This is a genomic window from Ideonella sp. FW305-24 (genome assembly GCF_058788035.1).
The window spans coordinates 54,078-108,593 of sequence record NZ_JBYTAI010000004.1 but is presented as its reverse complement, the minus strand read 5'-3'; the positions used below and the strand labels follow the sequence as shown (position 1 = coordinate 108,593).

53 protein-coding genes, 1 tRNA gene and 1 riboswitch (2 of these 55 running past the window's edge) are annotated in these 54,516 nt (G+C 67.0%); of the genes, 23 read left to right on the top strand and 31 right to left on the bottom strand.

Features of this window, described 5'->3' with window-relative positions:
* The 4 genes in view from AC3WR5_RS12440 to AC3WR5_RS12425 are tightly spaced (at most 10 nt apart) and all read right to left on the bottom strand, a layout consistent with a single transcriptional unit that may run on beyond the window.
* Positions 1 to 1,565, bottom strand: the 5' portion of a protein-coding gene (locus AC3WR5_RS12440) for a hypothetical protein (RefSeq protein WP_492484792.1). It extends 805 nt beyond the left edge of the window; 1,565 of the gene's 2,370 nt are visible here — the first part of the coding sequence; its start codon is at positions 1,563 to 1,565; its stop codon lies beyond the left edge, outside the window.
* 10 nt (positions 1,566 to 1,575) lie between these two features.
* Positions 1,576 to 2,394, bottom strand: coding sequence for an ABC transporter permease (locus tag AC3WR5_RS12435; protein ID WP_492484790.1), 819 nt, complete (start codon positions 2,392 to 2,394; stop codon positions 1,576 to 1,578).
* Position 2,395: 1 nt separating this feature from the next.
* A complete protein-coding gene (locus AC3WR5_RS12430; RefSeq protein WP_141287914.1) occupies positions 2,396 to 3,391 on the bottom strand; it encodes an ABC transporter substrate-binding protein in 996 nt (331 codons plus the stop codon).
* Positions 3,388 to 4,185 carry an ABC transporter ATP-binding protein gene (locus AC3WR5_RS12425; RefSeq protein WP_141287915.1) on the bottom strand — a complete coding sequence of 266 codons (798 nt, stop codon included), beginning with the start codon at positions 4,183 to 4,185 and terminating at the stop codon, positions 3,388 to 3,390. Before AC3WR5_RS12425 ends, AC3WR5_RS12430 begins: the two co-directional genes overlap by 4 nt.
* A gap of 129 nt (positions 4,186 to 4,314) precedes the next feature.
* Here AC3WR5_RS12425 and AC3WR5_RS12420 point away from each other — a divergent pair, with 129 nt between their 5' ends.
* The 4 genes from AC3WR5_RS12420 (at position 4,315) to AC3WR5_RS12405 (ending at position 7,510) form a co-directional block, all read left to right on the top strand.
* A complete protein-coding gene (locus tag AC3WR5_RS12420; protein WP_492484787.1) occupies positions 4,315 to 5,088 on the top strand; it encodes a GntR family transcriptional regulator in 774 nt (257 codons plus the stop codon).
* Positions 5,089 to 5,337: 249 nt separating this feature from the next.
* On the top strand, positions 5,338 to 5,802 hold the full coding sequence (locus tag AC3WR5_RS12415) for a DUF1203 domain-containing protein (RefSeq protein WP_492484785.1): 465 nt from the start codon (positions 5,338 to 5,340) through the stop codon (positions 5,800 to 5,802).
* 125 nt (positions 5,803 to 5,927) lie between these two features.
* A complete protein-coding gene (locus AC3WR5_RS12410) occupies positions 5,928 to 6,104 on the top strand; it encodes a hypothetical protein (protein ID WP_492484783.1) in 177 nt (58 codons plus the stop codon).
* 77 nt (positions 6,105 to 6,181) lie between these two features.
* Positions 6,182 to 7,510: a dicarboxylate/amino acid:cation symporter gene (locus AC3WR5_RS12405; RefSeq protein WP_492484781.1), complete on the top strand. Its 1,329-nt coding sequence runs from the start codon at positions 6,182 to 6,184 to the stop codon at positions 7,508 to 7,510.
* A 19-nt stretch (positions 7,511 to 7,529) separates the two neighbouring features.
* Here the strand turns inward: AC3WR5_RS12405 and AC3WR5_RS12400 are convergent, their stop codons facing one another.
* Positions 7,530 to 8,210 (bottom strand): TetR family transcriptional regulator, encoded by a 681-nt coding sequence (locus tag AC3WR5_RS12400; protein WP_492484779.1) that lies wholly within the window; start codon positions 8,208 to 8,210, stop codon positions 7,530 to 7,532.
* Between the two features lie 102 nt (positions 8,211 to 8,312).
* Between AC3WR5_RS12400 and AC3WR5_RS12395 the strand changes: the two genes are divergently transcribed.
* Both AC3WR5_RS12395 and AC3WR5_RS12390 read left to right on the top strand, forming a co-directional pair.
* On the top strand, positions 8,313 to 9,470 hold the full coding sequence (locus tag AC3WR5_RS12395) for an FAD-dependent oxidoreductase (RefSeq protein WP_492484777.1): 1,158 nt from the start codon (positions 8,313 to 8,315) through the stop codon (positions 9,468 to 9,470).
* 65 nt (positions 9,471 to 9,535) lie between these two features.
* Positions 9,536 to 10,807 carry an MFS transporter gene (locus AC3WR5_RS12390; protein WP_492484775.1) on the top strand — a complete coding sequence of 424 codons (1,272 nt, stop codon included), beginning with the start codon at positions 9,536 to 9,538 and terminating at the stop codon, positions 10,805 to 10,807.
* Between the two features lie 15 nt (positions 10,808 to 10,822).
* On the opposite strand, the gene AC3WR5_RS12385 is transcribed toward AC3WR5_RS12390, so the two are convergent.
* The 6 genes from AC3WR5_RS12385 to AC3WR5_RS12360 form a co-directional block, all read right to left on the bottom strand.
* Positions 10,823 to 11,515, bottom strand: a complete 693-nt coding sequence (locus tag AC3WR5_RS12385; protein ID WP_492484774.1) for a YoaK family protein — start codon at positions 11,513 to 11,515, stop codon at positions 10,823 to 10,825.
* A gap of 169 nt (positions 11,516 to 11,684) precedes the next feature.
* Positions 11,685 to 12,596: a hypothetical protein gene (locus AC3WR5_RS12380; protein ID WP_492484772.1), complete on the bottom strand. Its 912-nt coding sequence runs from the start codon at positions 12,594 to 12,596 to the stop codon at positions 11,685 to 11,687.
* Positions 12,593 to 14,842: a M1 family metallopeptidase gene (locus AC3WR5_RS12375; RefSeq protein ID WP_492484770.1), complete on the bottom strand. Its 2,250-nt coding sequence runs from the start codon at positions 14,840 to 14,842 to the stop codon at positions 12,593 to 12,595. Before AC3WR5_RS12375 ends, AC3WR5_RS12380 begins: the two co-directional genes overlap by 4 nt.
* Before the next feature lie 203 nt (positions 14,843 to 15,045).
* Positions 15,046 to 15,672: a LysE family translocator gene (locus AC3WR5_RS12370; protein ID WP_492484768.1), complete on the bottom strand. Its 627-nt coding sequence runs from the start codon at positions 15,670 to 15,672 to the stop codon at positions 15,046 to 15,048.
* 37 nt (positions 15,673 to 15,709) lie between these two features.
* The gene (locus AC3WR5_RS12365; protein WP_492484766.1) at positions 15,710 to 17,038 is read right to left on the bottom strand and encodes a D-amino acid dehydrogenase; all 1,329 of its coding nucleotides are present in this window, start codon (positions 17,036 to 17,038) and stop codon (positions 15,710 to 15,712) included.
* 52 nt (positions 17,039 to 17,090) lie between these two features.
* A riboswitch (glycine riboswitch) is annotated at positions 17,091 to 17,216 on the bottom strand.
* A 191-nt stretch (positions 17,217 to 17,407) separates the two neighbouring features.
* Positions 17,408 to 17,626, bottom strand: coding sequence for a DUF3563 family protein (locus AC3WR5_RS12360; protein ID WP_492484764.1), 219 nt, complete (start codon positions 17,624 to 17,626; stop codon positions 17,408 to 17,410).
* Positions 17,627 to 18,080: 454 nt separating this feature from the next.
* Here AC3WR5_RS12360 and AC3WR5_RS12355 point away from each other — a divergent pair, with 454 nt between their 5' ends.
* Together AC3WR5_RS12355 and AC3WR5_RS12350 are read left to right on the top strand one after the other, a co-directional pair.
* Positions 18,081 to 18,320: a hypothetical protein gene (locus AC3WR5_RS12355; protein WP_492484762.1), complete on the top strand. Its 240-nt coding sequence runs from the start codon at positions 18,081 to 18,083 to the stop codon at positions 18,318 to 18,320.
* Between the two features lie 283 nt (positions 18,321 to 18,603).
* Entirely contained in the window at positions 18,604 to 18,831 is a 228-nt protein-coding gene (locus AC3WR5_RS12350; RefSeq protein ID WP_492484761.1) for a hypothetical protein, read from the top strand.
* A 9-nt stretch (positions 18,832 to 18,840) separates the two neighbouring features.
* On the opposite strand, the gene AC3WR5_RS12345 is transcribed toward AC3WR5_RS12350, so the two are convergent.
* Positions 18,841 to 19,203 carry a hypothetical protein gene (locus tag AC3WR5_RS12345; protein WP_492484759.1) on the bottom strand — a complete coding sequence of 121 codons (363 nt, stop codon included), beginning with the start codon at positions 19,201 to 19,203 and terminating at the stop codon, positions 18,841 to 18,843.
* 707 nt (positions 19,204 to 19,910) lie between these two features.
* Here AC3WR5_RS12345 and AC3WR5_RS12340 point away from each other — a divergent pair.
* From AC3WR5_RS12340 to AC3WR5_RS12330, 3 genes are all read left to right on the top strand, one after another.
* Positions 19,911 to 19,981 (top strand) — tRNA-His (locus AC3WR5_RS12340).
* 400 nt (positions 19,982 to 20,381) lie between these two features.
* A complete protein-coding gene (locus AC3WR5_RS12335; RefSeq protein WP_141287775.1) occupies positions 20,382 to 20,639 on the top strand; it encodes a hypothetical protein in 258 nt (85 codons plus the stop codon).
* 162 nt (positions 20,640 to 20,801) lie between these two features.
* Complete coding sequence (locus AC3WR5_RS12330) at positions 20,802 to 21,008, top strand: hypothetical protein (RefSeq protein ID WP_141287774.1); 207 nt, start codon at positions 20,802 to 20,804, stop codon at positions 21,006 to 21,008.
* Between the two features lie 112 nt (positions 21,009 to 21,120).
* On the opposite strand, the gene AC3WR5_RS12325 is transcribed toward AC3WR5_RS12330, so the two are convergent.
* Together AC3WR5_RS12325 and AC3WR5_RS12320 are read right to left on the bottom strand one after the other, a co-directional pair.
* Positions 21,121 to 22,218, bottom strand: coding sequence for an NAD(P)/FAD-dependent oxidoreductase (locus AC3WR5_RS12325; RefSeq protein ID WP_492484756.1), 1,098 nt, complete (start codon positions 22,216 to 22,218; stop codon positions 21,121 to 21,123).
* Between the two features lie 54 nt (positions 22,219 to 22,272).
* Positions 22,273 to 23,373, bottom strand: coding sequence for a porin (locus AC3WR5_RS12320; RefSeq protein WP_492484754.1), 1,101 nt, complete (start codon positions 23,371 to 23,373; stop codon positions 22,273 to 22,275).
* A gap of 261 nt (positions 23,374 to 23,634) precedes the next feature.
* On the opposite strand from AC3WR5_RS12320, the gene AC3WR5_RS12315 reads away from it, so the two are divergent.
* Complete coding sequence (locus tag AC3WR5_RS12315) at positions 23,635 to 25,341, top strand: tannase/feruloyl esterase family alpha/beta hydrolase (protein WP_492484752.1); 1,707 nt, start codon at positions 23,635 to 23,637, stop codon at positions 25,339 to 25,341.
* 36 nt (positions 25,342 to 25,377) lie between these two features.
* Here the strand turns inward: AC3WR5_RS12315 and AC3WR5_RS12310 are convergent, their stop codons facing one another.
* The gene (locus tag AC3WR5_RS12310) at positions 25,378 to 26,679 is read right to left on the bottom strand and encodes a gallate dioxygenase (RefSeq protein ID WP_492484750.1); all 1,302 of its coding nucleotides are present in this window, start codon (positions 26,677 to 26,679) and stop codon (positions 25,378 to 25,380) included.
* Between the two features lie 120 nt (positions 26,680 to 26,799).
* On the opposite strand from AC3WR5_RS12310, the gene AC3WR5_RS12305 reads away from it, so the two are divergent.
* Positions 26,800 to 27,705 carry a LysR family transcriptional regulator gene (locus AC3WR5_RS12305; protein ID WP_141289700.1) on the top strand — a complete coding sequence of 302 codons (906 nt, stop codon included), beginning with the start codon at positions 26,800 to 26,802 and terminating at the stop codon, positions 27,703 to 27,705.
* A 29-nt stretch (positions 27,706 to 27,734) separates the two neighbouring features.
* On the opposite strand, the gene AC3WR5_RS12300 is transcribed toward AC3WR5_RS12305, so the two are convergent.
* Both AC3WR5_RS12300 and gcvA read right to left on the bottom strand, forming a co-directional pair.
* On the bottom strand, positions 27,735 to 28,706 hold the full coding sequence (locus AC3WR5_RS12300; protein WP_492484748.1) for a Bug family tripartite tricarboxylate transporter substrate binding protein: 972 nt from the start codon (positions 28,704 to 28,706) through the stop codon (positions 27,735 to 27,737).
* Positions 28,707 to 28,832: 126 nt separating this feature from the next.
* The gene (gene gcvA, locus AC3WR5_RS12295) at positions 28,833 to 29,780 is read right to left on the bottom strand and encodes a transcriptional regulator GcvA (protein ID WP_492484747.1); all 948 of its coding nucleotides are present in this window, start codon (positions 29,778 to 29,780) and stop codon (positions 28,833 to 28,835) included.
* Positions 29,781 to 29,855: 75 nt separating this feature from the next.
* Between gcvA and AC3WR5_RS12290 the strand changes: the two genes are divergently transcribed.
* The gene (locus tag AC3WR5_RS12290) at positions 29,856 to 31,061 is read left to right on the top strand and encodes an MFS transporter (RefSeq protein ID WP_492484745.1); all 1,206 of its coding nucleotides are present in this window, start codon (positions 29,856 to 29,858) and stop codon (positions 31,059 to 31,061) included.
* 19 nt (positions 31,062 to 31,080) lie between these two features.
* On the opposite strand, the gene AC3WR5_RS12285 is transcribed toward AC3WR5_RS12290, so the two are convergent.
* The 5 genes from AC3WR5_RS12285 to AC3WR5_RS12265 form a co-directional block, all read right to left on the bottom strand.
* The gene (locus AC3WR5_RS12285) at positions 31,081 to 31,533 is read right to left on the bottom strand and encodes a DoxX family protein (protein WP_492484743.1); all 453 of its coding nucleotides are present in this window, start codon (positions 31,531 to 31,533) and stop codon (positions 31,081 to 31,083) included.
* A 20-nt stretch (positions 31,534 to 31,553) separates the two neighbouring features.
* Positions 31,554 to 32,348: an HvfC/BufC family peptide modification chaperone gene (locus AC3WR5_RS12280; protein ID WP_492484741.1), complete on the bottom strand. Its 795-nt coding sequence runs from the start codon at positions 32,346 to 32,348 to the stop codon at positions 31,554 to 31,556.
* On the bottom strand, positions 32,296 to 33,201 hold the full coding sequence (gene bufB / locus AC3WR5_RS12275; protein ID WP_492484739.1) for an MNIO family bufferin maturase: 906 nt from the start codon (positions 33,199 to 33,201) through the stop codon (positions 32,296 to 32,298). Before bufB ends, AC3WR5_RS12280 begins: the two co-directional genes overlap by 53 nt.
* Positions 33,202 to 33,205: 4 nt before the next feature.
* Positions 33,206 to 33,517, bottom strand: a complete 312-nt coding sequence (locus AC3WR5_RS12270) for a BufA1 family periplasmic bufferin-type metallophore (RefSeq protein WP_141287161.1) — start codon at positions 33,515 to 33,517, stop codon at positions 33,206 to 33,208.
* Between the two features lie 211 nt (positions 33,518 to 33,728).
* Positions 33,729 to 34,793, bottom strand: coding sequence for a GlxA family transcriptional regulator (locus AC3WR5_RS12265; protein ID WP_141287159.1), 1,065 nt, complete (start codon positions 34,791 to 34,793; stop codon positions 33,729 to 33,731).
* A 222-nt stretch (positions 34,794 to 35,015) separates the two neighbouring features.
* Here AC3WR5_RS12265 and AC3WR5_RS12260 point away from each other — a divergent pair, with 222 nt between their 5' ends.
* Positions 35,016 to 35,291, top strand: a complete 276-nt coding sequence (locus tag AC3WR5_RS12260; protein ID WP_492484736.1) for a DUF4242 domain-containing protein — start codon at positions 35,016 to 35,018, stop codon at positions 35,289 to 35,291.
* Between the two features lie 32 nt (positions 35,292 to 35,323).
* Entirely contained in the window at positions 35,324 to 36,142 is an 819-nt protein-coding gene (locus AC3WR5_RS12255) for an alpha/beta fold hydrolase (RefSeq protein WP_492484734.1), read from the top strand.
* 103 nt (positions 36,143 to 36,245) lie between these two features.
* Here the strand turns inward: AC3WR5_RS12255 and AC3WR5_RS12250 are convergent, their stop codons facing one another.
* The 5 genes from AC3WR5_RS12250 to AC3WR5_RS12230 all read right to left on the bottom strand — a co-directional run bounded on the left by AC3WR5_RS12250 (position 36,246) and on the right by AC3WR5_RS12230 (position 41,832).
* Positions 36,246 to 36,941 carry a substrate-binding domain-containing protein gene (locus AC3WR5_RS12250; protein ID WP_492484732.1) on the bottom strand — a complete coding sequence of 232 codons (696 nt, stop codon included), beginning with the start codon at positions 36,939 to 36,941 and terminating at the stop codon, positions 36,246 to 36,248.
* Positions 36,942 to 37,011: 70 nt separating this feature from the next.
* On the bottom strand, positions 37,012 to 37,455 hold the full coding sequence (locus tag AC3WR5_RS12245) for a hypothetical protein (RefSeq protein ID WP_492484730.1): 444 nt from the start codon (positions 37,453 to 37,455) through the stop codon (positions 37,012 to 37,014).
* A gap of 19 nt (positions 37,456 to 37,474) precedes the next feature.
* Complete coding sequence (locus tag AC3WR5_RS12240; protein ID WP_492484728.1) at positions 37,475 to 37,690, bottom strand: hypothetical protein; 216 nt, start codon at positions 37,688 to 37,690, stop codon at positions 37,475 to 37,477.
* Between the two features lie 276 nt (positions 37,691 to 37,966).
* The gene (locus AC3WR5_RS12235; protein WP_492484726.1) at positions 37,967 to 39,763 is read right to left on the bottom strand and encodes an NAD(P)/FAD-dependent oxidoreductase; all 1,797 of its coding nucleotides are present in this window, start codon (positions 39,761 to 39,763) and stop codon (positions 37,967 to 37,969) included.
* 167 nt (positions 39,764 to 39,930) lie between these two features.
* A complete protein-coding gene (locus tag AC3WR5_RS12230; RefSeq protein ID WP_492484724.1) occupies positions 39,931 to 41,832 on the bottom strand; it encodes a sigma-54-dependent Fis family transcriptional regulator in 1,902 nt (633 codons plus the stop codon).
* Positions 41,833 to 42,092: 260 nt separating this feature from the next.
* Between AC3WR5_RS12230 and AC3WR5_RS12225 the strand changes: the two genes are divergently transcribed.
* The 5 genes from AC3WR5_RS12225 to AC3WR5_RS12205 all read left to right on the top strand — a co-directional run bounded on the left by AC3WR5_RS12225 (position 42,093) and on the right by AC3WR5_RS12205 (position 49,841).
* Entirely contained in the window at positions 42,093 to 42,899 is an 807-nt protein-coding gene (locus AC3WR5_RS12225) for a hypothetical protein (RefSeq protein ID WP_492485480.1), read from the top strand.
* Positions 42,900 to 42,903: 4 nt separating this feature from the next.
* Entirely contained in the window at positions 42,904 to 45,201 is a 2,298-nt protein-coding gene (locus AC3WR5_RS12220; protein WP_492484722.1) for an ATP-dependent DNA helicase, read from the top strand.
* Positions 45,202 to 45,910: 709 nt separating this feature from the next.
* Entirely contained in the window at positions 45,911 to 47,590 is a 1,680-nt protein-coding gene (locus AC3WR5_RS12215) for an AAA family ATPase (protein ID WP_492484720.1), read from the top strand.
* A 36-nt stretch (positions 47,591 to 47,626) separates the two neighbouring features.
* A complete protein-coding gene (locus tag AC3WR5_RS12210) occupies positions 47,627 to 48,940 on the top strand; it encodes a hypothetical protein (protein ID WP_492484718.1) in 1,314 nt (437 codons plus the stop codon).
* A 43-nt stretch (positions 48,941 to 48,983) separates the two neighbouring features.
* Positions 48,984 to 49,841: a DNA adenine methylase gene (locus AC3WR5_RS12205; protein ID WP_492484716.1), complete on the top strand. Its 858-nt coding sequence runs from the start codon at positions 48,984 to 48,986 to the stop codon at positions 49,839 to 49,841.
* Positions 49,842 to 50,508: 667 nt separating this feature from the next.
* On the opposite strand, the gene AC3WR5_RS12200 is transcribed toward AC3WR5_RS12205, so the two are convergent.
* From AC3WR5_RS12200 to AC3WR5_RS12190, 3 genes are read right to left on the bottom strand one after another with little or no spacing between them, the layout of a single operon-like run.
* Complete coding sequence (locus AC3WR5_RS12200) at positions 50,509 to 50,901, bottom strand: nuclear transport factor 2 family protein (protein WP_492484714.1); 393 nt, start codon at positions 50,899 to 50,901, stop codon at positions 50,509 to 50,511.
* 13 nt (positions 50,902 to 50,914) lie between these two features.
* Complete coding sequence (locus AC3WR5_RS12195) at positions 50,915 to 51,604, bottom strand: DsbA family protein (protein ID WP_492484712.1); 690 nt, start codon at positions 51,602 to 51,604, stop codon at positions 50,915 to 50,917.
* An 11-nt stretch (positions 51,605 to 51,615) separates the two neighbouring features.
* Entirely contained in the window at positions 51,616 to 52,524 is a 909-nt protein-coding gene (locus tag AC3WR5_RS12190) for an MBL fold metallo-hydrolase (protein WP_492484711.1), read from the bottom strand.
* A 106-nt stretch (positions 52,525 to 52,630) separates the two neighbouring features.
* Between AC3WR5_RS12190 and AC3WR5_RS12185 the strand changes: the two genes are divergently transcribed.
* Positions 52,631 to 53,560: a LysR family transcriptional regulator gene (locus tag AC3WR5_RS12185; RefSeq protein WP_492484709.1), complete on the top strand. Its 930-nt coding sequence runs from the start codon at positions 52,631 to 52,633 to the stop codon at positions 53,558 to 53,560.
* Positions 53,561 to 53,588: 28 nt separating this feature from the next.
* On the opposite strand, the gene AC3WR5_RS12180 is transcribed toward AC3WR5_RS12185, so the two are convergent.
* Entirely contained in the window at positions 53,589 to 54,233 is a 645-nt protein-coding gene (locus AC3WR5_RS12180; protein ID WP_492484707.1) for an NADPH-dependent F420 reductase, read from the bottom strand.
* Between the two features lie 131 nt (positions 54,234 to 54,364).
* On the opposite strand from AC3WR5_RS12180, the gene AC3WR5_RS12175 reads away from it, so the two are divergent.
* On the top strand, positions 54,365 to 54,516 hold the start of the coding sequence (locus AC3WR5_RS12175; protein WP_492484705.1) for a LysR family transcriptional regulator. It continues 775 nt past the right edge of the window; the window shows 152 of its 927 coding nt (coding positions 1-152); it begins with the start codon at positions 54,365 to 54,367; its stop codon lies off the right edge, out of view.

Sequence of the window (54,516 nt, the reverse complement as noted above, 5' to 3'; positions counted from 1 at the left end):
TCGAAGCGCTCGGCCAGCACGCCGGTCATGCCGCCGCGCGAGCCGAAGACCGCCGTGGCCGGCACGCCGCCACCGCAGCGGCCCTGGTGCTCGTCGCTGTTGGCGGCGGCGCCCACGCGGTAGCCGCGCTCCAGCGCCTCGGCGTAGACCCAGTGGAACTGGCCCCAGGCCGAGCCCACTTCGACCAGGCGCTCCAGCTGCGGGTGGTGCCAGTCCAGGTTGCAGCGCCGGCCGCCCACGTGCGGGATCATCAGGTGGCCGTCCGGGTCGTCGGCATAGGCGGCGTACAGCTCGTCCACCGGCCAGGCGCCGGGCTTCAGCGTGCCGGCGGTGTGTTCGTTCCACTCGAAGCTGCGCACCAGCCGGCCTTGCGCATCGAACGGGAAGCGCGGCTTGCCGTGGCCGAGGAAAACGACGTTGCGGTCGCCGCCTGCGGCCGAGTTGCCGCACCACTCGGTGCCGGGGTAGCAGACGAAACGGCCGGACTCATTGAGCGAGTGGATCAGTTCGACCGCGGCGTCCCAGCGCTTCTCGGTGATGTTGAAGTCGTTGGCGGTATAGCCCAGCACGTCCAGCCCGGCCACGTCTCGGCCGTAGCTCAGGTTGTAGAGCGTGTCGTTGGTGCCGATGGTGTCGTCCGAGTGCACATGCAGGTCGGCATACAGCGGACGAAGGCCATCGCGCTGGGCGATGTTCACGAAGGCACGGGTGCTGAGGCCTGGCGTGCCGTCCAGCGCGGCTTCCAGCCGCCACTCGCCAGGCTGCGCCAACGACAGGCCGGCCACACGCGCGACGGCCCAGCCTTCATCGGCAAGCGCAAAGCGTTGTTCCTGCTGGCTGCCATCGGGCCCATGCAGCTTCAGCGTGCCGGCGCGCGGCAGTTCGCGGCAGGTGTTGCCCCAGGCGTCGTCCAGACGCACGACCGCGTCGAACGATTCCTCGGTGCCGATCAGCCGCGGCGCGATCAGGCCCAGCTGTGCAGGCGGACCGGGCACGATGTCGAAGACGCAGTCGCCCGGCACCTCGGCAAACTTCGAGCTGCCCAGCGGGTCGATGAACATGCGGAAGCGGAAACCGGCTTCGACGAAGCTCTGCACCCGCGTGCCCTGCCCGCCATGCCGCCGGTCGCCCAGGCGGATCACGATGCGGTCGCCGGGGTTCAGGTAGCCGTCCACGATGTCGATCAGCACCGCCTTCTGGAACGGCCGCTCGTGGCCCTTCTGGTCGAAGCGCACCTTCAGGTGCTGCACTGTGGCCGGGCTCTGCCCCGGCACCAGCGGGCCGGCCTGGTATTCGGCGGAGACGAAGTCCGCGCCGCGCGGGTCGCTGGTCTGGAACAGCGCCCAGTCGGAATAGAACTTGAACGCGAGCTTGAGCCAAGCTCCGTCGGCCAGGCCCGAGCCGCCCACTTCGTAGACCAGCGTCAGCTCGGTCCATTCGCCAGCCACCAGCTGGTTGCGCTCGCACTGCACGCGGCCGAGGAAAGGCAGCGCCTTGTTGCGCGCGTACAGGCCAAGCGGTGCGATGTAGTCGCCGGCATCGGCCGGGTTGAAAGCGAGTGTCATCTGAGGTTCCTCAAGACTGGCCCAGCCAGTGGGTGTAGTGAGCTTCGAGGCGGCGGAAGACCAGCCGCTCGGTGAGCCATGCGATCAGGCCGATCAGGCAGATGCCCAGCAGCACCTGGCTGCTGTTGCCGATCTGCCCGCCGGTCGAGACCATCCAGCCAATGCCTTGCGAGGCGCCGATCATCTCGGCCGCCACGAGCGCCCGCCAGGCCTGGCTGAAGCCGATGCGCAGCGCGGCCGTCACGCAAGGCAGGCAGGCCGGCAGGTAGACGTGGCGCAGCAGCTGCGCGCGGCCGGCGCCCAGCGTGCGTGCCGCGCGCACCAGCCCGCCCTGGATGGACTGCACGCCGTCCTGCACGGTGAGCGCCATCGGGAACATCGCGGCCAGCACGATGACCGCGACGATGGACGCATTGCCCAGGCCGAGGAAGATCATCATCAACGGCGTCCACGCGATGGGCGGGATGGCCATGAACAGGCTGTTGAGCGGGCTCATGAAGCTGCGCAGCCTGGCGGACAGGCCCAGCCCCACGCCCAGCAACAGCGCCAGCAGCGCGGCCAGGCCGAAGCCCATGAATTCGCGCAGCAGGCTGTGGCCGAGGTTGCTCAGCAGGCTGCCGTCCTTGAGCCAGCGCAGGCCTTCGCCCAGCACTTCCCAGGGCTGTGGCAGCACATAGCTGGGCACACGGCTGGCGGCGATGGTCCATGCCAGCACCAGCAGCGGCAAGGACGCCCAGGGCAGCACGCGGGCGAACAGTCGCGCCGCAAGGCCAGGGCGGGCAACAGGCGTGGCGACGGCTTGCATGGCAGGATGGGATGCGGTGTTCATCTCAGCCAACCGACTTCTGCCACAGGCCCAGGTCCACCACCTGCTCGACCTTCAGCGGCCGTGCGGTGAAGCCCAGCTCCTGCGAGCGATCCATCAGCCGCTGGATGAACTGCAGGTCGCGCGCTTCCAGCTTGTCGGCCCAGCCCAGGCGCTTGCGGGCTTCCTGCACGATGGCCTCGGCGGCAATCGTGCGGCCGTCCGCCGCCTGCACCGTCTCCAGCTTGAAGGTCTGGGCGATCAGCTTGTCGGCCTCGGCCGCGTTGCCCTGCAGGAAGGCAATGGCGCGGCGGTGCGCGCGCAGCAGCTTGACCAGTTCCGGGCCGCGGTCCTTCAGCGCTGCAGCTGACGCGGCGATCACGTACCAGGGATAGGACGGCAGCACCGCATTCACATCCAGCACCAAGCGGCTGCTGCCACGCAGCAAGGCCTGGCTGACAAACGGCTCCCAGGTGAAGGCCGCGTCGGCCATGTTGCGGTCCAGCGCGGCATTCATGTTACCCACCGGCATGGACTGGATGCTGAGGTCTTTCTCCGGGTCCAGCTTGGCATGCTCGGGCAGCACAATGCCGCGCAGCAGCACGTCCATGCCGCTGCCCTTGGCCACCGATGCCAGCCGCTTGCCCCGCAGCTCGGCCACGCTGCGGATGCCGCTGGCCTGGCTGGCGATCACCGCCGCCTGGCCGTAGTTCACCTTGGCCAAGATGCGCGCGTCCAGCCCGCGCGAGAACCACTGGTAGACCGGCGGCGCGCCGACGTAGGCCACGTCCACCTCGCCGGCTGCCATGGCCTGCTCCAGCACCGGCCCGTCGCCAAACTGCTTGACCTCGACCTGCAGGCCTTCTTCGGCGAAAAAGCGCTTCTGGTCGGCGACGACAACCGGCGCATTGGCCATCGCATAGACCCAGCCGACACGCAGCGGCCGCGGTTGTGCGCGCGCAGGCAAGGCGGGCAAAGACAACAGGGCCGCAGCCCCAAGGAATTGGCGGCGGTTGTTCATACTGCTCTCTCCATGACGTGGGCAATGCGATCCATCAGCTGCTCGCGGCAGGCGAGGAAACGCGGCAATCGGGGCGTGGTCGCGAAGCTGCGCGGCCGGGGCAGGTCGACGGTCAGCTGGGTGTCGATGCCTTGCGGCGCTCGGCCGAGCACGACCACGCGGTCGGCCAGGAACACGGCTTCGTCGATGTCGTGCGTGATGAACACCACCGTCTGGCCAAGCTGGCTCCACAGGCGCAGCAGCTCTTCGTTCAGATGCCGGCGGGTGATCGCGTCCAGCGCGCCAAAAGGCTCGTCGGCCAGCAGCAGCTTGGGCTCCGGGGCCAGCGCGCGGGCGAGCGCCACGCGCTGGCGCATGCCGCCCGAGAGCTGGTGCGGGAACTGCTCCGCCGCGTCGGCCAGGCCCACCAGCGCCAGGTATTGGCGGGCGCGCTGCTGCTGCGCCGCAGGCGTCAGGTCGCCGCGCATGCGCAGGCCGAAGCGCACGTTGTCCAGCACCGTCAGCCACGGGAACAGGTTGGGCGACTGGAAGACATAGCCCAGCGCGTCCATCTCGGGGCGCACGGCTTCGCCGTCAATGCTCACGGTGCCGCGGTCCGGCTGGATGAAGCCCGACAGCAGGTTCAGCAGCGTGGACTTGCCGCAGCCCGAAGGCCCCAGCAACACGACGAATTCGCCGGGCGTGACCGTCAGCGACAGCTGGCGGAAGATGCTGCGCCCGTCGGCATAGGCGAAGTCCACGGCCTGCAGCGCGAGCTGCCCGGCGGCGGAACCAGAGGGTGAAGGCGAGGACATTGGTGCGGTCTCAAACAGCGGGTCGCAACAGGCGGGGTGTGGCATGCAAGGCACACGGATGGGGCTGCATGATGCTTAAAATAATACGTTCTAATGCAAGTTAGCCAAACGCGAATTGCGACTGTGCTTATGACGGAAATTGCAGCCACCTCCACCAGCCCGCAAGTTCGGACCCGCCTGAAACGCGAAAACGCGACCTCGCTCTATGCGCAGATCGCCGCGCGGCTGCAGGAGGAGATCGAGGCCGGGCTGTTCGAACCCAGTGGCCGCCTGCCCTCGGAGGCGCAGATCGGCGAGCGCTTCCAGGTCAGCCGCGTCACCGTGCGCCTGGCCTTCGACAAGCTGGCCAGCGAAGGCCGCATCGTGCGGCGCCAGGGCAAGGGCAGCTACGTGGCCGGCAAGCAGGTCCGCCACGGGCTGGACACCTTGCGCAGCTTCCATGAATCGCTGCGCCTGCAGGGGCTGGACGCGCAAATGCAGCTGCTGGAGAAGCGCCGCGTGAAAGTGCCGGACGAACTCGCGGCGCGCTTCGCCCCGGCGCGCCAGCTCACGCTGCTCAAGCGCCTGCACAGCGTGGACGGCATGCCCGTCGCCATCGGCCTCAGCCACCTGCCCAGCGCGCTGTCACAGCTCAGCTGGCAAGCCCTGGAAGCCCAGCCCGCCTACGCGCTGATCGCCCAGTTGATGGGCGAGCGCCCGGCTCGCGCGGACATCGCCATCAGCGCCCGCGGCGCCGACGCAGCACTGGCTGAAGCCCTCGCCGTGCCGCCCGGCACCGCGCTGCTGGTCATGGAACGCAGCTCCTTTCTCAGCGACGGCCGCTGCTGCGACCACTCCTGCTTCTACATCCGGCCAGAGCGCTATGCGTTCACGATGAGCAGCGCGTTCCGGGTCGAGTCCTGAGAAGGTGGGTGGGGCCTTCATCACGCCAGATGAGGCCGGTGATCGGTCGCGCAGGCAACTTGACGGGTGGCTGGTGAGCAAGATGCAACCCTGCGCGCGTCGCGGCGATCCGCCCGCGGTACCCCGATCAGACCGCCTGCCGCCACGTCACCCAAATCACGAGTCCGATTCCAACCAGCGTTGATGCACAGAACGCGCTGCAATCCTGTCATCGCCTCCAGCGGCGAATACAACACAGGAGCGCATGCGATGAGATTTCGGGTACGGGGGATTTCGAGTGATGAGGTGCGGCAGTTCCGCGAGGGCGGGCCGGATGCGAATGGGCAGGCGGCTTTGCGGCGGGTGGCGCAGGGTGGGGCCAATCCTTGCCGACATTGCTTGCAGCTGATTGCCGAGGGGGACGAGATGTTGGTGCTGGCGTACCGGCCTTTTGGTTTGGTGCAGCCATATGCGGAGACGGGGCCGATCTTTCTGCATGCGCAGGACTGCGCGCACTGCGAGGCGGACCGGCTGCCGGCTTGGTTTGCCCATCTGCAGCCGGCGCTTGTTCGCGGGTATGACAGCAAGGACTGGATCAAGTACGAGACCGGCGCAGTGGTAGCCGGCAGCGAGCTGGCGGCGGCTTGCGAGAACATCCTGGCGGATGTTGACGTGGCCTATTTGCACATCCGCTCGAAGTTCAACTGCTTCCAGTGCCGGGTGGCCCGCCTTTGATCGCTCTCGATTTGAGGCGCCTGAATCGGAGTCCCGGCGCACCTGCTGGCACTGCGCGCCCAGCGGGCAGGCTTTGCGCATGCGCGCGCGGCGCCTCCTCCGGCCAGTGCGCTCGGCATTGCATCGTGCGCCGCACCAGCCTGCCGCTGACGCCGGCGGCAGAGTTCTTCTGCGACCTGATCCGCCAGGCCAGCGTGCAGCTGGGCAAGCCAGCGCCGGTGGCCATGAAGAAGGCAAGCCGGGTGCGCAAGATGGTCGGCATGGCGAGCAAGACCGGCAAGAGCCCTGCCCAAAAGGGCTAAGTAGACGCCACATGGCGGGAAACGTGCCGGGGCGGAAGAATCCTGGTTTTCCCTCACAGCCCTCGCCGGATACCGCCATGCCCCTTGCTGCTGCTGCGCCGCGCGCGCCCTGGTACCGCTCCCTCTATGCCCAGGTGCTGATCGCGATTGCGATTGGCGTGCTGCTGGGCCACTTCCAGCCGCAATGGGGCGAGGCCATGAAGCCGCTGGGCGATGGCTTCATCAAGCTGATCAAGATGATCATCGCGCCCATCATCTTCTGCACCGTGGTGCTGGGCATTGCCGGCATGGAGGACATGAAGAAGGTCGGCAAGACCGGCGGGCTGGCGCTGCTGTATTTCGAGGTCATGTCCACCGTGGCGCTGATCATCGGGCTGTTGATCGTCAACCTGGTGCAGCCAGGCGCCGGCATGCACGTGGACCCGAACGCGCTGGACACCAAAGGCCTGGCCAACTACGTCGGCCCGGGCAAGATGACCGGCACTGTGGACTTCCTGCTGGCCATCATCCCCAGCAGCGTGGTGGACGCCTTCGCCAAGGGCGAGATCCTGCAGGTGCTGCTGTTCTCGGTGCTGTTCGGCTTTGCGCTGCAGAAGTTCGGTGGCAAGAACAACATCGTCTTCAGCTTCATCGACAAGCTCTCGCACGTGCTGTTCGCCATCGTCGGCACCATCATGAAGCTGGCGCCGATTGGCGCGTTTGGTGCCATGGCCTTCACCATCGGCAAGTACGGCGTGGGCTCGCTGCTGCAGGTGGCGCAGCTGATGGGCGCGTTCTACGCCACCTGCCTGATCTTCGTGCTGGTGGTGCTGGGCGGGGTCGCCCGGCTGCACGGTTTCTCGATCCTGAAGTTCGTGCGTTTCATCCGCGAGGAGCTGCTGATCGTGCTGGGCACTTCGTCCAGCGAATCGGTGCTGCCGCGCATGATGCGCAAGCTCGAACATGCCGGGGCCGAGAAGTCGGTCGTCGGCCTGGTGATCCCGACCGGCTATTCGTTCAACCTGGACGGCACGTCCATCTACCTGACCATGGCCGCGGTCTTCATCGCCCAGGCCACCGACACGCCAATGACGCTGCTGCAGCAGCTCACGCTGCTGGCGGTGCTGCTGCTGACCAGCAAGGGCGCGGCGGGCGTCACCGGCTCGGGCTTCATCGTGCTGGCGGCCACGCTGAGCGCGGTGGGCCATGTGCCGGTCGCCGGGCTGGCGCTGATCCTGGGCATTGACCGCTTCATGAGCGAAGCCCGCGCGCTGACCAACCTGGTGGGCAATGGCGTGGCCACGCTGGTGGTGGCCAAGTGGTGCGGCCAGCTGGACCCGCAACAGCTGGACGCCGCGCTGGTGCAGCAGGTGCCAATGCCTGAAGAAGAGCAGCTGGTGCAGGCGGAGACGGCGGCACAGCCCTGAAGGCTCGCCAGGTGTGCGTTCAAGGCTGCGCCTGCGCCTTGATGCCGCCCAGGATCAGGTCGATGCCGGCCAGGAAGTCGGCCCTGTCATCGTGGTTTCGCAGCTGCTCCGCGAGTGACCGTGTGAACGGGTAACTGGCCTCGTCGAGCGCAGCCCAGGCTGCGGAAGCCTCGCCCAGAAAGTCCTCCCGGCCGATCTCGCGCGCCTGGGCCGAGCGCCGGTTCGCAGCGTTCTGTCCGCCCACGCCGAGGATGTAATGCCACAGCGCCGAGACCGCTGCCCACTGCCGGCTCTGCGGAACGCCCAGCGCCCGCACCTGCTGCCCGATGCTCTCGAACAGGCGCACCGTCGGCAGCTGGCCGGCGGCGTGGATCAGTGCCGAGCCGATCCAGGGATGCGCGTCCATCGCATCGAACATGCCGACCGCCAGCGCGCGGACCGTGGCCTCGGGTGTCTCACCACCCGCGCACGCCGCCAGCGTGGCGGCGATCACCGCGTCACAGGCGGCCACCAGCAGCTCGCCCTTGTTGGCAATGTGCCAGTAGATCGCACCAGGCCCCGTCGCCAGCTGCTCTGACAGCGCGCGGAAGGTCAGCCCGGCTTCGCCGGTGCTGTCCAGCAGGCCGATGGCCGCTTCGATGATGCGGTCCCGCGAGAGGGCGTCCTCGCGCCGTTGAGGAGAACGTGTCTTGTTGACCATGCCGCATGTTGACACAACTGGAACGGCGCTCCATCATCATGGAATGGCGTTCCATACATCATCCGTCGGCCGATGTCGCGCCCCACTCATGAAGGATTCGAGATGACACGCATGATCGCGATCGTTGGCGCCGGGCTTGGCGGGCTGATGCTGGCCCGGGTGCTGCACGTGCACGGCATCGCCTGCACCGTCTACGAGGCCGAGGCCTCGCCCACCGCACGCACGCAAGGCGGCATGCTGGACATTCACGAGGACAGCGGCCAGCTCGCATTGAAGGCCGCGAAGCTGCATGAGGCGTTTGTCCGGCTCATCCATCCCGGCGGCCAGGCCTCGCGCGTGCTGGACAAGACTGGCGCGGTGCTGCTGGATCAGCCCGACGACGGCAACGGCGGCCGGCCCGAAGTTCGCCGAGGCGAGCTGCGCCGCCTGCTGCTGGATTCGCTGCCCGTCGGCACGGTGCGCTGGGGCCACAAGCTCGCGTCGGTCGAAGCGCTGGGCGACGGCCGGCACACCCTGAGCTTCGCCCACGGTGCCAGCGTGACAAGCGACCTGCTCGTCGGTGCAGACGGCGCCTGGTCGAAGGTCCGGCCATTGGTGTCAATGGCGGCGCCGGCGTACACCGGCACCACTTTCGTCGAGACCTACCTGTCCGACGCCGACGCACGCCATCCGGCGAGCGCCGCTGCAGTGGGCGGCGGCGCGCTGTTCGCGATGGCGCCAGGCAAAGGCATCTTTGCGCACCGCGAGCCGGACGGCGTGCTGCACACCTATGCGGCACTGCAAAAGCCGATGGCCTGGGTGGCGGAGGTCGAGGCCGCCGATGCTTCCGTCGCGCTGGCCCGCGTGGCGCTGGAATTTGACGGTTGGGACCGGGCGCTCACCGCGCTCATCACCGATGGCGAGACGGCGCCAGTGCTGCGGCCGATCCACGCACTGCCCGCGGACCACCGCTGGGACCGCATTCCCGGCGTGACGCTGCTGGGCGACGCGGCGCACCTGATGGCGCCTGCAGGCGATGGCGCGAATCTGGCGATGGTCGACGGCGCCGAGTTGGGTGAAGCCATCGCGGCGCGCCCCGGCGATCTGCAGGCCGCGCTGCAGGCCGCGCTGCAGGCCGCGCTGCAGGCCTACGAGGCGAAGCTCTTCCCGCGCAGCGCCGAGGCCGCCGCGGGTTCGACCGAAGTGCTGGCCATTTGCCTGGGCGACGCCGCGCCACACAGCCTGGTGCAGTTCCTGGACCAGGCCAAGGGTGCGACATAAAGCGCTGGCAAGCTTGCATCCACAATCACCCAGCCTCGCCAACCCACTACCCGAGCCGGTACCGCATGCCACCGCCCGACACTTCCGCGCCACAGGCCACCGCACCGCCGCTGTTCACCGGCTACCAGCGCTTTGTCGCCGGGCTGCTGGCCTGCCTGCAGTTTGCGGTGATCCTGGACTTCATGATCATGTCGCCACTGGGCGCAGTGATCATGCCGGACCTGAAGATCACGACCGAGCAGTTCGGCCTGGTCGTCTCGGCCTATGCCTTCAGCGCAGGCGTGGTCGGCATCCTGACCGCAGGATTCGCGGACCGTTTCGACCGCAAGAAGCTGCTGCTGTTCTTCTACGCCGGCTTTGTCGCCAGCACGCTGTGGTGCGGCCTGGCACAGAGCTTCCACACGCTGCTGATGGCGCGCATCGTCACCGGCGTGTTCGCCGGCGTGATCGGCTCGGTGGTGATGGCGATTGCGACCGACCTGTTCGAGCTGCGCCTGCGCGGCCGGGTGATGGGCGTGATCCAGACCGCGTTTGCGGCCAGCCAGGTGCTGGGCCTGCCGGTGGGGCTGTACCTGTCCAACCGCTGGGACTGGCATGCGCCCTTCATTGCGATGGCGGCATTTGGCGCGGCTGGCGGGCTGGTGATTGCCTGGCGCATGCGGCCGGTGGCGGACCACCTGACGGCAGGCACCCAGCACGGTGCGCTGAAGCACCTTCTGCAGACCGTCGTCGAGCCGCGCCACCTGGCGGCCTTCGCGACCACCGCGCTGCTGACCACCGGCGGCTTCATGCTGATGCCCTTCAGCAGTGCCTTCGTGGTGCACACGCTGGGCATTCCGCTGGAAAGCCTGCCGACGATCTACCTGGTCACCGGCATGTGCACCATCTTCATCGGCCCGCTGGTGGGCAAGCTGGCCGACCGGCTGGGCAAGCTGCCGGTGTTCATGGCTGGCACCGCGGTCACCATCGTGATGGTGATGGTCTACACCCACCTGCAGGCGGTGTCGCTGCCGTGGGTGATCGTGGTCAACGTGCTGATGTTCGTCGGCATCTTCTCGCGCATGATCCCGTTCCAGGCGCTGGTGAGCGCCGTGCCGGCGGCCACGCAGCGGGGCTCGTTCAATGCGGTGAATGCGGCTATCCAGCAACTGGCCGGCGGCCTGGCCTCGCTGCTGGCCGGCCACATCGTGGCCTTTGGTGCAGATGGCAAGCTGCTGCACTTCCCGGTCGTCGGCTACGTGGTGGCCGCGACCTCGGTGGTGACCGCGACGCTGGTGTGGCGGCTGCAGCGCGACCTGCAACGGGCAGCGGCCGGGCCGGCCAGTGCCGCGGGCTGAGCCTGGCAGCAGCGCCTACCGGGGCGCTGCCGGCGCGGCAACGGTCGTGCGCTCCGTCAGCGCCAGTGCGGCCAGCAGCCCGATGGGCAGCAGCAGCGAGGCAAAGCCCAGCGCCAGGTAGCCAAAACCGCCACCCACCGCGCCCACAGTGAAGGCCAGGATGGGGCCGATGAAGCGGCGCATGCGCTCGCGCAGCACGGCGTCGCCCGCGCCACGCAGCAGGTCCACCGCGTCGATCACCAACTGGGTCACGTTGCCCGTCATCACCGTGGTGGGCACGAGTTGGCCCAGTGCCAGCTTGGCCGCGGCGTTCTGCACGCCCATGGCGGCAGCGCCCAGTACCCCGGCCCACATGCCCAGGGCGCCCGGCGGCTGCTGCACCGGAGATGCCGCCCAGCCCAGCACCATGAAACCCGCCAGCAGCAGCAATTGCAGGCTCAGCAAGGGCCGCAGCAGTGGCATGCCTCGGCGGGCCAGAGCCAAGCTCAGCAGCCGCGTGGCCGCCACCGCAAGCACAAACGCGGGAAACACCAGCAGCTTGAGCGTCACGCTGCCGCCGGCATGCGCCAGGGTGCTGCCGATCAGCACGAAGTTGCCGGTGACGTGCGCGGTGAACAGGCCGAACAGCGCGACGAAACCGACCGTGTCCACATAGCCCGCCACAAAACCCAGGCCGACGCCCAGCGCGGTGGCCCGGGTTGAACTCATGGGGCTGGGTGCCAAGGCGCTCATGGGCATGTCCTTCGAGGAAAAATGTGAGGGAGACAGAGCGCAAGACACGCATGCCGCCCATTTTTGTCCCGCTCAACTTCCCGCACATCGCCCGTGCGGCCGCGCGCCCCTCGCCCAGATGGGAGAGGGGCATGGCACGAACGCCTCAGCCAGCCGCACGCCCCTGCGCCACCAGCGCAAAGAGGCGGGCGCAGCGCATCCAGGCCAGCGCCAGCACCGCTGCCTGGCCGGCCAGCAGCGCGATCAGCGTGCCCAGCCAGCCGGGCAGGTGCCAGGCGGGCACCAGCAGGCCTGGGGCCTGCAGGCGAAGCCAGCTGAAGACGGCCAGCAGCACCAGGCCTGCCAGCGTGATCAGCAGGTAGCTCAGCACCGAGCGCCAATGGCGCGGCGCCAGCACCCGCAGGCCGCGCCAGCCGGCCTTGATGGCCGAACGCTTGCGCATCTGCAGAACGAACTGGGCGCGGCCCGCGTCCACCGTGGCATTGGCCAGCAGCACCAGCAGCACGGCGATGAGCGTGGCGGCGGTCTCCCAATGGCCGGCAGAGGCTTCCAGCACCGCCTGCTCGGCATGGTGGCCGGCGGCCTTGTTCAAGCCAACACCGATGGCAATGGCCAGGCCCAACGGCAGCAAGGCCCAGAGTGTGATGCGGAACAGTCGGCCGTAGTCGGCCAGGCCGCCGCGCAGCAGCGCGCCAAAGCCTTGCGGTGCCGGTTGGCGCGCCGCCGTCACGGCCAGACCGGTGAGCCAGGGCGAGAGCAGCAGCGTGAACGCCAGGCCGGCCAGGCCCACGGCGGGCAGCACGGTGCCCGCCTGCTGGACCAAGGTGACCACCATCTCGGCAATCAACGGCAGCGAGAAGCCGCTGGCCAGCTGCGGCGCGCGCAACGAATGGTCCACAAAAGAGGCCAGCGCCCGCCACAGCGGCAGGAACAGCAGCAGTGCCGGCAGGCTCAAGCCCGCCCACCACAGCAGCAGCAAGCGCCATTGAAAGGCCTGCCGGGCCGCCAGGCACAGCGTGGCCCGGACGGAGGAAGAAGAAACAGCCGCGTCACTCATAGCGTGCTCACCAGGGCGTAAAAGGTTTGGACCAGGGCCGCGATTTCATAAGCCCAGCGGCGAGCCGCCGCGGGCTCTGCCTTGAGCACCTGGCTGTTGTCCAGCCGGTGGGTGTCCAGCGCATGCTCGTCCTGCGGATCGAGCTCGGCCGACAAAGCCTTGGCCGGCTTGACCCAGCTGTAGCGGGCCCAGCGGCGCTGGTCGTCCCAACGCACGGTCTCGCTGCTGCCATCGGCAAAGCGCACCACCAGGGTCTGGGGCGCCGAGGCGCCGTAGCGGCGCAGCGTCACGGTGGTACGGAAGGGCAAGGGGCCTGCGGCATCGGGCTTGGCATCGGGATGGGCCTTGTCCCACGCCTTGCGGTCCTGCGCCAGCTGCTCGTCGATCTGACCTTCAGTGCGCTCGACCCAGCGGCCGTCTTTCTGCACGGTGCCGGGCTGCGGGCGCTCTTCTTCGCTGACCAGCTTGCTCACGCGGTCGTCCACCTTCTGCGCCGCGTAGACCTGCTGCTCGAAGATGCGGTTGACGACTTCGGGCTTGCCCGAGCCTTCGATCAGCGCGGCCTGGAGATCGCCAATGGCGGGGTGGCGGAATTTCCAGCGGTCATAGTAGATCCTGAAGGAACGCGCCAGGGCCTCGCTGCCGATGAGCGTCTCCAGTTCATGGAAGGCCGTGGCACTGCGGCCATAGACGCTGCCGTAGCTGTTGCTGGAAAGGCGGTCCCAGCTGTTCTCGCCGGTGCCGTCCGCCGGCTCGCCCAGCACCGAGAACAGGCGCTCGACCTCGAACGTTGGGGCCTCCAGCTGCACGCCCAGTCGCTGCATGCCGCGGCTGCTGAGCGAGTTCAGCTGGCCGCGCCCCTGGATCATGCGCATGTCCCAGAACTCGTTCATGCCTTCGTCCAGCATCGGCTCCTCGAACTCGTTCGAGGCCAGGATGCCGTAGAAGTAGCCGTGGCCAAACTCGTGGATGGTCACGAAGTCCAGGCCGTAGGCATTCGCAGTGCCGGGGCTGAGGTCCTTGTAGCCCTCGGCGGTGAAGAAGGTGGGGTACTCCATGCCACCCGCTTCTTCTGCGTTGTACGGGGGCACCACCGCGGTCACGGTCTTGTACGGGTAGGCGCCCAGCGTTTGCGAGAAGTAGGTCAGCGAATCCAGCGTGGCCTTGAGCACCGGTTGCGCGTTGTGCGCGTATTCGGGCGGGAACAGCACCCGCACCTTGACCGGGGGGCTGCCAGGGCCGGACCAATCCGCCTCCAGCGGCGTGTCGAAACGCTTGTCGGCGGTGAAGGCGAAGTCATGCACATCGCCCTGCACATAGCGGTGGGTGACCCAACCGTCCTTTTCCACCGGGGCGCCCTGCAGCTCACCCACGGCGCCCACCGTCACGCCCTTGGGCACGGTGATGGCCACGTCGTACTGGCCGAAGTCGGCGTAGAACTCGCTGTGCAGGTGGAACTCGTGGGCATTCCAGCGCGGCGCGGTGGCACCGCGCTCACCCGGCAGTTCCAGCACCGCCATCTTGGGGAACCACTGGCCCACGAGGTGGAAGCTGCCGAAGTAGCCGGTGCGCGCGATGACGCGCGGCAACTGGTCGAAGAAGTCAATGTCCAGCTGGGTGCTGGCACCGGGCGCCACCGGCTGCGGCAGGTCCAGCCGCACGACGGTGTGGTCGGTCTCCGGGCCGTCGTCCGGGTGCACGAAGTACCAGGGCACGGCAGCACCGGCCTGCTGCACCTTTTTCAACTCGATGTGGCCCCACTGGCCTTCGTTCGCTTCCACCTCGCTGCGAAAGCCGAAACCGAGGTTGCGCTGCTCGCTGAAGAAGGTGCTGCCCTCACCTTCGAAGCCGTTCATGTACAGGTGCAGGTAGACGGCGCGCACCTCACGGTCGCTGCGGTTGCGCCAGGTCAGCTGCTGCTGGGCTTCGACGGTGTGCTTCTCCGGGTCCAGCTTGGCCTGGATGCGGTAGTCCACAACGCGGTCGGACAGCGTGGCCGCGCCGGGCTGGCGTGGGCCGCCCCAGGCACCGGGCGCACTGGGCTCGCGCACCATGGCCGCATGTGGCGAGGCCAGCGCAATGCCGTCGGGCGACGGCGGCACGGTGGCCGCGCTGGCAGCTGCGGGCGCCGCGGCCGCTGAAGCGCTGGTGGCGCCTGGCGGTGCGGAGGGGTGGCAGCCTGTCAGGGCCAGGCCACCCAGGACCAGCGCCGATGAGGCGGCCAGTCCGGTCAGGAGTCTCGACATGCGCATGAGCTCAGTCTTCGAGTTGGGTTGGGGTTGAGTCCGGGATTGGGCAAGAGGCCGGATGTTAGGCGTCCGCGCTGGCGAGGCGCCGCGCAGCCGGCGCGGCGGACTGTAGGAAGGCCTTCGCCGAATGAGCCTCGGTTGCGACAGGATGCCGCTGGCGCCGACCAGTTGCAGGCTGGCGCGACGAACTGCAGAAGCGTTCAGCCCAGCGTCCAGCGCGCCAGAGAGACCCACTGCCACAGCGCAAACCCACCCAGCAGCAGCGCCGAAGCCTGGTTCACGCGGCGCCGCCAACGCACATCGAAGCGCTGGCGCAGCCGGCCGACGACTGCCGTCAAGAGCCACCACCACAGCGCAGAACCACAACCCACACCGAGGATCATCCAGCCCGGCGAAGCCGGCTGCGCCGAGCTGCCGGCCAGCGCGCCGAAGATGGCCAGGAAGGACAGGATGGTGGCGGGGTTGGAAAGCGTCAGCAGGAAGGTGCCGGCGAAAGAGCCCAGCAGGCTGCCGGTGCCGGGCGCTGAAGCCGCGCGCTCGGCCACCGGCGCCTGCCAGGTGCGCCATGCGAGCCAGGCCAGCACCGCGCCGCCGACGAGGGCCAGCGGCACGCGCGCGCCGACCAGCCAGTCGATCACCAGCGTGACGCCAAACGCGCCCAGTGCGCCATAGCAGGCGTCCGCCGCGGCGGCGCCCAAGCCGGTGGCCAGGCCGGCGGCCTGGCCCTGGTCCAGCGTGCGCTGGATGGTCAAGAGGCCAATGGGCCCGACCGGCGCGGCGATCGACAGGCCGACCAACATGGCCTGGCTGAAAAGTGAGATGTCCATCGACCAATGTTAGAGGCCGACAGACAGCGGGCCCCACTCAGGCCGGTTGCAGCGACAGGCTTTGCCTGGCCGGCAGCGGGCCGCAGAAGGCAAAGTCGACCTCGGGCCGGCGGCCGTCGATCAGCTGCGCCAGCGCATGGCCGGAGCCAGCGCCGTGGGTCCAGCCCAGCGTGCCGTGGCCGGTGTTCAGGAACAGCTTGCGCACGCGGCTTTCGCCGATGTAGGGCACGTTGCCAGGCGTCGCCGGGCGCAGCCCGGTCCAGTAGCTGGCCAGCTCGGGCCGGCTCACGCCGGGGAAGAGCTGAAGCGTGCGGCGCACGATGGCCTCGCAGCGGACCGGGTTCAGCGCCAGGTCGTAGCCGTTCAGCTCGGCCGTGCCGGCAATGCGCAGGCGGTCACCCTCGGGCGAGGTGAAGCGCGAGAAAACCAGCTTGTACTCGTCGTCGGTCAGGCTGACCTGCGGGGCCTTGGCGGCGTCCAGCACCGGCAACGTGGCCGAATAGCCCTTGGCCGGGTAGATGTCCAGCGTCAGGCCGGCTTGCTTGGCCAACTGCGGGCTGAAGCTGCCGGCGGCCAGCACGTAGGCGTCCGCACTCAGCACCTCGTACAGGCCGGTTTCATTGGCGAACTCCACGCCGCTCATCTCGCCGCCTTCGCTGCGCAGCTTCTGCACCCGCACACCGTAGCGGAACTTCACGCCACGCTCGGCCGCGAGTGCGGCCAGGCCGGTGGTGAACTTGTGCACGTCGCCGGATTCGTCGGCGCTGGTGTAGGTGGCGCCGGCCAGTTGCGGTGCGATGTGGGCCATCGCCGGCTCCAGCTTGACGACCTCATCGCGGCCGATCACGTCGCGCTCGCAGCCGAGTTCGCGCATCACGCGCGCCGGCTCCACCGCCAGGTCGAACTCCTGCTGGCTGGTGTAGAAGTGCAGGATGCCCTTGGTCAGATGGTCGTACTGCAACCCGGTCTCGGCGCGCAGCGCCTGAAGACAACTGCGGCTGTAGGTGCCCAGGTTCAGCAGCTGGATCATGTTGCGCCTGGAACGCGCGGCCGGGCATTCCAGCAGGAACTTCAGGCCCCAGCGCCACTGCGCCGGGTCGGCCCGCAGGCGGAACAGCAGCGGTGCGTCTTCCCTGCCCAGCCACTTCAGCAGCTTCAGCGGCGCGCTGGGGTTGGCCCAGGGCTCGGCATGGCTGACGGAAATCTGGCCGCCGTTGCCGAAACTGGTTTCGCGGGCCGCACCAGCATTGCGCTCCAGCACGGTGACCTCATGCCCGGCCTGCGCCAGGTACCAGGCCGTGGACACGCCGATCACGCCGGCGCCGAGAACGATGACTTTCATGGGAAAGCGCTTTCTTTCAGGCAAAAAGAAAGGGGCAATGGCCGAAGCCTTGCGATCTGCTCGCAAGATTCCGGCCACTGCCCCCACTGTCCTTTTGCCTGAGAGATTCACGCCGCGGTTCCCCGCGGCGCTTGCCCCTTCGGCGGCTGCCATCGGCGAAGCTTTCAAGGCCTGCCGTGCAACGCTCTCCAGTTTGTCGAGATGGTTCCAGTCTTTGGGCCTGAGCGTTCTGAGGGGTACGCCTTCGGCAGCTTCGGCAACAAGTGCTTCGGCTTCTCCTGGAAGAAGATCAGTTTACAGCGGGCGACGCGGCACAGGGGCCGCCGGTCGCACCGGCGCGGCAAACGCCGCGCGGAAGGCGCCCAGGATCGCCAGGATCAGGTCGGAACGCATTCAGTGGCTCCAGCTCATCATGCTGAGCTGCGTGTGCGCGCTCTCGACGGTGCCGCGCTCGAGCTGGCGAATGCGCCGCTCCAGGTCGCCCATGTCGACGGCTTGCGACAGGTAGCGCTCGTCGTCTTCACGGCTGGCATCCTGGCCGCGTTGCGAAGGGGTAGTCAGTTGGGCGATGAAACGCCGGACAGTTGCGTAGGTGTTTTGAACGGAGGTCATGGTCTGTACCCTTTTGGGGCTGATGGAGGGCCATCTCTCGGAGCGGTGGCTCCGGACAGCCCGGTTTGGTTTTTGTATGCAATGCAGTCTAAGGGTTTCCACTCAATCGTGCTGGCGAGGGGTCGGTTAACAAGGCCCTAGAAACGGCCGCATTTCACGACGCAAAGCCTTGTTTTCATTGGCAAAACCGCCTTTTCACCAGACCGGATCCAAAGTGCCTTCGCATCGGGTTATGCACAAACAGCATGACTTTGAAATGCCGCCCAGCACTGCTCACCGAGTGCCCAATCGCAGCACGCGAAGCGCGAATTCGCTGCCGGGCCACCGACGTTTCGTCAGCGAATCGAACCTTCTGCGCGGCCAAACCGGCAACTCGTCGCATCCCGGTCGCACCGCAGTCCGCGGTTTCCTAAAGTCCACTCATCGACACCCCGAACCGCACCAGGAGCCCACCATGACCGCCACCGCCACCCGTTTCGCCGCTGCTTCCAACGCCGCCCGCGCCAGCTTCGCCGGTCTGGCCGCCGTGGTCACACTGACGGTGCTGGCGGGCGTGACCCACATCGCCGGCCAGCAAGTCCAGGACGTGCAGTTGGCCCAGGCCCGCAGCAACGCCGCGACGATGCTCGCCAGCGCCGTGCCGGCCAACGAAATGCCGCTGCAGATCGTCGTCGTGACCGGCAAGCGGGTCTGACACCCAGTCGCGTCGATCCCGCGCCGAAGGCCCCGCACTGCGGGGCTTTTTTCGTTGTGGCGCCGAACGCCAGCGGGCCGCTGCAGCAGCAGCCGGTCGACGCACCACTGAGTGGACGTCCCGGTAGACCTTCTCCACACCGTTCAGCCGCTGCCGTTCATCCCTGCGCGCAGCAGTTTGGCCAGGCGCTGCGGCAACTCGTCGCATCCCGGTCGCAAGCGCAAGCGGCGCTGCCTAAAGTCCACCCATCGAAACACGATTTGCAGCCCAGCAGGAGCCTCAAATGACCACCCCCAACAGCACCGCCAACGTCAACACCCGCGAATTCCAAGCCAGCTCGAAGGCCGCCCGCACCGGCTTCCTCAGCCTGGCCGCGATGGTGACCTTCAGCGTGTTGGCCGGCCTGTCGCAGATCGCCAATGCCCAGGCGGACGATGCGCTGGTCGCACAGGCCGCTTCGCAAGGCGCGGTGCAGGTCGTCGTGGTCTGCGGCAAGCGCAGCGCCGTCTGAGCCAAGCGCTCAGCGAAGTTCCTTCAGCAACTGCTTCAGGCGCTTGCGCCCTTCTGCATTCGTGCCACGCCAGACTTCCTGTGCCATGGCCAGGAACTGCTGCTCTGCAGCGCTCGGCGACTGCGGCACATGCTCGCCGTCCAGCCAGCCCAGCGGCTGCTCGCAGGCCACCTCGATCTGATGCGCCAGCTTGTCACCGATGGGCCGGCTGCTCTTGATCTGGCTCCACATGCTGGGGCTGATCTGCAGCTGTTGCGCAAAGGCCTGCTCCATGCCCTTGGGCGGCACGCCAGCCCGCATCTGCGACTCGGCATAACGTTGAAACAAGGCCAGCACGTTCTGGCGGCGATTCACGGTGAGGTTGTCTGACACGAAAGCGGTTGTGGCGGCAAAGACACGATCTGGAACACAAAGATTGTCGCACCCGCTTGACGCAGAAGTGAAGACTCTTTACAGTTCACCCATTCGCTGCTGAGTGGCTTCCACTGCTCACGGCACCGGAACCTTCGGGTTCCACCGATCACCAGGTCTTTCGTTCCAACCCAACCGAAGTCTCACCGTGAACTCCGCCACCTTCATCGCCAAGCGTTCGCTGCCCCTTTCGGGCCAGTGCACCGGCATGGGTGCAGGGTTTGCAGGCTTGTCTGCAAACGTTTGCGGTTCGAACAGCCAGGCCGGTGATCACAGCCACAACATGCCCCCGGGCGAGGCCAGCGCATAGCGCGTTGCCTCCTACTCGAATCCATCGAGGCCCGGCATCCGAAAGGATCCGGGCCTTGTTGCTTTTGACCTTCTGAATTTCTGTCCCATCACGGGTGTGTTTCGGCACAAGGCCGAGCATGCGCTCTCTGTGTGAGAGCGGCCAGGATGTGCGCCACGGGGACGCCCGTGTCGTGCAGCGAGAACACGGCGCAAGCCCTCGGGCCTTGCGTTCGCGCTGGAGCACAACCGTGATGGGACTGAAGACCCATGTTTCACGAAGCCTTCGTCGAGCTCACGCTTCGAAGGCGGAAATCGGCCGCAAAGATTGGGCGGCACCGGAACCCGTCACCGGAACCTTTCACCAAATGCGCTCAGGCGTGGCCGTAGCTCAATGGCAGAGCCGTGGCTTGTGATGCCACTGATGTCGGTTCGATCCCGACCGGTCACCCCTGAGCGCATCGCGCTTTCACCCCAAAAAACAGGAGGACATCATGAAGAAGTACAACCCACTGGCGGCTGAAGCCTTCAGCTTTCGAAGCCACCCGTAAGCGCCGCAAGGGCTACCCGTCCGAGACCGGGGTCAAGCGCGGCGCGCGGGTGGTGCATGGCGACAAGGAACTGCTGGAGAAGCTGGGGCGCCAAGACCCCTGCCCCTGCGGTTCGGCGCGCCGGTTTCATGCAGTGCTGCCTGCGCAGCGGCTCGTTTTGACGGCGCACTGCGCCAGGATTATTTCCGCGACTGAGGCGCAGCTTCACCCGACACCGGCAAGCGCGCAACACCGCAGACAAGCGCCGGGCCGAGGCTGTGAGCCACGGTTTGGCGGTTCAACCATTGAAAGGAGTTTCCGATGAAGACCCGGATCTCTTCCCTTGCCAACGCCCTGCTGGACAGCCTGGGCAGTGGCCTGCTGCTGATGGCCGCGGTGATGACTTTCAGCCTGCTGGCCGGCCTGGTGCAGGTGGCCGAAGCCCAGCGCCAGGGCTCGCAACTGGCTGACGCGCAGTTGCCCGAGGCGGCTGCCGCCGTGCCGGCGCTGTTTCTGGACGATGCGCCGGAAGCCCCGGCCTCGGCCGTGCCGCCGCCCGGCAAGCCCTTGAGCACCTGACGCTCCGCGCCACACGGCAGCGGCCAGCTGGCCACCACTCATCGCCTGCAAAGGCAACTCAATCGCCTGCCGGCCCCGCCTGTCGCAAGACGGTCGCGGCCGGGATCGCGGCTGCCTAAAGTACATCCATCGACACCCACCGCACACCGCAAGGAGCCCCAAATGACCCCTTTCACGTTCATGAACACCACCAGCCTTCGCACCCGCGCCCCCTTCCTGGCACTGGCCGCCACCGTCACGCTGACCGTGCTGGCCAGCCTGAGCCACTACGCCGACCGGCAGGTCCAGGCCGAACAGTTCGCCCAGGCCACGCCGAGCGCCCCGACCCAGGTGGTCGTGGTCACCGGCAAGCGCAGCATCAACGGCTGAGCGCCCCGGCCATGTGCCGGTGTGATGTGGCTGTCTGAATGTCAAGTTGATCGACTGGTCCCACTGACCACTCATTCGCCCCGCAACCGCGGGGCTTTTTTTCGCCTGTGCGCTACAGCGCCGCGAGCACCCGCTCTGCAATCGCCAGCGAAGCGGTCAGCCCCGGGGACTCGATGCCGAACAGGTTGACCAAGCCGCGCACGCCATGCGCGGCCTCGCCCTGGATCAGGAAGTCGGCCGCGGCCTCGCCCGGCCCGCTGATCTTCGGGCGGATGCCGGCGTAGCCCGGCTGCAAGGCGCCGTCCTGCAAGCCGGGCCAGTAGCGGCGGATGGCCGCGTAGAACGCATCGGCGCGCGCCGGGTCGACCCGGTAGTCCAGCGTGTCGACCCATTCCACGTCCGGGCCAAAGCGCGCCTGGCCGCCGAGGTCGATGGTCAGGTGCACGCCCAGCCCGCCCGGCTCGGGCACCGGGTAGATCAGCCGCGAGAACGGCGAACGACCGGCCAGGCTGTAGTAGTTCCCTTTGGCTGTGTACAGCGGCGGCACCCACTCCGCCGGCAAGCCGATCAAGCCTTTCGCGAGCGTCTGGGCATGCAGGCCAGCACTGTTGACAACCAGGCCTGCGTGGATCGCCATCGGCTGCTCGCCGCCCACTTGCAGCGTGATGCCTTCGGCCCCGCATTCTCCGCCCAGCACCGGCGCGTCATAGGCGAGCATGCCGCCTGCCTGCTCGAAGTCCCCCTGCAGCGCCAGCATCAGGCCGTGGCTGTCGACGATGCCGGTGCTGCTGCTCTCCAGCGCGGCCACGCATTGCAGCTGCGGCTCGGCCGCCAGGGCCTGCGCGGCGCTGACCATCGCCAGCTCGCTCACACCATTGGCATGGCCGGTGGCCTGCAGCTTCTCCAGCGTGTCGCGCTGCTCGGCCGAGGTCGCAACGATCAGCTTGCCGCAGCGCCGGTGCGCCACGCCGTGGCTGGCGCAGTAGTCGTACAGCAGCTGCTTGCCGCGCACGCACAGCTCGGCTTTCAGCGAGCCGGTGGGGTAGTAGATGCCGGCGTGGATGACCTCGCTGTTGCGCGAACTGGTGCCGCTGCCGATGCAGCGCTCGCGCTCCAGCAGCACGGTCTCGAAGCCACGCAGGGCCAGCGCGCGGGCCACGGCCAACCCGACCACGCCGGCACCGACGACGATGCAATCCACTCGTTCCATCACTCACCCGTTCCTGCAGACTGGCGCCCAGTCTCGCAGGTTCAGGGGCGATGGTCAGAACGCGTGGCGCACGCCCGCCACAATGCCCACCTGCACACCACCAGCCACCGGGCCGTTGCCCGCGGCTGCATTGCTGACCGCCAGCGCCAGCGTGCCACTGTTGCCGATGCGGCCGGCTGTCGCGTAGATCGCCGTGCGCTTGGACAGGCTGTAGGCGCCGCGCAGCGCGTAGAGCGTGGCCTTGTTGTCGCTGTCCTTGTAGCTCAGCCGGAACAGCTCGCCGTCCAGCGTGAAGGCCGGGGTGACGGCATAGGCCGCGCCGGCATACCAGAGCTCGCTGCGCGGCGTGGTGGCGCTGCCTTCGTTGCGGCGCGAGATCACGCCGGCGCCGAGCTTCAGTGCGTCGAACCTGACCCAGCCGGCTGCCGTGGCGCGCCGGTCGGTCAGCGTGCTGCTGGTCAGGCTGGCAAAGGCGCCGGTGCCGCCGCGGATCTGGTCGACCGCCAGCGCCAGGCCCCAGTTCGGCGCGTCGTATTTGGCCAGCGCGGACCATTCGCGGCAGGCTTGCGCATCGGCCGCGCTTTCGCCGGCGCAGTTGGTGCCCGAAGGGCTGGGCACGTTGACAGAGTCGCGGCCCAGGCTGTACGTGGCGCCCACCGTAAAGCCGTTGAACGTGCCGCGGTAGGCCACCGCGTTGTCGGCCCTCGCATTGGGCAGGTAGCTGTCCAGCGAGGCCGAGCCATAGGCGTTGGGACCGAGGATGTCGGCATCCAGCTGAGACCAGAACAGCATCGTGTACTGGCGGCCCAGCGTCAGACCGCCCCAGTTGCCGGTCAGGCCCACGAAGGCCTGGCGGCCGAACACCCGCCCGCCCTGGTTGAAGGTGCCGGTGTCCAGGCCCAGGCCCTGCTCCAGCGTGAACACCGCCTTCAACCCCTCACCCAGGTCCTCGGTGCCTCGGAAGCCCAGCCGTGAAGGCACCGTGCCGGTCAGGCCCGGCAGGCGGTTGGTGCCGGTGCTGGCTGCGCCCACGTTCGTCAGGTGTTCGACCGACTGGTCGAGCAGGCCGTAGATGGTCACGGTCTGGGCCTGGGTGGCGAAGCTGGCAGAGGCCAGCATGGCCAAGACGGCCAGGTTCAGCAGGGATCGATGCATGTCGGTTGTCTCCGGTAGGGCTGGCGGTGATCGTGGCGCCACCGTGCTGATTGAATGAGCGCCGCAGTGTAGGAAGCCGGCCCCAGCGTCAGAAGATGGCGAAACCGGTGGCGCAATTACCCGGCGTTATCGCGTCAGCCACACCCGTGCTGGCGGTTGACATGCCCTGTTGATACGCCAATCATGGCCAGCCCTGACCGACCTCTGAGGCCACTCGCTCACACCATGACCCTGCCCTTACCTGTCCGTCTGAGGACCGCATTGACCTTGCTGTTCGGCTGCCTTGTCTTCGCGTCCATCCAGGCCCTGGCGGCCACTGCTGAGAAGCCTGCACCCCTCAAGCCGGCACAGGCTTGCAGCAGCCTGTTGAAGGCGGACCTGAGCGCCATCGGCGGGGATGGCAGCCGCGTCACCAGCGCCAGGGAAACTACCAACGGCGGCGCACTCGTCTGCGCGGTGGAAGGCCAGCTGGCGCCCAGCATCGGCTTCGTGATGACGCTGCCGCTGAAGACCTGGACCGGGCGCTTTTTGCAGGTCGGCTGCGGCGGGCTGTGCGGCCGCGCGTCGCTGGAAGTGGGCGCCGCCGAGGGCTGCCTGCCGCTGCAGGCGGGCGGCTTTGCCATCGCCTCGACCGACATGGGCCATCAGGGCATGAGCGGTGACTTTGGCCGTGACCCGCAGCAACGCGTGGACTTCGCGCACCGCGCGGTGCACCTCACTGCACTGGCCGCCAAGCAGTTGATCCGCAGCTTCTACGGCAAGCCGGCCGCCAGGTCCTATTTCACCGGCTGCTCTGACGGCGGCCGGGAAGCCTTGATCGAGGCCCAGCGCTACCCGGAAGACTTCGACGGCATCATCGCCGGTGCCGGCGCGCTGAACTTCCAGGTGCAGAACAGCATGTACCACGCCTGGCAGGCGCGTAGCAACACCGGCCTGGACGGCAAGGCCGTACTCGTGGCCTCCAAGCTGCCGCTGTTGCACCAGGCCGTGCTCGCGCAATGCGACAAGCTCGACGGCCAGGCCGATGGCCTGATCGCCAACCCGCGCGCCTGTTACGTGGACCTGGCCCCGCTGCGCTGCGAACCCGGCGTGGCCGCCAGTGCGAAATGCCTGAACGAAGTAGAGCTCGAAGCCGTGCGCCGCTTGTACGACGGCCCGCGCGACCCCGAAACCGGCGAGCGCCTGACCGTGGCAGGCCCCATGCCGGGCTCCGAGCTGGCCTGGGCCGGCGTGTTCGTGCCGGAGAGCGCCAGCCAGCCCATCTTCAGCGAACGCATCGCACTGGACGCGCTGCGCAACCTGAGCTTCGAGACCGACCCGCCAGCCGACTTCCGCCTCGCCGACCTGCCGTTCGACGGCGCCACCTTCGACCGCTTGCGCGCACGGCACCCGCTGTTCGACGCGACCAACCCCGACCTCTCGGCCTTTGCCAAGGCCGGCGGCAAGCTGATCCTTTGGCATGGCTGGTCAGACCCGCACATCTCGCCGCTGAACACGGTCGCCTACCTCAACGCCGTCCAGCGCGTGATGGGCGCCGCGCAGGCAGAGACCTTCACCCGCCTGTACCTGCTGCCCGGCGTGTACCACTGCGGCAGTGGCGAAGGCCCGAGTGCGGTGGACTTCCTGACACCGCTGCTGGACTGGGTCGAACGCGGCGTGGCGCCGCAGGCCGTCGTCGCCCGCGCACCCAGTCCCAAGGAGGCCAAAAGCAACTTCGGCCAACCCACTGCCGCCGGTGCCAGCGCAGCGCCAGCCGCCGCAGCGCCCGGTGCGCCGCCTGCTGCCACCGTGGCCCCGAACGCGCGATTGCGCCCAGTCTTCCCGTACCCCGCCATGGCAGTGCATGACGGCAAGGGCGATCCCAACACCGCCAGCAGCTACAGCGGCGTGCTGCCGCCCAGCGTGCCGACGCTGCCGGCCTGGCGTGGCGACGACTTCTTCCGGCCCTACGCGCCCAGCGTGCGCTGAAGGCCCGGCACGGCCGCCGAGCTGAGCGACGCGGTCCTACGCGGTAGGACTGCTCGCCCAGCTCAGGCCGGTGGCTTCCTTGCCGGCCACCGAATACAGCGCACCCGGCGCGTTGCGCGTGCGCTGGAACTCCTCCAGCGACTGGCCGCGCATTGCGGCGTAGATGTGCAGGTTGGACACGCCGATCACCGCGCCCAGTTTCTCCAGCACGAAGAAGATCGCACCGTGGTGCATCAGGCCACGCCAGTCTCGCCGTCGCAGCAGCTCGCGCTCGGTGTCGGACAGGCCCGCGCGCGCGAACTCGGCCTCCTCGTCGGCCAGGAAGGCGGCGCGGTGCACCGGCTCGATCAGCGCGTGCAGGAACTGGTTGATGCGGTAGGCACCGACGCTGCGCTCCAGCGTGAACGGGTAGCTGCCCTGCAGCTTCTCGACGCCGGCCAGCTGCGCATTCACGTGCGCCGCCTGGCGCTGCTGCTCGGCCGCGGTGGCCGGCTGCGCCAGGTTCTGGTAGACGGCAGTGGCAATGCCGGTCATCGACGGCAGGTAGTAGCTGCGGTGCAAGCAGCGCACCTGTGAGGACAATGCACCGCGCATCACCAGCCACATGATGACTTCCGCGCCTTCGACGCCGCCGAGCTCGGCGTATTCGGCGTGGGTCATCTGGGCCAGGCGTTCCGGGTCCCGCTCGAACAGATCGAGGAAGTGCTGGTCCCACTCGGTGTTGTTGAAGCCGGCGCGCTCGCCATGCACCTGGTGCGACAGGCCGCCGGTGGCGACGATGGCCACGCGCAGCGGCTCGGGGTAGCTCTCGACGGCGCGGCGCAGCGCCTGGCCCAGGCGGAAGCAACGGCGCGCGGTGGGAATGGGGAACTGCAGCACGCCGACCTGTAGCGGCACCAGTTTCACCGGCCAGCCGCCGGCCTGCTCGTGAGGACACAACATGGACAGCGGCGAGAAGCAGCCGTGGTCCAGTGGCCGGCGCTGGAAGAAGGACATGTCGAACTCGTCGGCCATCAGCGAGCGGCCGAGGTGGGCCGCGAATGCCGGGTCGCCGCCAATGGCTGGCAGGTCGCGTGCGCCGGCACCTTCGTCTGCCACCTCCCACTGCCCGCCCACGCCCAGCGAAAACGCCGAGTAGTGGTCGAAGAAAAACGAGGTGACGTGGTCGTTGTGGATGAACAGCAGCACGTCGGGCTTCTGCTGGGCCAGCCAGGCCCGCACCGGATCGAAGGCCGCGAAGATCGGCGCCCAGACCGGGTCGTCGCGCTTGTCGCGGTCGTAGGCAAAGCCGATCGTCGGCGTGTGGGACGCGGCAATGCCGCCGATGATGGTCGCCATGAGGGCTGCTGCCGCGCACTGCGGCCACTGTGTTGACTGTCGGCGGACTTTACAAATCGCCCCCGCGATTCAGAAGATGTCGCAACACACAGCGCAATAACGCGTGGTTATCATTTTCCGATGAAGCTCACCAGCCTGCGCGCCCTGGTGGCCGCCGTCGAAGAAGGCAGCCTGCGCGCCGCCGCACGCCGCCTGCACCTGTCCCAGCCGGCCCTGACGAAGATGATCCGCGAGCTCGAACGTGAGCTGGCCACCACGCTGCTGCAGCGCTCCACCACCGGTGTGTTTGCCACCGCGCAAGGCATGGTGCTCTACGAGCGCGCCGTGGCGGCCGACCGCGAGCTCTCGCAGGCGGTGGACCAGATCCAGCAGCTCGATGGCCGCATGACCGGCGAGCTGACCATCGGCGCGGTGCCGCTGGCCGTGATGGTGCTGGTCCCCGAGACGCTGCGCACTTTCGGCCAGGAGTTCCCGCAGGTGCAGCTGCGCATCATCGAGGAGCTCTACATCGCGCAGCTCACGAGGCTGCGCAAGGGCGAGGTGGACATTGCGCTCGGCCCGCTGCCCGAGCACCTGCCGCCCGGCGAGTTCACGGTCGAGCCGCTGATCCCCATCTCGATGGTGGTGGTGGTGCGCAAGGGCAATCCACTGGCGCGTGCGCGCCGGCTGGCAGACCTGGCGAATGCACCCTGGGTCTACACCGGTGCCAACGTCGAGACCGGCTACGCGAAGATCCTGTTCGAGATGCACGGCCTGAAGCCGCCGCCCGCTGGCGCAGTGGTCAACTCCACGCTGGGCCTGCTGTCCATCATCGCCAGCGGCAACTGCGTGGGCCTGCTGCCCCACCAGATCGCCACGCATCCGTTCGCCGCAGATTTCCTGGACATCGTGCCGGTGGCCGAAGGCCCGCTGGAAGCCAAGCTGGTGGCGCTGGCCCGCTCGGACGCTGCGCTCAAGCCCAGCGTGCGCCACTTCCTCGCGCACCTGCACCGCGCAGCCCACCACCTGACCAGCCTGCAGCCCTGAGCCTGTCTTCAGTCGCTCATTTCAGCTGCTCATTCCGGCTGGATGTGGGCCTCGCGGATCAGCTTGCCGTAGCGCTGCTGCTCGCTGCCGAGCAGCTCGGCGAACATCGCGGTGCTGCCCGGCGCCACGTCGCCGCCGGCCGAGGTCAGCCGGTCCCGCACTTCGGCCTGCGCCAATGCGTGTTGCACCGCCTGATGCAGGCGCGTGGCCGCCGCCGGCGGCAAGCCGACGGGTGCGACCAGGCCGTACCAGACCGAGGCCTCGAAACCCGGGAAGCCGGACTCGGCAATCGTCGGCGCTTCCGGGAAGATGGCCGAGCGCTGCGTGCTCAGCACCGCCAGCACCTTCAGCTTGCCGGCCTTGGCATGTGGCAGCACTTCCAGCGCATTCAGTGCCACGGTCTGGATGTGGCCGCCAATGACGTCGGTCACCGCCTGCGCCCCGCCCTTGTACGGCACATGGCTGAGGCGGATGCCGGCAGCGCGCTCGAAGAGTTCCATCGCCAGGTGCGGCGTCGAGCCATTGCCGGGCGAGCCGTAGTCGATCGAATCGGGCTTGGCCTTGGACTGGCTGATCAGCGTCTTGATCGAGTCCACACCGCCTTGCGCATTGGCCGCGATCACCACCGGCACACGGCCGACCAGCGACACCGCCTGCACCTTGTCCAGCGCATACGGCGCAGGTTGGAACAGGGTCACGTTGGCGGCCAGCGCGTTGGCGGCCAGCATCAGCACATGGCCGTCAGGCGGGCTGTCGATCAGCGACTTGATCGCCAGGTTGGTGCCGGCCCCCGGCTTGTTCTCGACGATCACCGGCTGGCCCAGCTCACGCTGCAACTGCGCCGCCAGCGCGCGGGCAATCGTGTCCACCGCACCTCCGGCGCTGTAGCCGACGATCAAATGGATGGGCTTGCTCGGCCAGGCTTCCGCGGCGCGGACCGCGGTGCCAGCGGCCAGCGCCAAGGTGGCCAGCACGGCCCGCCGGCGGTTGAACTTCGTCATGAGGTCTCCAGGGTTTGTGTCCCGCGCTCGCCGCAAGGCCAGCCCGGTGGCTGCGGCGATTCTGTGGCCCGTTTCGGCCCGAGCAAGCGCAATGTCCCGATAGCTGCTATGCCGATCCGGCATGCCTCAGCCTGGCAGTTGCAAGTTCACCGGACCCTGTTCGGCCACCGTCGTGATCCATCGCTCGAAGGCGGCAACGGCATCGTCGCCGGCGCGGTCGCGGTTGAGCACCAAGGTGTAGTCCGGCGCGCGCCAAGTGGGCGCTGCGATCGGGCACACCAGGCGGCCCGCCGCGATGTCTCTCTCGATCAGCGGCAGCGACGCCAGCGTGACCCCCAGGCCTTCGACAGCGGCGGCCAGCTGGAGAAACACATGGTCGTATTCGACATGGCGAATCACCCGGAGCTCGGGCATGCCCGCCGCCTTCAGCCAATGTGACCAGGACGTGCGTGTGCTGGCGGAATGCAGCAACGTGTGCTGCCGCAGGTCCGCCACGCCCTGGATGGGGCGCTGGCGCAGCAGCGCGGGGCTGCAGGCCGGCAGGCGCAGGTCGGCCATCAGCGGGCGTAACACCAGGCCGGCGCCGTCCTCCTTGCCGGAACGCACGCCGATGTCGAATGCATCGCCGACATAGCGCAGCTTGCGCGAGGTGGTGGACACCCGGACCTCGATGTCGGGGTAGCGCGCATGGAAGTCCGCCAGGCGCGGCAGAAGCCAGCAAAGGGCAAAACTGGCCAGCACGTTCACTCGCACGGTGCCCGACACGCGGCGCACGATGTCGGCGTGGCGAAGCCGGGCAGCCCCGTCGGCCAGGCGCTCGAAAGCCTGGCTCACGTCGTTGAGCAGCGCCGCGCCCGCGTCAGTGAGCACAACGCCGCGCGCCTGGCGCTCGAACAAGGGCACGCCGAACCAGTCTTCCAGCAACCGGATCTGCTTGCCCACGGCCCAGTGGGTCACGTGCAGCTCGGCGGCTGCAGCGGCAAAGCTGCCGCACCGGGCAACCGCCTCGAAGTTGCGCAGCGCGTTCAAGGGCGGCAGCTTGTCCCTGCCCTCGATGCTTGGCTCGCCGTTCATGGCGTGACTTTAACTCCCGGCTGCCGCGAAATATTGTCCGTTGAAGCGCCGCCAGCGCGGCCCTAGAGTGGCCGCATGCTTGACTCGACCTCGATGCCACCGTCCACCGCGGCGCAGCCCTCGCCAACCGCCGCTTCGCGTTCCCGGGTGCTGTGGGTCTCGTGTGCCGCGCATGCGCTGCATGACGGCTACACCGACATGATCTACGTGCTGCTGCCCACATGGCAGGCCGACTTCGGCCTGAGCTATGGGGCCTTGGCCATGCTGCGTGGCCTGTATGCCGGCACCATGGCCAGCCTGCAGCTCACGGCGGGCCGCCTGGCCCACCGCCTGGGCAGCCGGGCGACGCTGGCCCTTGGCACGCTGCTGGCCGCAGCCGGCTATGCGGCGGCAGGCGCCTCGGGCAGCCTGCTCGGGCTGTGCGCGGCCTTGGCGCTCTCGGGCGCCGGATCCAGCACGCAACATCCGCTGGCCTCGGGCGCCGTCTCGCGTGTCTACGGCCGCGAGGCACGTGGCCCCCTGGGCATCTACAACTTCTCGGGTGACCTGGGCAAGGCGGCACTGCCCGCTGCCGTCTCGTTGCTGATCACGCTGATGCCCTGGCGCCACGCGCTGTGGGTGATGGCAGCGTTGGGCTGCATCGCCGCCGCCGCGATTGCGCTGCTGCTGCCCGCCATCCCCCAAAAGCAGGCCGCTGCCGAGGCGCCTGCCAGTGACGGTCGCCGGGATGCCGGCACAGGCTTCGCCCTGCTGTTCACCATCGGCGTGCTCGACACCGCGGTGCGCATGGGCCTGCTGACCTTCCTGCCCTTCCTGCTGCAGGCCAAGGGCGCATCGACACCGATGGTGGGCACGGCCCTGGCACTGGTCTTCGCAGGCGGTGCAGCAGGCAAATTCCTCTGCGGCTGGCTGGGCGCGCGCATGGGCATGGTCGGCACCGTGCTGGCGACCGAAGGCGGCACGGCGGCCTTGACCGTGGCGGTGATGTTCACGCCGCTGGCGCCCACGCTGGTGCTGCTGCCGCTGCTGGGCCTGATGCTCAACGGCACCTCGTCCGTGCTGTACGGCACGGTGCCGGAACTCTCGCACCCGGACAAGACCGAGCGGGCCTTCGCGCTGTTCTACACCGGCACCATCGGCTCGGGCGCCGTCGCGCCGGTGCTCTACGGCTTTCTCGGCGACGGCATCGGCGTGCAGGGCGCCACCTTCGCGACCGCACTGACCGCGCTGGCCATTTTTCCGCTGGCGATGGCGCTGCGGTCGCGGCTGCAGGCCGCTTGACTCGGCCCCGCCGGGACCCTCAACCCGCCCGCATGAACCGGCGGGCGAGGCAGGCGTCCAGCGACAACGCGCCCGGGCCGCGGCAGAGCAGCACCAGCAGCATGGCCGCCCATTGCAGGTGCGTCGGCCAGGCCTGCGGGTAGACGAAGACTTCGATCACCGCCGTCATGCCCAGCAGTGCGGCTGCGGCGAAGCGGGTGCCCAGGCCCAGCAGCAGCGCGATGGGTGCGGCCACCTCCAGCGCCACGCCCAGCCAGGCTGCCACTTCCGGGGGCACGAGCGGCACGCGGTACTCGTCCGCGAACAGGAACAGCGTGGTCTCCCAACTGGCCAGGTGCGTGAGCGCGGAGCTCCAAAACACCCAGGCGACGGCCAAGCGCAGCGGGATGGCCAGCGCGGCGTATGGCACGGCGTCGAGCTGACGGACCAGCTGAATCAAGCGGTAGACAGGGCGCGAACGTGTCGCGGGCATGGGTGAGAAGAGGTTCTGAGTCATGTTTGGGAAGAGAGGAAGAAGGCTCGGAAATGCCGGCGCAGCAGATGCGCCTGTAGCAGCGCTGGTGCCGCATCGGCCACGCCGGCCGCAGCTGCGCCTACCGGTTTGCCTTGGCACAGGGCGTGGGCGAACTGCCACGCGTGCGCTGGCACACGCTGCACCACCAGGCCTTCCGCCTCGCGCGAGACGAAGAGCCAGGCCGGGCCGGCGTCCAGGTCCAGCGTGTGCAAGGCCTGCGAGTCGTCCGCCAGCACCGCGGCCCAGAGCTGGTCGATGGACTGGTGCACCGCCAGCAGGCGGAACGCAGCGCGCGGTGCGAAGCGCACCAGCATCGCGTCCGCCTCGTCCAGCAAGGCCAGCGCGGCCGCATCGCAATGGGGCTCGTCCGGCGCCCGCAGCACCTGGTTGACCAGGCGCTCCAGTTGCGCCAACTCGGCCAGGTAGGGCAGGCCAGCGGCGGGCTTGAACGCGGCGATGAAGGCCGGAAAGGCGTCGCCGTAGTCGTCCAGCCAGCCATGCCGTGGCGGATGAGCGCGCGCGAACTCGTTGGCGGCAAACGCGAAGAAGTCCGCGCCCACCAGGGCTTGCACCGCGGGGAAGATCAGCTGCAGCGACGTGGTGAGGGCCTGCTGGATGGTGTGGCGGTGGACCTGCAGACGCTGCGCGGCGGGCAGGCCCTCGTTGCACAGGTGCCGGCCGAGTGAGGCCTGGGCCGCCGTGGTGGGCCGCAGCAAGCCGTCAGAGAACAGCTGCTGCAGTTCGCGCAGGCTGTGCGGCGATGAGGCTTGCATGGTGGTCCAGGAGGTGTTGGGCCTTGTCGGCCTCGGCCAGCAGCCTGGCCAGTGGCGGCAAGTCGGTGTCCCACTCGATCAGCGTGGGCACGCGGCCGAAGCGCTGCAGCGCCTGCCGGTAAAGCGCCCAGACCTCGGGCGGCACCGGCGAGCCGTGGTCGTCGATGCGCAGCGCGTGGCCGTCGATCTCCACCACGCTGTGGCCGGCCAGGTGCATCTCGCCCACCGCCTCGATGGGCAGCGCCTGCAGGTAGGCGGCGGTGTCCCAGCCGTGGTTCATCGCGCTGACCTGCAGGTTGTTCAGGTCCAGCAGCAGCCCGCAACCGGTACGCCGGCAGACCTCGGCCAGGAATTCGGCTTCCGGGATCGGCGAGTGCGCAAAGCGCAGGTAAGAGGACGGGTTCTCCAGCAGGATGGCACGGCGCAGCAGCGCCTGCGTGCAGTCCACGTTGCGGCAGATCACGGCCAGCGCCTCCTCCGTCATCGGCAGCGGCAGCAGGTCGGGCAGCCAGGTCGTGCCGGCCTGGCTCCAGCTCAGGTGCTCCGAGATCAGCCCGGGCGCCACCCGCTCCGCCACTTCGGCGACCTGCCGCAGGTGCACCAGGTCGATGCCCTCGGCGCTGCCCAGCGACAGGCCCACGCCGTGCAGCGAGAGCGGGTAGTGCTGTCGGATGCCGGCCAGCGCGGCGATGGCCGCGCCGCCGCCCATGTAGTTCTCGGTGTGCACTTCCAGCCAGGCCACGGCAGGCAGTTGCTGCAGCAGTTGCGACTGATGCGGGAAGCGCAGCCCGATGCCGGCGGCAGCCGGCACGCGACCACGCCTCGCGCTGGCCTGGGCAAGCGCGGCCGCCATCGCGTCAGTTCGCCTGCGTGTTGCCGCCGGCCAGCTTGGCGCACACACCGGCCGGCACCAGCACGATGGACTGCGGGTCCCGCGCCTGCGTGGCCTGGCCGGCGCAGGAGTGCTTGCCCACCGCACAGTCGTTCTTGCCCACGGCATTGACGCCATAGCACTTCTCCAGGTGCTGCGCGGTGGCGCGGGCGATGTTGTCCTTCACGACCTGCGGGTACTCCTTGTCCTGCGCGTGCGCGGTCGACAGCAGCAAGGCCGGAGCGGCAATGCCGGCCGCGGCAGCCAGCAGGGAGACGGAGAAAAATCGGTTCTTCATGAGGGTTCCAGAAATGGAGTTGGTGAGAGAGGAATCCGGTGTGGGTGTCAGGTCCCACACCGCAAGCGAATCTTCTGATCCGGCGCCCGATCTCGTAAGACGGCAAAGCTGCCGACTTGGCGAGGCGATCCTGCCAAGCGGCCTGGCGAGGTTCGCTGCACCAACAAAAGCGGCCGCTGAAAAGCGGCCGTGTGGGGGCGGGGAAGCGGCGTCAGCTCGCCTGCCGTCCTGGCATCAGAGCCCCGCGCTCGAAGGTCATGCGGCCGAAGCGCTCGCGGTAGTCCGAAGGCGTGAGGCCGGTGTGGCGCTTGAACAGGCGGCGGAAGAAGGCGAGGTCGGCATAGCCCACCTTCTCGGCGATCAAGGCCACCGGCACCTTGCCGCTTTCCAGCATCTCCTTGGCCGAGGCGATGCGCAGCGCCTGCGTGTACGCGCCCGGCGCCTGGCCGGTGGCCGCCTTGAAGCGGCGGATGAAGCTGCGCGCGCCCATGCCGATGCGCTCGGCCAGCGTCTCGGTGGCCATGTCTTCCGCCAGATGGGCCAGCAGAAATTCCTCGGTCTCGCGGATCTTGCTGTCCGCATGCGGCAGCGAGAGCGGCAGCACCGCGTAGCCGGCCTGGCTGCTGCGCGGCATGCTCAGCAGCAGCGACTTGGCACACTTCAGCGCAATCTCGTGGCCGCAGAACTTGTCCACCAGGAACAGGCTGAGGTCGATGGACGCATACACGCCGCCGCTGCAGAACACGTGGCCGTCTTCGGTGACGAACTGGTCCGGCCGCCACAGCACCTGCGGATAGCGCGCCTTCAGCGTGTCGGCGACGGCCCAGTGCGTGGTGGCCTGCCGCCCGTCCAGCAGGCCGCATTCGGCCAGGAAGGCCACACCGGTGCAGATGCCGGCGATGTAGGTGCCGCGGTCGTGCCATTTGCGCAGCCAGGGCAGCAGCGAGGTGGTGCGGGCGATGCGGTCCTGCACGTCCAGCCCGGAGGCCGGCAGGATGATGAGGTCGGTCTCCTCGATGTCCTCGATGCCGCATTCGGGTGTCAGCCCCAGTGCGCACAGCGTGGTGACACGCGCGCCGTCCACCGACGCCACCTTCACGCGAAAGCGCGGCTCGGAGCTGAGGCCGTGGAAGAGGTTCCACAGCGTGCCGGCGGAATGGAAGATCTCGATCGGCGCGACGGAAGTGGAGGCAAAGCTGGCTTCCGTCAGCACCACTGTCACGTCGATCACCGGCTTGGCACGGCGGGCGATGGAAAGCGCGGCGGCATCGTTCATGCGGCCCTCCGTTCAGGTCTTGGCGCGGGATGTGTCATGGGTGCCCATGATGCAGGCTGAATGCGCCAGGCTGAAGAGGCGATCCGGACAAGCATCGGGGGTGAACCCGACATGCGCGCTGCGCAGCCCGAATGCCCCCGGCATTTGTCCCGAATGCCGTCTACCCAGGCCGCGCGGCGTTGCCCATCATCGGCACCTCATTCACTTCCCTCGAAAGCTTCCATGAAGCGCTACCTGATCGAACGCGACCTGCCCGGTGTGGGCACCCTGAACAGCGAGCAACTCAAAGGCACGGCCCGGGCCGGCAACGCTGCCACCGAAGCCCTGGCCGGCAAGGCCCAGTGGGAGCAGTCGTTTGTCGTCGCCGACAAGACCTTCTGCGTGTTCAAGGCCGATTGCGAGGCCACGCTGCACGAACACGCCCGCCTGGCCGGTTTCCCGATCACGCGCATCACCGAAGTGGCGAGCGTGATCGACCCCGGCACGGGCATCGGCTGATGGTCGGCTCAATCAACGAAAGAGATTTACCAATGACATTGCGCATTCGAGCCCTCGTGGCATCCGTGCTGGCGACAGGCATCCTGGCCGGGGCTGGCGCACCTGCCGCGCAGGCCGCCCCCACGGTGACCCAGTCATCGGCGCCCAAGCCGACCATCGTGCTGGTACACGGCGCATTCGCCGACTCATCGAGCTGGCGCCACGAGATTGCCGCCCTGCAGAAGGAGGGCTATCCGGTCATCGCGGTGGCCAATCCGTTGCGGGACGTTGGATCGGACGCCGCCTACCTGGCCAGCGTTCTCCAGACCATCCAGGGCTCCATCGTCCTGGTCGGGCACTCCTACGCGGGCTTCCTCATCAGCCAGGCGGCCGCAGAAGTGCCTGCCGTCAGTGCGCTGGTCTACGTGGCCGCCTACATCCCGATGCAGGGCGAAACGCCTGCGACGCTGACCTACATGTACCCCGGCTCGCTGCTGGCCGACAGCAACCTCGTCACCCGCACCGAGCCGACCGGGACCGACATCTACGTCAATCCCGCCACCTTCGGCCAGGTCTACGCAGGCGGTCTGTCCCCGCGCGCCATCGGCATCGCTGCCGCCGTGCAGCGCCCCATCCAGGCGTCGGCCTTGTCGGATGCGGCCACCGTCAACCCGCCAGCTTCGATCCCGAAGTGGGAGATCGTGGCCCTGGAGGACAACGCCATCCCAACCAAGGCGCAGATCTTCATGGCACAGCGGGCCCAGGCCACCATCGTGAAGACCCATTCGGGGCACGACGTGCCGCAAGCCAAGCCAGAGGTGGTCGTCAACACGATCCTGACAGCAGCCAGATCGATCTCTCAGGCAAATTAGCGTTCAAGACAGGCTGCGCGAACATGCACACCGCGAAAAAGCTTCAACGAGGTCGTGCGGTGGGATGGGGCGCTGCATCCATCGCAGTTTCAGAAGCTGGGGATCAAGGCGGAGTGATGCGATGGGCCGGTGCCATGCCCTGGCGCTGCTTGGCCTCGGCTGTGGCGTCGCTGCCCATGAAGCGCAGCGCCTCGCGGGCCGCGGCAGGGTCGGCGGCCTTGGCGCCCACGCCACCGGAGAACACGGTGACGACCTGCACCGGGGCCGGCATCAGGCCGAGGATCTCGATGCCGGGCAGGTGGATCAGCTCACTCAGTTGCTGGAAGCCCAGCGCCACTTCGCCGCGCGCCACCAGCGAGCCCACCGGCACGCCGGCAGGCGCCTGCACCAGCCGGCCCTGCAGCTGCTCGGTGATGCCCCAGCGCTCGAACAACTGCAGCAGCGCGGTGCCGCTGGGGCCGGTCGAATAGCTGATGCTGGGCGCCGCCAGCACCGCGGCCTTCAACGCAGCTTCGCTGTCCACGGCCGGCTTGCTCGCGCCCGCCTGCACGGCAATGGCCACTTCGGAGCGCACCAGGTCCACCCGGCTGCCGGCCAGCAGGTGGCCCTCGGCGACCAGCTTGTCGATCACGTCCGAGGCCAGCACGACCAGGTCAAACGCCTCGCCGGCGCGCACGCGCTTGGCAGCGTCCACGCCACCCACCGATTCGACCTGGACGGCGGCGCCGCCCTGCCTGGCAAAGTCGGCCACCAGTTCGGCCAGCAGCTGCCGCGTGGCCATCGAGGAAATGCAGTTCATTCGGGCTCCAGTGCCCCGCTTGCCGGGGCTCGGCGCGCCGTCGGGCAGGTTTCGTTTGCAGCCCGACAGGCTACAGCAGCTCGCGAGGTGTGTCGAAGGACTGCACGCCGACGGCCAGCAGAACGCAACGCAGTTCCGCGGTCTGTTGATCGCGGGCGCCTTCGACCTTCAGGTCGCTGTGTGCGTGCTTGGCGTTCCACTCTCCGGCGAGGTGGTAAGCGGTGACATCCTTGCAGAGCGCCCGGATCTGCCTGTCCTTGCTGGCAGCCCAGGGCTGGCGCTGGCCGCGTTCATCTTCGATGTAGAGGCTGAAGCCTTTTGTGTCGAACTGGTAGCCAACCGGGTACGAGAGGTGAACACCAAGGGCGTACTCAAGGGCCAGGCCGGTGAGGTTTCTTGTTTGAACCAAAGCCATCTTGTGCGGGGTCTTTCGTTGGGAAGGAATCCGCGATTTTCCCAGACCTTGCAGAAGTGCTGCGACAAACCCGCCAGACCGACCCGGGTCGGTGGCCAAGCGCGGGTAGCCTGGCCTTTCAAGACAGTTCGGCGAGCCGCTGCTGCTGCCTGGCCTCGAAGTACAGGCGGCTGGCCGCGCTGTCCGGCGAGGACGCACCAAAACGCAGGTGCAGCGAGTCGATCTGGTGGTCTGCCAACGGGTCGTGGGCGATGCCATCGGCCAGCTCGCGCCAGCTCGCCAGGAAGCGCAGCTTCCACATTTCCGAAGGCATAGAGGCTTGCAAAGCAATCATGAGGAACCGAACAGTGAGGGAGATGAAAGACGCCGAGGAACTCGGCGATGCGGCTGGAGCCAGCATCTGATCTCGGAGATTGCAGCAGCGTCAGTCGATGCGCGGCGACCTTGTAGGTGCGCGCTGATTGCGAGGGCCACAGCTCGAAGCAGACAGCCCGAAGCATGCCCGGGCCCAGCCCCATTCGGTCCAATGAAGAACGCCGTGCCAGCCCGATTGATTTGAGGCTGGCACGGCGCAGCGGCCGTCATGAAACGACCCGTGCGCTGTTTGGATTCAGCGCAGGTGGTGCACCGGCGCCAGCCCGTGGACGGGGGTGTCCAGTCCCTCGTAACGGGCCTTCAGCTGCAGCGACAGGAACTGCGAATAGTGCCGGCTCTGGTGCAGGTTGCCGCCGTGGATCCACAGGTTGGGCTGCTGCGTGGGTTTCCACATGTTGCGCAGCTCGCCTTCCCAGGGGCCCGGATCCTTGGTGGTGCCGCTGCCCAGGCCCCAGACCTTGCCCACCTTGTTCGCCACCTCGGGCGATACCAGGTCGGCCAGGAACTGGTTCATCGAACCGTAGCCGGTGGCGTAGACGATCAGGTCGGCCGGCAGCTCGCTGCCGTCGGTCAGCGTCACGCTCCTGGCGTTGATGTGCTCGATGGTCGTGCGACTCTTCAGCTTCACGCTGCCGTTGGCCACCAGCTCGCTGGCGCCCACGTCGATGTAGTAGCCCGAGCCTCGGCGCAGGTACTTCATGAACAGGCCCGAGCCGTCGTCGCCGAAGTCCAGCATGAAGCCGGCCTGTTCCAGCCGCCCGTAGAGATCGGCATCGCGCCGCTTCATCTCCTCGTACACGGGGATGTGGAAGGTGTGCATGATCTGGTAGGGCACGCTGGCGAAGATCAGGTCACCGGTGTGGTGGTCAATGCCATTCTTCACCGCCTGCTCGCTGTACAGCCCGCCCAGCGCCAGCTCCATCAGCGAGTCCGACGGGGCGATGTGCGTGCTGCTGCGCTGGACCATGGTCACGTCCACGCCCTGCTCCACCATCGCGGCGCAGATGTCGTGCGCGCTGTTGTTGCTGCCCAGCACCACCACCTTCTTGCCCTGGTAGGCCTCGGGGCCGGGGTGCCGGCTGCTGTGGTGCTGCTCACCCTGGAAGCCATCGGCGCCAGGCAGCCTGGGCACGTTGGCATAACCCGAGACGCCCAGCGCGAAGACGAGCTGCTTGGGCCGCAGCGTCACGTCCTGCCCCGCCCGGTTGACCAGCACGGTCCACTCGCCCGTGGCCTCGTCGAAGCTGGCCTTTTTCGCCTCGGTGCTGCCCCAGTAGTTCAGCTCCATCACCTTGGCGTACATCTCCAGCCAGTCGCCCACCTTGTCCTTGGGCGCGAACACCGGCCAGTCGTCCGGGAAGGGCAGGTAAGGCAGGTGGTCGTACCAGACCGGGTCGTGCAGGCACAGGCTCTTGTAGCGCTTGCGCCAGCTGTCGCCCGGCTTCTCGTTTTTCTCGACCACGAGGGTCGGCACGCCCAGGCGCCGCAGCCGCGCGGCCAGGATGATGCCGCCCTGCCCGCCGCCGATGATCACCACATACGGCTGCTCCTCGTAACCCAGCCGCGCCTGTTCTTCCTGGCGCCGCTCCAGCCAGCTCTTGCGGCCCGGGTGCACGCCGTGCTCCGCGCCCTTGATGCGGCGCGTGCCCTTCTTCTCCTCGAAGCCCTTCAGCTCGACCATGGTGGTCAGCAGCGTCCAGGCCTTGCCTGCCTTCAGCCGCAGGTGGCCGCGGCCGCGCGCCACCTTGGTCTCGAAGGTGAACCAGGCCTCGGTCACGCCGTCGGCCTCGGTGGCTTCGCCGTCGATGGCGAAGTTTGACGGCACCGTGTCGGCCAGCCGGGCCTGCAGCATCTCGCGGATCGCGCCGGCGCCCTCCTGCGTGCGGATGTTCCAGGTGAAGGCCACCAGGTCGCGCCAGTAGCCCTCGGGCTGGAACAGCGCCACGGCGGCTTCGATGTTGCCAGCCCCCAGCGCAGCCTCGAAGTCGGCAAGCCAACGCTGCGCGGCAGCCGTCGGATGAATCTCGGTCATCGGTTGTCTCCTGTGTCATCGGCCTCGGGATGGGCCGATCGAACAGGGGGTACTCAAGAGCCGTGCCGGCGCGGCGGCGCGCGCAAGTCCTTGTCAGGCAAGGAAATGGGTGCCTCAAGCAGGTGTCACAGCGCTGCAGCTGTCACACCCGGGTCGCGTGACACCTGTCACTCGGGCTCGCAGTGGTTGGGCGCAACGATGCCCGCGCGTTTCATGCGGCGGTACAGCGTCATGCGGGCCACGCCGAGCCGGCGCGCGGCCAGGCTGACGTTCCACTGCGCAGCGCGCAATTCCTGCAGCAGCGCGTCGTCGCCGCGGTTCGGCAGGTGGGCTTCGACAGGGCGCAGCGGCGCGTGCGCAACGCTCGCCAGCTCCGGCAGGTCGTGCAGCGAGATGGTCCCATCACCGGCCACGCTGGCAGCACAGTCCAGCACGTTCTTCAGCTCGCGCAGGTTGCCGGGCCAGGCGTAGGCCAGCAGGCGCGCGCGCACCTCTGGCTGCAGCGTGCGGCCGTGCAGGAAGCGCGTCAGCAGCGCCGGCAAATCGCTGCGTTCGCGCAGTGGTGGCAACGCGATGTGGGCGCCGTTGAGGCGGTAGTAGAGGTCGTCGCGGAAGCGGCCAGCGCGCACCAGCGTTTCCAGCGGTGCATGCGTGGCGGCAATCACGCGGATGTTCACAGGCACCGGCCGCGTGGCGCCCACCGGCAGCACCTCGCGCTCGGAAAGCACGCGCAGCAGCCGCGCCTGCAAGGGCAGCGGCATGTCGCCAATCTCATCGAGGAACAGCGTGCCGCCATCGGCCTCGGGGATCAGCCCGCGCTTGCCCCTGGGCGCCGCGCCGCTGAAGCTGCCCGGCAGGTGGCCGAACAACTCGCTCTCGATCAGGCTCTCCGGGATGGCCGCGCAGTTCACCGCCACGAAGGGTCGCGTGCGGCGCTCGCCACTGGCATGCACAGCCTTGGCGAAATACTCCTTGCCCGAGCCGGTCTCGCCGGTGATCAGCAGGTTCACCGGCGAGTTCACCAGCTTCGCGGCGCGCTCAATCTGCCGATCCAAAGCCGGGTCGCCAGCGGAGAGCGCCGCCAGCGGCGCCGGCACCGGCCGTTCGGGCTGGCCGCGCGGTGCCGCCGGCCTGGGCGGTGGCGGCGTGGCCGACAGGAACAGCAGCTCGCGGCCACCGCTGCGCATCACCGCGCGCTGGTCCGAGGGCTGGGCCATCACGAAGCGGCCAATCTGCTCGAAGCGGGCCTCGAACAGCGCATCGAACAACTGGCCGACCAACGGCCGCGTGCCCTGCAGCGCCTGCTGCGCGCGCCGGTTGTGGCCCACCACGCGGCCGGCGCTGTCCAGCGCCAGCAGGTAATCGGGGTTCACGTCCACGAACTGCGGCGCGGCCGACAGGCGCAGCACCCAGTCTTGCCGGTGCCGCTGCAGGAAGGCCGCGCTCTCGATCTGCTGCGCATGGAGCTTCACCAGTTGCAGCGCCAGGCCCTGGCTGCCCTTGGGGCCGGCGGCGCTGAGCGCGCTGATGTCCAGCACCGCCGCCAGCTCGCCGCGCGCGTCATAGACCGGGCTGGTGGTGCAGGTCAGCGGAATGTGGGTCGCGTCGAAGTGGTCGTCCAGGTGCACCGTGAGCGCCTCGCCGGTGCTGATGCAGGTGCCCACGCCGCAGGTGCCGGCATGCTGCTCGCTCCAGTCCGCACCCAGGTACAGCCCGGCCTTGCGCAGGCCAGGCTCCATCTGCAGGTCGCCGATGAAGTCCACCGTCACGCCGCGCGCGTCCGTCAGCAGCACCACATAGCCCAGGCCTGCGACCTGCTGGTAGAGCGTCTCCAGCCCGCGCCGGGCGATGTGGATGAAGGCCTCCATCTGGTCCTGGTGCTCGCGCAACTGGCCCTGCGGCAGGATCACCGCTTCCTGCATGCGCGTCGGGTCCAGCTGGTGCTCGTGCACGCAGCGGTGCCAGGAGTCGCGGATGACCTGTTCGTGGCGCAGCGCAGCCTGCGCCTGCACGCCCAGGTCGGCCACCTGCATCACGGTGGCAATGTGCTCGCGTTGGGCAGAGTGCATGGGGCGACCATCGCCCCGGCCCGCGATGCTGTCAACGCGGGGTTTCCACCTTCCGGACCGGGACGGTTCAAGCAGTGCTCGCGAAGCGTGGAATACTGTATTTATAATCAGTGTCCATGTCGGACCTGTCCATTGCCGCCGCGGCCCTGCTGCCGCCTTCGCCGAGCCTGCTGGCTCCCTCGACGCCAATGACCCTCCCGCCTACTTCGGCCCCAGCCCCCCCGCCGCCTTCACTGACCCGCGTACACCGCACGCGGCTGATGCAGGTCTGGCGCTCGGCCGGCTGGCCCTGCAAGGACGGCATCGAAATCGACCTGCTGGCAGCCGGCCTGCTGGCGCTGCAGGTCAACACCGAAGGCCGCGAGGCGCTGCGACTGACGGACGCCGGCATCCAGTTGCTGGCCGAGTCGCGCCAGCAGAACACCCGCGCGCTCAGCGGCCATGACCGGCTGGCGCAGAAGTTCGCCGAGCACCTGCTGGCGTCCGGCCGCGTGGTCTGGCGAGAGCTGTCGCTGCGGGCCCAGATCGAAACCCCGCCGCCCGCCGCGGCGGCCCTGAGCACCGGTGACGCGCCCGCCCCGCTGCTGGCCACCGAGCCGCTGCCGCTGTGGGCCGACGAAGAAGCGCAGCAGAAGGCCGCGAAAAACACCTGGCGCATGGCCAGGCCCGACCTTTTTTCGGTGCGCAACACCTCCGTCGAGGCCTACCTGCAGCCGATGGTGCACGAGATCAAGTTCAGCCGCGCCGACCTGCTGTCCGACCTGCGCCACGAAGCCAAGCGCCAGGCCTACCAATGGCTGTGCTGCGAGTGCTACTACGTGTTCCCGGCGGGCGTGGCCAAGCCCAACGAAATCCCTTCGGAGTTCGGCGTCTGGGTGCTGCACGGCAGCCTGAAGGAAGGCCGCTTCGAGCTGCTGCGCCCGGCCCGCCACATGGGCTGCACGCTGCCCTTCCCGGTCTGGCTGGCGCTGGCCAAGGCCACGCCGCTGCGGGCCGACGAGCTGGAGGCGCCGCAGGCCACGCTGGGCGAAGCCGGCGACCCACCCGCGGCGGGCCTGCAGCCGTGACCCCATGATCTACACCGTCGCCGTGCGCGAGCTGTGTGAATTCACGGCCAAGCAGGGCGACCTGGACCTGCGTTTCACGCCGGCGCCCACCGCCGCCGAAGGCATTGCCGGCCACGCGCTGGTGGCCGGCCGGCGCGGCGAAGGCTACGAGGCCGAAGTCAGCCTGAGCGGCCAGTTCGAACAAGCCGGCGTGACGCTGCAGGTGCGCGGTCGCGCCGATGGCTTCGATGCCCGCCGCCAGCGCCTCGAAGAGATCAAGACCCACAAGACCCGGCTCGAACTGCAGCCCGATTCGCACCGCCAGTTGCACTGGGCGCAGCTCAAGGTCTACGGCTGGCTGCTGTGCGCGCAGCAAGGCCTGGCCGAGCTGGAGCTGGCCCTCGTCTACCTGCACATTGGCAGCCAGCAGGAAACCGTGCTGCTGCAGCGCTGCAGCGCCGCCGAGCTGCGCCAGCACTTCGAGCTGCACTGCCAGCGCTTCCTGCTGTGGGCCCAGGCCCAGCTGGCCCACCGCGCCGCGCGGGACGCTGCGCTGCAAAGCCTCAGCTTCCCATTCGGCGATTTCCGGCGCGGCCAGCGGCCTCTGGCCAAGGCCGTCTACCAAACGGCGACCGCCAGCGGCTGCCTGCTGGCGCAGGCGCCCACCGGCATTGGCAAGACGCTGGGCACGCTGTTTCCGCTGCTGAAGGCCGCGCCCACGCAGCAGCTGGACAAGGTGTTTTTCCTGGCCGCCAAGACCTCGGGCCGGGCGCTCGCACTGCAGGCGCTGCGCGCGCTGTCGCCAACAAAAGAGGCGCCTGAATCACCGCTGCTGCGCGTGCTGGAACTGGTCGCCCGCGACAAGGTCTGCGAACACCCCGGCCAGGCCTGCCACGGCGACGCCTGCCCGCTGGCCAAGGGCTTCTACGACCGGCTGCCCGCGGCGCGCGCTGCGGCTGTCGACCAAGCCGGCCTGCTGGACCAGGCCCGCGTGCGCAGCGTCGCGCAGCAGCATGCCGTCTGCCCCTACTACCTGAGCCAGGAGCTGGCGCGCTGGGCGGACGTGGTGGTGGGCGACTACAACTACTACTTCGACAGCAGCGCGCTGCTGCACCACCTCACGCAGGCCAACCAGTGGCGCGTGGCGCTGCTGGTGGACGAGGCGCACAACCTGGTCGAGCGCGGCCGCAAGATGTACACCGCCGAGCTGCAGCCGCTCACGCTGGCCCAGGCCCGCCGCTCGCCAGCCACCAAGGCCCGCGCGCCGCTGAAGCGCGCGCTGGACAAGCTGCGCCGCTGCTGGGCCGCGCTGGACACGCCAGAAGCCGAGGACTACCGCTGCCTGGCCACGCCACCCCAGCCGCTGCTGGACGCATTACAGCAGGCCACCAGCGTGCTCAATGATCACTTCGCCGAACACGCCGCCGAGTCCGACGCCGCACTGCAGTCCTTCTACTTCGAGGCCCTGCACTTCACCCGCCTGGCCGAAAGCATGGACAGCCACTCGCTGTTCGACCTGACCCGGCAGCATGGGGCAGCAGCACCGCGCGGCGGCCCCGTCAGCCTGCTGTGCCTGCGCAACCTGCTGCCCGCGCCCTTCCTGGCACCACGCTTCGCCGCCGCGCACTGCAGCACCCTCTTCTCCGCCACGCTGCAGCCCGCCCGCTACTACGGCGACTTGCTGGGCCTGCCGGAAGACCACCGCTTCATCGACGTCGAAGCCCCGTTCGAGGCCGCGCAGCTGCAGGTGCAGGTCGCGCACCACATCTCCACCCGCTACCCGCACCGCCAGTCCTCGCTGCAGCCCATCGCCTCGCTCATTGCCAGGCAATACGCCGAGCGCCCCGGCAACTACCTGGCCTTCTTCAGCAGCTACGACTACCTGCAGCAGGTGGCCGAACTGCTGGCCGAGCAGCAGCCGGAATTGCCGCAGTGGCGGCAGACCCGCCAGATGAGCGAAGGCGCGCAACACGAATTCCTCGCCCGCTTCACCGAAGCCGGCCAAGGCATCGGCTTTGCCGTGCTCGGCGGCGCGTTTTCAGAAGGCATCGACCTCCCCGGCCGCCGCCTCATCGGCGCCTTCGTCGCCACCCTCGGCCTGCCCCAGGTCAACCCGGTGAACGAACAATTTCGCCACCGCCTGCAAACCCTGTTCGGCGCCGGCTACGACTACGCCTACCTCTACCCCGGCCTGCAAAAAGTCGTGCAAGCCGCAGGCCGCGTGATCCGCACGCCCGAGGACCAGGGCGTGGTGCATTTGATTGATGACCGGTTTGCGCGGCGGGAGGTGCAGGCGTTGTTGCCGGGGTGGTGGTCGAGGTGATGTTGAAAGACGAACCCCGGGAAAGGTCCGAATTGCGGCGAGGCTGCCGACCGTGTCCCGAATTCACCGCATGGCAAGTCACAACCAGACGTCAATGCGCAACTGCATTCGGATACGTCGCGGCGCGCTTGCGACGGGCGAGATCCAATCAATGCGGATCGGATCACGATCCAGGTGATTGCTTCTAAAGTCATCGGCCGGCTGATCGTCGCCGAGCCCTTCTGGCCTGAACTCCAGGGCGGGCAGACTTCGAGCTGATCGCGATCCGGAATTAAGCGACTTATTACCATTGACTACGCCGCACGACAAACTACCGTTACAGTCGTAGCTATTTCTTGTCGCACAACAAGCAGCAATAAAAACAATGTTTGAAGAGGGACACAGATGCGAGCTGCCAGCCTAGCTAGGTTGTTAGCTACCGTGTGCCATCGCAGTCGAGCACGGTCTCGCCTTTGTGCGGCGGAACCGTCGGCACAGCGCGGCCCATCGCCAGCAGATGACGCGCTCCGAAATGCAAACCGGCCAGGTCCGAGCAGCGCCGCGCCATTCCACGGCCCTCACAAGACCTCGCAGCGCATCGAACCTCGTACTACAGGGCACTTGCCACGCCCGCGCACTGGCGGCGGTTGACATGCGCCTGGTATTCATACAATTTTTTGGCGAAATCGATCCGAGATTCTGGTTGCAATAGATTTATTTGGAAAGCAAGATGTTCGAATTCGGAGATAGCGACAGCAAGGCCGGTTTGGGATATTCCGATAACAAGGAAATTCCCATCAACTCGATCGCCGGCATTGACATCAAAAAGTTCCGCTCGATCGAGAACCAGACAATCGTTCTAGGCGACGTCATCACCGTCCTGTCCGGGCGGAACGGAACCATGAAGACCTCCTTGATGGGCCTGATCGCGCACCCCTTCTCCAGTGAGGCGGAAGACGTCTTCGGCAACAAGCTGAAGACCACGCTCAAAGAGGTTTTCAAGCTCTCTTCGACGTATGACACCGACAATTACGACTACGACCTGCTGCTCCAGACCGGTGGTTTGAAACTGCTGAGAGAGCCGGTTCAGATCTACTGGGTTGGTGACAAAACCAACCGTCACCGCGTCGTCGTCTCGGGCTCGGAAGGCGGTGACGGCAACTTCGTCTACAACACGTCGCTAATGAACATGACGCGTTTGCGTCCCATGGTTGCGACCTCGGCGAAGCCCGATGCGGCACCGAAACTCGCGCTCACCAAGGACGAAGCCAGAGGCCTCAAGGACTTCTACGAGACTGTCTTCCCTAGCAGCGATTACAACGAGTTCACGCCGGTACACCAGAAGCGTGTGAAGACAACCTTTGCGCCATCCGGCCAAGGTGCTAAGTACGACTGGCAGGGTATTTCGTCGGGTGAAGACAACCTGGGCGCCATCTACAACAGCCTGATCGGCTTCCAGCGAAGCCTCCAAAAGGGCCAGGTCACAGGCAATGGCGTCCTATGCATCGACGAATTTGAAAGCAGCCTGCATCCGGTTGCACAACTCCGTCTTTTCGATTACCTCTACAAGTGGGCACGCAACAATAAGGTCCAGGTCGTTATTGCCACACATTCGCTTTACTTGATCATGCACATCTATGCTGAGCATCAAGCGAATATGGATGCTAAGCGAATTGTAATGAACTTCCTGAGCAAGTCGTCTGCTCAGGGAGGCAACACTCCAATTTCTAAAAATCCACCCCTTACTCTCGCATATAAGGAACTGACGTTCCAGGATCCGCAGAAAGTCGTCGAAGCCCGAAAAGTCAAAGTTTTCTGCGAGGACGACTATGCAGTTCATTTTGCCAAACGCCTAATCAAGAAGCAGCACCTGTTACGCTTAGTCGAGTTTCATAGTTCTCTCGCCCCGGATGGAAGCAAGCCTGGCACCTCCTATACGGCATTAAGCAGTTTATGCCTGCAATTTCCCTTGCTGCTTGAAGGCGCTTTGGTGCTATTCGACGCCGACGTGCCAAAAACACAAATAGACAAGATAAAAAATAAGGCACTGTTCGCACAACTGCCGGATGCAAATCAACTTGCCATTGAGCGGAGAATCATTCTTCATATTATTAATATGAAGAATGACGATACGTTTTTTGTGAGGTTTAACAAGGAGCGAGACCGATTCCTCGATGAATTCAAGCAAGCTGGAATCAGGTCCCTCAGTCCGGAAGATGTGGCCAACGAGAAAGAAATCAACATCAAGCATTGCAAGCAGTGGGCAGATGACAATTCCGTCGAATTTAAGAAATATATCACCTACTATGCAGACCAACTTGACACTCGCAATATATTTGTCGCTGACTTCATGAAGAAGCTCAACGAGCTTGTGGTGAAGGCGGGGCTGCCGCCCGTGCAGGTTGATTGACAGTAAACCGCGCTTGCCAATTGCAGGGAGTGTTTCATGGCCAACCCCCCAGAATATACAAACGTCGACGGCGTTTCTCTGACGAAGCTGCACCTGGATCCTGAAAATCCTCGTTTCGATCCGATCGAGGACGAGGACCTCATCGTGGCGCAGTTGGTCGGCAGCGAGAAGGTGCTCGTCGTCGCAAAGGACATTGCAGAGAAAGGCGGCATCAGTCCGCTGGACCGAATCGGCGTGATCAGTATCAAAGACACACCAGGTCACTACATGGTCGTCGAGGGGAACCGCCGGACCTGCGCGTTGAAGCTGCTCCATGATCCCCGCAAGGCTCCCAACCCAAAGGTGAGGGAGGCTCTCGACACGATCCGCGCTTCGGCCACGGGGGCGATCACCAAGGTGCCCGTGGTCGTCTTCCGGGACCGTGAGGCCGCCAAGCCATGGCTGCAGCTGCGCCACCTCGGCGAGCAAGGGGGCCTCGGCACACGGCGCTGGACCACGGCCGCCCAGGCTCGCTTCGCCGGAGGCGCGTCGCCTGACAAGCTCGCCGTGGATGTGCTGGAGAGGGCACAGACCGCAGGATGGATCACCGAGGACCAGCGCAAGAAGATCCCAGTCACCACGCTGCGTCGCTACCTGGGCAATCCCGTCGTGCGAGCGGCCTTGGGCCTCGGCTCGCCAAGAGAGCTGATCTTCACGCACGACGCCGCTGAAGTGGATCGGGCCCTCAAGCACTTCGTGCTGGATGCGCTGCCCGATGCCAACGGGGACTCTAAAATTCACTCACGCTCAAACGCCGAGGAATGGCGCACCTACGGGCAGGCGCTTCATTCGAGTGGCGTCTCCCCTAGGACGCTCTTGCCATTGCCGGAACCGCCGCCTCCCGTTGCCGAAGCAGGCCCCAAGGGAGAGCGCAATCCCAAGAGCCCCGACAGCCGGAAATACATCATTTCGTCCTCATTCGTCGCCAAGCACAAAGACAAAAATCTTCAGCGAATCCTGAAGGAGCTGCGCAGCACCGCGCCGGATGATTTTCCGTTTGCAGTGAATTATCTGATCCGAGCTTCCATTGAACGGATCATGGTTTTATATGCCGTGGCGCACAGTTTTCACAAACCGAAGCAGCCTGACAATGTTTTGATACAGCTTTGCCAACAGCACCTCGAAAAAAGCGGCATTCCGGCCATCAAACTCAAAAACATGCGAGTCGCCGGGTCGAATCAGGATTCCGCATTCAGCTTAGACACTCTTGGCGCTGCCGTGCATGGCGCCCACCTGCCTACACGTAGGGGTCTGATCGCGGTTTGGGACAACTGGGAGTCGTGCCTGAAGCTGATGCTCGAAAGAATGTAAAAGCGCTGGCCAGACGATTCAAAATTGCCTATCCTTCGATCCAATGCCTACCACAGACACCCCTTTACGTTACCCCGGCGGTAAGACACAGCTATCGCCGCTGGTGAGCGATCTACTGCGAAGCAACGATTTGCTTCGCGGCGTTTATGCGGAGCCGTTTGCTGGCGGAGCTGGCGTGGCTTGGCGACTGCTGCTTTCCGGCCACGTCAGCGAAGTTTGGCTGAATGACATTGACCAAGGCATTCACAGCTTCTGGAAATCAACTTTAGAGAATTCTGACGACCTTTGCGAGCTGATCGAAAATACGCCGGTCACAATGGAGGAGTGGTACAAGCAACGCGCCATTCTTCAAGAATCAGATTCTACGTTGAAAATTGGTTTTGCCACGCTGTTTCTGAATCGAACAAACAGATCTGGCATTATCGGTGCGGGTGTGATTGGTGGAAAAAACCAAACTGGCAACTACAAGCTAGACTGCCGCTTCAACAAGCCGGAGCTAATTGGAAAGATTCGGCGCATCGCCAGTTATTCTGAAGTCGTTAAATTAACGCGAGACGACGCCAAAGCCTGTCTTGTACGGTGGTCTAAAGAATTGCCAATACGGTCATTGATCAACATTGATCCACCCTATTTTTCAAAGGGGCAGGATCTGTACACGAATTTCTACAATCCGCGCGACCACGAAGTATTGGCCGCCCAGATCCGCCGACTGAAGCGCCCCTGGATGCTGACCTACGACGACGCTCCCGAAATCGAGCAACTCTATGCGGGGCTACCGATGCACCGAAAGGGGCTCATCTACTACGCGCAAGTGAAACGCCGAGCCAGCGAACTGCTCGTGATTTCTCCCGACCTGAGCCCACCAGCCAGCTTAAAGGAGGCACCGCAGCTTGCTGCGTAGGCCTTAAGAAATGGGTGCGTGCGCCCCGCATTGCACCACACACGCCGCTGTAAAGCTATCCTGAGTCATCGACGGCAGCTGGGCCAGGGCAGTTTGCGCCCGACTTCTTCTTCGACAGCCGGGTGCCCGCGGGAATCGCATCAGGCCGCCCCTGACAGCTCGGTCATCTCGTGCCGCAACCCCTGCGCCTCAGCCGCAAGCAACTCCGCTTCAAGCCGCGCAAGCCTGGGCTTGCTCTTCCAGCGCGCGGGCCAGCAAGTCATGGATCTAGTCGGGGCTCGGCGAAGCGCCTTGCCTCGGCCACGGCGGAGCGGGTCAAAGACTCGGCGCCTGCCCATTCGCATTTCGCGGCCGCCACTTCGGCCTGCAGCAGCGCGCGTTCGACATGCCAGCGCGCGCTGCCGTTCGGGCCCCGGGTCGCGCACCTGGAAGAGCCCCAGCAGCGCTTCGGCCCGGGCCACATTGCCGGCGCGCAATTCGTGCTGCAGAAGGGACACGCCAGAGGCAACCGCGAAACCCGAGGCCCCAAAAAGCACGGGTGCTGACCACACAAGGCGGCAGCGCCCGCGGGTCGGTTGAGGACTTGGCTACATCACGTAAGGAGGTCCCTCTTGGACCAAGAGAATGAGGTCCAGGCGCTTGTTTCCTGCCTGATGGCAAAAGTCGCTCAGTCCTGCATGGCCTGCGCGACCAGCAAGGTGTCGGTGAACTGCTCGAAGCCGATGATCTTGCCGGCGGCCAGGCGCCACACATGGGTGACGCGTGCCCGCATCGACTTGCCGGTCTTGCGGTAGGTGCCCGAATAGCTGCCAACGCCCACCACCGGCTCGCCGCCATCGATGAGCTTCTCCAGCTCAAAGCGGTAGCCCTCCCACGCGCTGCCGAGCACGGTGAACACCTGGGCGATGACCTGGTCGGGGCCGATCCAGGTGCCGGCGCAGGGGAAGCCGGCCATCTCGGTCCAGGCGACATCGGGCGACACGTCGGCCATCATGCCGGCGATGTCCTGGCGGGCCGAAGCAGCATAGTGGTCGGCAACGATTTGCAGGTTCGCTTTCATGGACGCTCCAGGGTCAGAGGGCGCAGCCGTCGGCGTCGCAGGCGAAGTGGTGGCCGGCGGAATTGACGGTCGGCGGCGTCTGCTCGCGCAGCCAGTCCTGGAACGCCTGCGGCCGGCCCAGACGGCGCGAGGCGTCCACGCGGGTCATCACACCGCCGATGTCCAGCACGAAGCTGGGGAAGCCTTGCGTGCCGACCTGGGCCATCAGGCTGCGGGTCTCTTCGAAATGGGCTTGCACCGCGGCGCCGGTTTGCCGGTCCAGCGCGTCGGCGAACGGTGCGGGCGGCAGGCCGTTGGCACCGGCCACGTCGACCAGCACTGCACGGTCCGCAATGCGGCGACCCTCGACATAGTGCGCCACCTGCAGCGCGGCGAGCAGGTCCAGCCCGCGGCCGGCCAGGGCCTCGGCGGCCAGGATGGCGGCGGTGGGCGGCTCGGAATCGAACACCGCCGTGGTGTCGCGCAGCAGGCCGTTGGCATAGGCGTCGCCGAAGGGCCGGCCGCTCAACTGCGCGATCCTGGCGTCATGCGGCATCACGAAGCCACGCAGCTGCGGCGTCACGGGCTGGCGGCGCGCGCCGGCCATCATGCCGCCACCGTGCGCCTTCACATCGACAAGGTCGCGGGCCGCTTTCACCAGCGGCGCGGCACCGTAGCACCAGCCGCACAGCGGATCGTAGAAGTAATGCAAGGTGGCGGTCATGGGGCTGCTCATCACCACTGCATCTCGCCCTTGTTGACCTTGGCGCCGATGTCCAGCGCCATGCCCATGCCGGCCTGCGGGTAGGCCTTCTTCATGGCCTCGATCAGCTCGGCCCCGGTCTTGGCCTTCGCGGCTTCCGCATCGAAGCGCAGCAGGTAGTCGCGGGTGTAGCGGATGGCGCTGGCGTCAAGGGCGGTCCCCGGGGCCATGTGGCCGGGCACGACGGTGGTGGGCTTCAGCGCCTCCATTTCGTCCAGTTGCGCGAGCCAGGCCCTGCGCTCGCTGGGCTTTTGCGTGTCGGCCGTCCACACATGGAGGTTGCCGAAGACGGCGATGTTGCCGGCAACGGTCTTGATCGACGGAATCCACACATAGGGACGATGTGCCAGCTCGCCCGTGGTGCCGCGCACTTCGACGGTTTCGCCGTCGACGCTCAAGGTGGTGCCCTGCAGCAGTTCGGGCACGATGGGCTTCTGCGGCGCGTTGGCACCCATCTTGGGCGACCAGAAGGCCAGCTTGCCGGCCAGCTTGGCCTGGATCTTGTCGCGCACGGCCGGGGTGGTCAGCACCTGGGCCTGGGGGAAATAGGCCTTCAGCACTTCGGCGCCGAAGTAGAAATCCGGGTCGGCATTGCTGATGAAGATGGTCTTGAGCGTCTTGCCGCTGTCCAGCACATTGGCGGCCACGCGCAACGCGTCGGCGCGGGTGAAGCCGCTGTCGATCACCATCGCCTCGGTCTTGCCGCTGACCACCACCGCGTTGACGTTGAAGCTGTTGCCGTCGGCGTTGTAGACCTTCACGGTCAGCGGCGCGGCAGTTTGAGCAGCGACACCTGTGGCTGCGGCGGCAACGACACCCAGGGTCAGGGCGGGCAGGAAGAAACGGGTGAGTCCGCGGGAAAGGCTGCGGGGCTGGAACATGGTGCGATCTCCGTGAGTGGAAGCAAGGAACGGAATGGACTTTAGTTTTTGCGATATGGTTGATAAAGCCCATATCAATTGATTGTTTGTTGCCTGGATCGACGCAATGGATCGTTTGACCGCCGCTCGCGTGTTCGTGGAAGTGGCCGACCGCGGCAGCCTGACCCAGACGGCAGAGCATCTGGAGATGTCGGCGGCCATGGTCAGCCGCTACCTCTCGGCCGCCGAGGATTGGCTGGGCGCCCGCCTGCTGCACAGGACCACGCGCAAGGTCAGCCTGACCGATGCCGGGGCCGCCGCCCTGCCCTCCTGCCGGCAATTGCTGGAACTGGCGGACGAGGCCACGCACCTCGCCGCCGAGCGCGGCCGGGAGCCGGCGGGGGTGCTGCGTGTCACAAGTTCCAGCTCCTTTGCCGAGGCCGAGCTCACCGCCGCCCTGGTCGACTTTCAGCGCCAGCACGCGCAGGTGGAGATCGTGCTGTCGGTCAGCGACAAGGCCAGCGACCTGGTCGGGGAGCGGGTCGACCTGGCGGTGCGCATCACCAACACGCTGGACCCGGCGATGATCACGCGGCCGCTGGCGCTGTGCCGTTCGATGCTGTGCGCCTCACCTGCCTATCTGGCACAGCACGGCCAGCCGCACAGCGCAGAAGACCTGCGCCAGCATCGCTGCATCGCCCATGCCTTCGGCATCGGCAAGCAGTACCGCTTCACCCGAGGCAACGAGACGATCACGGTGCCGGTCAACTGGAGTTTTCATACCAACGAGACGGCGGTGCTGCGGCGGGCCGTGCTCAGCGGTGCCGGCATCGGCATGCTGCCGACCTACTACCTGGGCGACGAGCTGCGCACCGCTCGCCTGGTGCACCTGCTGCCGGACCACGAGCCCGGCGTGCTCGGCATCCATGCCATCTATCTGTCGCGCCAGCACCAGCCGCTGGCCCTGCGCCTGCTGGTGGACTTCTTGGCAGCCCGCTTTGCCGGTGAGCGCGCGCCCTGGGACCTGGCAATTGAGGAAGCTCAAAAGCCGGCTTGAGCGCAAGGATGGCGGCCCCGCGGCAGGTTCAAATCTTGATGAAGTTCGTCGCCGACAGGGCGCCGAAGGGCAGCTGTGACAAACGGCCGCCTGCTGCCAGCGAGCCGAGGTCCACAGGGAAGTAGCCGATCGCTTCCAGCACCTTGCGCACGGCAAGCTTGGCCTCCATGTCGTCGCCGGCATAGAACTGCACGCGCTGGCCGCCGGACACTTCGGGCTGCGCCAGCACGTTCACGTCCAGGTGATTCAGCGCCTTGACGACGCGGGCGCCGGGCACGTGTTCCTGGAAGACTTCGCTCGACGAGCGGCCGCCCAGGTCGATGGCCTTGATGCCATAGGCGGCCAGCGGATTGCTCGGGTCCTTGGCCTCGGGCGAGTTCGGATCGAGGAACTCGACAGGGTTGGTGCCGTCGATGACGATGCGCTTGTTCCAGGCAGGCAGACCCGTCAACGCGGTGCCCAGGTCGGTCCAGCGCACGGCGACGAGCACGATGTCGGCTGAGGCAGCTTCTGCCACCGTGCCGGCCGTGATGCTGGCGCCGAGTTCTGCCACCAGCGGGGCCAGTGAGGCCGGTCCGCGGCGGTTGGCGATGGTGGCTGCGATGCCCTTTTTCGCCAAGGCCCGAGCCACGTTGCTGCCAAGGCCGCCGGAGCCGATGATGCCGATGTTCATGATGTTGTCCTTCGTTGGTTGACTTCTGCTTCGCCGCGGGTCGCGAAGCCGTGATGCGATGGCAGAAGCATAGAAAAGCCATCTTTGATTGACTAGGCGGCACAATCGGATTGAACTCATCCAGAAATGCAATGAATTCGACCGCGCTTGACCTGAACGACGTCGCCGTCTTCGTGCAAGTGGTGCGCAGCGGCAGCTTTGCCGAGACCGCGCGGCGCCTGGGCATACCGCCCAATACCCTGAGCCGCCGGGTGCAGCAACTCGAAGCGCGGCTGGGCACGCG

Excerpts from the sequence above, each read along its gene's own strand:
- AC3WR5_RS12385 (WP_492484774.1), bottom strand. The coding sequence starts at position 11,515 with ATGAGTTCAACCCGGGCCACCGCGCTGGGCGTCGGCCTGGGTTTTGTG.
- AC3WR5_RS12435 (WP_492484790.1), bottom strand. The coding sequence starts at position 2,394 with ATGAACACCGCATCCCATCCTGCCATGCAAGCCGTCGCCACGCCTGTT.
- AC3WR5_RS12335 (WP_141287775.1), top strand. The coding sequence starts at position 20,382 with ATGAAGACCCGGATCTCTTCCCTTGCCAACGCCCTGCTGGACAGCCTG.
- AC3WR5_RS12250 (WP_492484732.1), bottom strand. The coding sequence starts at position 36,941 with ATGAACTGCATTTCCTCGATGGCCACGCGGCAGCTGCTGGCCGAACTG.
- AC3WR5_RS12330 (WP_141287774.1), top strand. The coding sequence starts at position 20,802 with ATGACCCCTTTCACGTTCATGAACACCACCAGCCTTCGCACCCGCGCC.
- AC3WR5_RS12210 (WP_492484718.1), top strand. The coding sequence starts at position 47,627 with ATGGCCAACCCCCCAGAATATACAAACGTCGACGGCGTTTCTCTGACG.
- AC3WR5_RS12380 (WP_492484772.1), bottom strand. The coding sequence starts at position 12,596 with ATGAGTGACGCGGCTGTTTCTTCTTCCTCCGTCCGGGCCACGCTGTGC.
- AC3WR5_RS12300 (WP_492484748.1), bottom strand. The coding sequence starts at position 28,706 with ATGACGAAGTTCAACCGCCGGCGGGCCGTGCTGGCCACCTTGGCGCTG.
- AC3WR5_RS12310 (WP_492484750.1), bottom strand. The coding sequence starts at position 26,679 with ATGGCGACCATCATCGGCGGCATTGCCGCGTCCCACACGCCGACGATC.
- AC3WR5_RS12400 (WP_492484779.1), bottom strand. The coding sequence starts at position 8,210 with ATGGTCAACAAGACACGTTCTCCTCAACGGCGCGAGGACGCCCTCTCG.
- AC3WR5_RS12395 (WP_492484777.1), top strand. The coding sequence starts at position 8,313 with ATGACACGCATGATCGCGATCGTTGGCGCCGGGCTTGGCGGGCTGATG.
- AC3WR5_RS12390 (WP_492484775.1), top strand. The coding sequence starts at position 9,536 with ATGCCACCGCCCGACACTTCCGCGCCACAGGCCACCGCACCGCCGCTG.
- AC3WR5_RS12290 (WP_492484745.1), top strand. The coding sequence starts at position 29,856 with ATGCTTGACTCGACCTCGATGCCACCGTCCACCGCGGCGCAGCCCTCG.
- AC3WR5_RS12285 (WP_492484743.1), bottom strand. The coding sequence starts at position 31,533 with ATGCCCGCGACACGTTCGCGCCCTGTCTACCGCTTGATTCAGCTGGTC.
- AC3WR5_RS12405 (WP_492484781.1), top strand. The coding sequence starts at position 6,182 with ATGCCCCTTGCTGCTGCTGCGCCGCGCGCGCCCTGGTACCGCTCCCTC.
- AC3WR5_RS12255 (WP_492484734.1), top strand. The coding sequence starts at position 35,324 with ATGACATTGCGCATTCGAGCCCTCGTGGCATCCGTGCTGGCGACAGGC.
- AC3WR5_RS12215 (WP_492484720.1), top strand. The coding sequence starts at position 45,911 with ATGTTCGAATTCGGAGATAGCGACAGCAAGGCCGGTTTGGGATATTCC.
- AC3WR5_RS12260 (WP_492484736.1), top strand. The coding sequence starts at position 35,016 with ATGAAGCGCTACCTGATCGAACGCGACCTGCCCGGTGTGGGCACCCTG.
- gcvA (WP_492484747.1), bottom strand. The coding sequence starts at position 29,780 with ATGAACGGCGAGCCAAGCATCGAGGGCAGGGACAAGCTGCCGCCCTTG.
- AC3WR5_RS12190 (WP_492484711.1), bottom strand. The coding sequence starts at position 52,524 with ATGTTCCAGCCCCGCAGCCTTTCCCGCGGACTCACCCGTTTCTTCCTG.
- AC3WR5_RS12305 (WP_141289700.1), top strand. The coding sequence starts at position 26,800 with ATGAAGCTCACCAGCCTGCGCGCCCTGGTGGCCGCCGTCGAAGAAGGC.
- AC3WR5_RS12230 (WP_492484724.1), bottom strand. The coding sequence starts at position 41,832 with ATGCACTCTGCCCAACGCGAGCACATTGCCACCGTGATGCAGGTGGCC.
- AC3WR5_RS12430 (WP_141287914.1), bottom strand. The coding sequence starts at position 3,391 with ATGAACAACCGCCGCCAATTCCTTGGGGCTGCGGCCCTGTTGTCTTTG.
- AC3WR5_RS12235 (WP_492484726.1), bottom strand. The coding sequence starts at position 39,763 with ATGACCGAGATTCATCCGACGGCTGCCGCGCAGCGTTGGCTTGCCGAC.
- AC3WR5_RS12180 (WP_492484707.1), bottom strand. The coding sequence starts at position 54,233 with ATGAACATCGGCATCATCGGCTCCGGCGGCCTTGGCAGCAACGTGGCT.
- AC3WR5_RS12355 (WP_492484762.1), top strand. The coding sequence starts at position 18,081 with ATGACCGCCACCGCCACCCGTTTCGCCGCTGCTTCCAACGCCGCCCGC.
- AC3WR5_RS12370 (WP_492484768.1), bottom strand. The coding sequence starts at position 15,672 with ATGGACATCTCACTTTTCAGCCAGGCCATGTTGGTCGGCCTGTCGATC.
- AC3WR5_RS12270 (WP_141287161.1), bottom strand. The coding sequence starts at position 33,517 with ATGAAGAACCGATTTTTCTCCGTCTCCCTGCTGGCTGCCGCGGCCGGC.
- AC3WR5_RS12420 (WP_492484787.1), top strand. The coding sequence starts at position 4,315 with ATGACGGAAATTGCAGCCACCTCCACCAGCCCGCAAGTTCGGACCCGC.
- AC3WR5_RS12415 (WP_492484785.1), top strand. The coding sequence starts at position 5,338 with ATGAGATTTCGGGTACGGGGGATTTCGAGTGATGAGGTGCGGCAGTTC.
- AC3WR5_RS12375 (WP_492484770.1), bottom strand. The coding sequence starts at position 14,842 with ATGTCGAGACTCCTGACCGGACTGGCCGCCTCATCGGCGCTGGTCCTG.
- AC3WR5_RS12195 (WP_492484712.1), bottom strand. The coding sequence starts at position 51,604 with ATGACCGCCACCTTGCATTACTTCTACGATCCGCTGTGCGGCTGGTGC.
- AC3WR5_RS12240 (WP_492484728.1), bottom strand. The coding sequence starts at position 37,690 with ATGATTGCTTTGCAAGCCTCTATGCCTTCGGAAATGTGGAAGCTGCGC.
- AC3WR5_RS12350 (WP_492484761.1), top strand. The coding sequence starts at position 18,604 with ATGACCACCCCCAACAGCACCGCCAACGTCAACACCCGCGAATTCCAA.
- AC3WR5_RS12280 (WP_492484741.1), bottom strand. The coding sequence starts at position 32,348 with ATGCAAGCCTCATCGCCGCACAGCCTGCGCGAACTGCAGCAGCTGTTC.
- AC3WR5_RS12200 (WP_492484714.1), bottom strand. The coding sequence starts at position 50,901 with ATGAAAGCGAACCTGCAAATCGTTGCCGACCACTATGCTGCTTCGGCC.
- AC3WR5_RS12185 (WP_492484709.1), top strand. The coding sequence starts at position 52,631 with ATGGATCGTTTGACCGCCGCTCGCGTGTTCGTGGAAGTGGCCGACCGC.
- AC3WR5_RS12220 (WP_492484722.1), top strand. The coding sequence starts at position 42,904 with ATGATCTACACCGTCGCCGTGCGCGAGCTGTGTGAATTCACGGCCAAG.
- AC3WR5_RS12360 (WP_492484764.1), bottom strand. The coding sequence starts at position 17,626 with ATGACCTCCGTTCAAAACACCTACGCAACTGTCCGGCGTTTCATCGCC.
- AC3WR5_RS12205 (WP_492484716.1), top strand. The coding sequence starts at position 48,984 with ATGCCTACCACAGACACCCCTTTACGTTACCCCGGCGGTAAGACACAG.
- AC3WR5_RS12320 (WP_492484754.1), bottom strand. The coding sequence starts at position 23,373 with ATGCATCGATCCCTGCTGAACCTGGCCGTCTTGGCCATGCTGGCCTCT.
- bufB (WP_492484739.1), bottom strand. The coding sequence starts at position 33,201 with ATGGCGGCCGCGCTTGCCCAGGCCAGCGCGAGGCGTGGTCGCGTGCCG.
- AC3WR5_RS12265 (WP_141287159.1), bottom strand. The coding sequence starts at position 34,793 with ATGAACGATGCCGCCGCGCTTTCCATCGCCCGCCGTGCCAAGCCGGTG.
- AC3WR5_RS12225 (WP_492485480.1), top strand. The coding sequence starts at position 42,093 with ATGCAGGTCTGGCGCTCGGCCGGCTGGCCCTGCAAGGACGGCATCGAA.
- AC3WR5_RS12325 (WP_492484756.1), bottom strand. The coding sequence starts at position 22,218 with ATGGAACGAGTGGATTGCATCGTCGTCGGTGCCGGCGTGGTCGGGTTG.
- AC3WR5_RS12425 (WP_141287915.1), bottom strand. The coding sequence starts at position 4,185 with ATGTCCTCGCCTTCACCCTCTGGTTCCGCCGCCGGGCAGCTCGCGCTG.